The 56,481-nt window shown below is 64.7% G+C and carries 54 protein-coding genes and 1 pseudogene (1 of these 55 running past the window's edge); 20 read left to right on the top strand and 35 right to left on the bottom strand.

All coding sequences use genetic code 11. The features are described 5' to 3' along the window. Positions 1-315 precede the first annotated feature (315 nt). Positions 316-630, top strand: coding sequence for a GYD domain-containing protein (locus P9217_RS00880; protein WP_067322535.1), 315 nt, complete (start codon positions 316-318; stop codon positions 628-630). 129 nt (positions 631-759) lie between these two features. Here the strand turns inward: P9217_RS00880 and P9217_RS00885 are convergent, their stop codons facing one another. The 8 genes from P9217_RS00885 to P9217_RS00920 form a co-directional block, all read right to left on the bottom strand. After that, positions 760-915 carry a DUF1127 domain-containing protein gene (locus tag P9217_RS00885; protein WP_095824518.1) on the bottom strand — a complete coding sequence of 52 codons (156 nt, stop codon included), beginning with the start codon at positions 913-915 and terminating at the stop codon, positions 760-762. Between the two features lie 398 nt (positions 916-1,313). Beyond that, positions 1,314-2,561 carry an amidohydrolase family protein gene (locus tag P9217_RS00890; protein WP_278086844.1) on the bottom strand — a complete coding sequence of 416 codons (1,248 nt, stop codon included), beginning with the start codon at positions 2,559-2,561 and terminating at the stop codon, positions 1,314-1,316. Between the two features lie 355 nt (positions 2,562-2,916). Next, the gene (locus tag P9217_RS00895) at positions 2,917-3,372 is read right to left on the bottom strand and encodes a GFA family protein (RefSeq protein WP_278086843.1); all 456 of its coding nucleotides are present in this window, start codon (positions 3,370-3,372) and stop codon (positions 2,917-2,919) included. Between the two features lie 86 nt (positions 3,373-3,458). Continuing rightward, positions 3,459-4,010 (bottom strand): isochorismatase family protein, encoded by a 552-nt coding sequence (locus tag P9217_RS00900; protein ID WP_278086842.1) that lies wholly within the window; start codon positions 4,008-4,010, stop codon positions 3,459-3,461. 133 nt (positions 4,011-4,143) lie between these two features. Beyond that, complete coding sequence (locus tag P9217_RS00905; RefSeq protein ID WP_127325577.1) at positions 4,144-4,584, bottom strand: hypothetical protein; 441 nt, start codon at positions 4,582-4,584, stop codon at positions 4,144-4,146. A gap of 162 nt (positions 4,585-4,746) precedes the next feature. Next, the gene (locus tag P9217_RS00910) at positions 4,747-6,759 is read right to left on the bottom strand and encodes an amidase (protein WP_278086841.1); all 2,013 of its coding nucleotides are present in this window, start codon (positions 6,757-6,759) and stop codon (positions 4,747-4,749) included. A 167-nt stretch (positions 6,760-6,926) separates the two neighbouring features. Beyond that, on the bottom strand, positions 6,927-9,173 hold the full coding sequence (locus tag P9217_RS00915) for an SEL1-like repeat protein (RefSeq protein ID WP_278086840.1): 2,247 nt from the start codon (positions 9,171-9,173) through the stop codon (positions 6,927-6,929). 83 nt (positions 9,174-9,256) lie between these two features. Next, positions 9,257-10,822: a WD40 repeat domain-containing protein gene (locus P9217_RS00920; RefSeq protein ID WP_278086839.1), complete on the bottom strand. Its 1,566-nt coding sequence runs from the start codon at positions 10,820-10,822 to the stop codon at positions 9,257-9,259. 553 nt (positions 10,823-11,375) lie between these two features. On the opposite strand from P9217_RS00920, the gene P9217_RS00925 reads away from it, so the two are divergent. Both P9217_RS00925 and P9217_RS00930 read left to right on the top strand, forming a co-directional pair. Then, positions 11,376-11,483 carry a putative RiPP precursor gene (locus P9217_RS00925; RefSeq protein ID WP_141245906.1) on the top strand — a complete coding sequence of 36 codons (108 nt, stop codon included), beginning with the start codon at positions 11,376-11,378 and terminating at the stop codon, positions 11,481-11,483. A 76-nt stretch (positions 11,484-11,559) separates the two neighbouring features. After that, positions 11,560-11,649, top strand: coding sequence for a lasso RiPP family leader peptide-containing protein (locus tag P9217_RS00930; protein WP_164746769.1), 90 nt, complete (start codon positions 11,560-11,562; stop codon positions 11,647-11,649). A 151-nt stretch (positions 11,650-11,800) separates the two neighbouring features. Here P9217_RS00930 and P9217_RS00935 read toward each other — a convergent pair whose 3' ends face one another. The 7 genes from P9217_RS00935 to P9217_RS00965 form a co-directional block, all read right to left on the bottom strand. Continuing rightward, positions 11,801-12,991, bottom strand: a complete 1,191-nt coding sequence (locus P9217_RS00935; protein WP_278086838.1) for a hypothetical protein — start codon at positions 12,989-12,991, stop codon at positions 11,801-11,803. Between the two features lie 162 nt (positions 12,992-13,153). Next, positions 13,154-13,927: an exodeoxyribonuclease III gene (locus P9217_RS00940; protein WP_278086971.1), complete on the bottom strand. Its 774-nt coding sequence runs from the start codon at positions 13,925-13,927 to the stop codon at positions 13,154-13,156. 130 nt (positions 13,928-14,057) lie between these two features. Beyond that, positions 14,058-14,747: an alpha/beta family hydrolase gene (locus P9217_RS00945; protein ID WP_278086837.1), complete on the bottom strand. Its 690-nt coding sequence runs from the start codon at positions 14,745-14,747 to the stop codon at positions 14,058-14,060. 33 nt (positions 14,748-14,780) lie between these two features. Continuing rightward, positions 14,781-15,893: a tetratricopeptide repeat protein gene (locus tag P9217_RS00950; RefSeq protein WP_278086836.1), complete on the bottom strand. Its 1,113-nt coding sequence runs from the start codon at positions 15,891-15,893 to the stop codon at positions 14,781-14,783. An 11-nt stretch (positions 15,894-15,904) separates the two neighbouring features. Next, the gene (locus P9217_RS00955) at positions 15,905-16,816 is read right to left on the bottom strand and encodes a Ku protein (protein ID WP_095778244.1); all 912 of its coding nucleotides are present in this window, start codon (positions 16,814-16,816) and stop codon (positions 15,905-15,907) included. Positions 16,817-17,107: 291 nt separating this feature from the next. After that, entirely contained in the window at positions 17,108-19,594 is a 2,487-nt protein-coding gene (gene ligD, locus P9217_RS00960) for a DNA ligase D (protein ID WP_095801395.1), read from the bottom strand. A 239-nt stretch (positions 19,595-19,833) separates the two neighbouring features. Then, on the bottom strand, positions 19,834-20,058 hold the full coding sequence (locus P9217_RS00965; RefSeq protein WP_067322499.1) for a hypothetical protein: 225 nt from the start codon (positions 20,056-20,058) through the stop codon (positions 19,834-19,836). Between the two features lie 325 nt (positions 20,059-20,383). Here P9217_RS00965 and P9217_RS00970 point away from each other — a divergent pair, with 325 nt between their 5' ends. Together P9217_RS00970 and P9217_RS00975 are read left to right on the top strand one after the other, a co-directional pair. Further along, entirely contained in the window at positions 20,384-20,881 is a 498-nt protein-coding gene (locus tag P9217_RS00970) for an N-acetyltransferase (protein WP_066998508.1), read from the top strand. 71 nt (positions 20,882-20,952) lie between these two features. Further along, complete coding sequence (locus P9217_RS00975; protein ID WP_278056823.1) at positions 20,953-21,960, top strand: aldo/keto reductase; 1,008 nt, start codon at positions 20,953-20,955, stop codon at positions 21,958-21,960. Positions 21,961-22,008: 48 nt separating this feature from the next. On the opposite strand, the gene P9217_RS00980 is transcribed toward P9217_RS00975, so the two are convergent. Beyond that, positions 22,009-22,236 carry a hypothetical protein gene (locus P9217_RS00980; RefSeq protein ID WP_067322490.1) on the bottom strand — a complete coding sequence of 76 codons (228 nt, stop codon included), beginning with the start codon at positions 22,234-22,236 and terminating at the stop codon, positions 22,009-22,011. Between the two features lie 218 nt (positions 22,237-22,454). Here P9217_RS00980 and P9217_RS00985 point away from each other — a divergent pair, with 218 nt between their 5' ends. Beyond that, positions 22,455-23,411, top strand: coding sequence for an arginine deiminase family protein (locus P9217_RS00985; RefSeq protein ID WP_278086835.1), 957 nt, complete (start codon positions 22,455-22,457; stop codon positions 23,409-23,411). 131 nt (positions 23,412-23,542) lie between these two features. Here P9217_RS00985 and P9217_RS00990 read toward each other — a convergent pair whose 3' ends face one another. From P9217_RS00990 to P9217_RS01010, 5 genes are all read right to left on the bottom strand, one after another. Further along, the gene (locus P9217_RS00990; protein ID WP_278056035.1) at positions 23,543-25,099 is read right to left on the bottom strand and encodes a hypothetical protein; all 1,557 of its coding nucleotides are present in this window, start codon (positions 25,097-25,099) and stop codon (positions 23,543-23,545) included. Continuing rightward, positions 25,090-26,133 carry a hypothetical protein gene (locus tag P9217_RS00995; RefSeq protein ID WP_278056033.1) on the bottom strand — a complete coding sequence of 348 codons (1,044 nt, stop codon included), beginning with the start codon at positions 26,131-26,133 and terminating at the stop codon, positions 25,090-25,092. Before P9217_RS00995 ends, P9217_RS00990 begins: the two co-directional genes overlap by 10 nt. A 143-nt stretch (positions 26,134-26,276) precedes the next feature. Continuing rightward, positions 26,277-26,906, bottom strand: a complete 630-nt coding sequence (locus tag P9217_RS01000; protein WP_278056032.1) for a glutathione S-transferase family protein — start codon at positions 26,904-26,906, stop codon at positions 26,277-26,279. A 234-nt stretch (positions 26,907-27,140) separates the two neighbouring features. Continuing rightward, positions 27,141-28,235: an NAD(P)/FAD-dependent oxidoreductase gene (locus P9217_RS01005; protein WP_278086834.1), complete on the bottom strand. Its 1,095-nt coding sequence runs from the start codon at positions 28,233-28,235 to the stop codon at positions 27,141-27,143. A gap of 284 nt (positions 28,236-28,519) precedes the next feature. Further along, a complete protein-coding gene (locus P9217_RS01010; protein ID WP_067001193.1) occupies positions 28,520-28,753 on the bottom strand; it encodes a hypothetical protein in 234 nt (77 codons plus the stop codon). Positions 28,754-28,917: 164 nt separating this feature from the next. Between P9217_RS01010 and P9217_RS01015 the strand changes: the two genes are divergently transcribed. From P9217_RS01015 to P9217_RS01035, 5 genes are all read left to right on the top strand, one after another. Then, positions 28,918-29,517 carry a DUF922 domain-containing protein gene (locus tag P9217_RS01015; RefSeq protein WP_278086833.1) on the top strand — a complete coding sequence of 200 codons (600 nt, stop codon included), beginning with the start codon at positions 28,918-28,920 and terminating at the stop codon, positions 29,515-29,517. A gap of 469 nt (positions 29,518-29,986) precedes the next feature. After that, positions 29,987-31,066 (top strand): sn-glycerol-3-phosphate ABC transporter ATP-binding protein UgpC, encoded by a 1,080-nt coding sequence (ugpC, locus tag P9217_RS01020; RefSeq protein WP_278086832.1) that lies wholly within the window; start codon positions 29,987-29,989, stop codon positions 31,064-31,066. Positions 31,067-31,102: 36 nt separating this feature from the next. Next, entirely contained in the window at positions 31,103-32,428 is a 1,326-nt protein-coding gene (locus P9217_RS01025; RefSeq protein ID WP_127214326.1) for an ABC transporter substrate-binding protein, read from the top strand. A gap of 107 nt (positions 32,429-32,535) precedes the next feature. Further along, complete coding sequence (locus tag P9217_RS01030; protein WP_095801403.1) at positions 32,536-33,474, top strand: sugar ABC transporter permease; 939 nt, start codon at positions 32,536-32,538, stop codon at positions 33,472-33,474. A 1-nt stretch (position 33,475) separates the two neighbouring features. Next, on the top strand, positions 33,476-34,369 hold the full coding sequence (locus tag P9217_RS01035; protein WP_067001185.1) for a carbohydrate ABC transporter permease: 894 nt from the start codon (positions 33,476-33,478) through the stop codon (positions 34,367-34,369). 32 nt (positions 34,370-34,401) lie between these two features. Here the strand turns inward: P9217_RS01035 and P9217_RS01040 are convergent, their stop codons facing one another. Continuing rightward, complete coding sequence (locus P9217_RS01040) at positions 34,402-34,821, bottom strand: VOC family protein (protein WP_095824539.1); 420 nt, start codon at positions 34,819-34,821, stop codon at positions 34,402-34,404. 326 nt (positions 34,822-35,147) lie between these two features. Here P9217_RS01040 and P9217_RS01045 point away from each other — a divergent pair, with 326 nt between their 5' ends. The 3 genes and pseudogenes from P9217_RS01045 to P9217_RS30395 all read left to right on the top strand — a co-directional run bounded on the left by P9217_RS01045 (position 35,148) and on the right by P9217_RS30395 (position 37,261). Continuing rightward, positions 35,148-36,359, top strand: coding sequence for an MFS transporter (locus P9217_RS01045; protein ID WP_278086831.1), 1,212 nt, complete (start codon positions 35,148-35,150; stop codon positions 36,357-36,359). An 89-nt stretch (positions 36,360-36,448) separates the two neighbouring features. Further along, positions 36,449-36,810 (top strand): annotated as a pseudogene (locus P9217_RS30390) (ankyrin repeat domain-containing protein); the annotation flags it as partial. A gap of 61 nt (positions 36,811-36,871) precedes the next feature. Next, entirely contained in the window at positions 36,872-37,261 is a 390-nt protein-coding gene (locus P9217_RS30395; RefSeq protein WP_336618897.1) for an ankyrin repeat domain-containing protein, read from the top strand. 43 nt (positions 37,262-37,304) lie between these two features. On the opposite strand, the gene P9217_RS01055 is transcribed toward P9217_RS30395, so the two are convergent. Continuing rightward, a complete protein-coding gene (locus P9217_RS01055; protein WP_245433090.1) occupies positions 37,305-39,614 on the bottom strand; it encodes a cation:proton antiporter in 2,310 nt (769 codons plus the stop codon). Between the two features lie 390 nt (positions 39,615-40,004). Here P9217_RS01055 and P9217_RS01060 point away from each other — a divergent pair, with 390 nt between their 5' ends. Then, positions 40,005-40,193: a hypothetical protein gene (locus P9217_RS01060; RefSeq protein ID WP_067322650.1), complete on the top strand. Its 189-nt coding sequence runs from the start codon at positions 40,005-40,007 to the stop codon at positions 40,191-40,193. Between the two features lie 33 nt (positions 40,194-40,226). Here P9217_RS01060 and P9217_RS01065 read toward each other — a convergent pair whose 3' ends face one another. Next, a complete protein-coding gene (locus P9217_RS01065) occupies positions 40,227-41,120 on the bottom strand; it encodes a LysR substrate-binding domain-containing protein (RefSeq protein ID WP_164750747.1) in 894 nt (297 codons plus the stop codon). Positions 41,121-41,229: 109 nt separating this feature from the next. Between P9217_RS01065 and P9217_RS01070 the strand changes: the two genes are divergently transcribed. The 3 genes from P9217_RS01070 to P9217_RS01080 all read left to right on the top strand — a co-directional run bounded on the left by P9217_RS01070 (position 41,230) and on the right by P9217_RS01080 (position 45,179). Then, positions 41,230-42,753, top strand: coding sequence for a sulfatase-like hydrolase/transferase (locus P9217_RS01070; protein WP_278086830.1), 1,524 nt, complete (start codon positions 41,230-41,232; stop codon positions 42,751-42,753). A gap of 17 nt (positions 42,754-42,770) precedes the next feature. Next, positions 42,771-44,336 carry an ABC transporter substrate-binding protein gene (locus P9217_RS01075; RefSeq protein WP_278086829.1) on the top strand — a complete coding sequence of 522 codons (1,566 nt, stop codon included), beginning with the start codon at positions 42,771-42,773 and terminating at the stop codon, positions 44,334-44,336. Between the two features lie 111 nt (positions 44,337-44,447). Next, on the top strand, positions 44,448-45,179 hold the full coding sequence (locus P9217_RS01080) for a DUF2270 domain-containing protein (protein WP_082980653.1): 732 nt from the start codon (positions 44,448-44,450) through the stop codon (positions 45,177-45,179). 51 nt (positions 45,180-45,230) lie between these two features. Here the strand turns inward: P9217_RS01080 and P9217_RS01085 are convergent, their stop codons facing one another. The 3 genes from P9217_RS01085 to P9217_RS01095 all read right to left on the bottom strand — a co-directional run bounded on the left by P9217_RS01085 (position 45,231) and on the right by P9217_RS01095 (position 48,275). Beyond that, on the bottom strand, positions 45,231-46,610 hold the full coding sequence (locus P9217_RS01085; protein WP_278086828.1) for an amidase family protein: 1,380 nt from the start codon (positions 46,608-46,610) through the stop codon (positions 45,231-45,233). A 118-nt stretch (positions 46,611-46,728) separates the two neighbouring features. Continuing rightward, on the bottom strand, positions 46,729-47,331 hold the full coding sequence (locus P9217_RS01090; protein ID WP_278086827.1) for a sulfotransferase family protein: 603 nt from the start codon (positions 47,329-47,331) through the stop codon (positions 46,729-46,731). Positions 47,332-47,378: 47 nt separating this feature from the next. Then, the gene (locus tag P9217_RS01095; protein WP_278086826.1) at positions 47,379-48,275 is read right to left on the bottom strand and encodes a VOC family protein; all 897 of its coding nucleotides are present in this window, start codon (positions 48,273-48,275) and stop codon (positions 47,379-47,381) included. A 130-nt stretch (positions 48,276-48,405) separates the two neighbouring features. On the opposite strand from P9217_RS01095, the gene P9217_RS01100 reads away from it, so the two are divergent. Continuing rightward, positions 48,406-48,705 carry a hypothetical protein gene (locus P9217_RS01100; RefSeq protein WP_095801415.1) on the top strand — a complete coding sequence of 100 codons (300 nt, stop codon included), beginning with the start codon at positions 48,406-48,408 and terminating at the stop codon, positions 48,703-48,705. A 189-nt stretch (positions 48,706-48,894) separates the two neighbouring features. Here P9217_RS01100 and P9217_RS01105 read toward each other — a convergent pair whose 3' ends face one another. From P9217_RS01105 to ampC, 7 genes are all read right to left on the bottom strand, one after another. Continuing rightward, a complete protein-coding gene (locus tag P9217_RS01105; protein ID WP_067322435.1) occupies positions 48,895-49,209 on the bottom strand; it encodes a MocE family 2Fe-2S type ferredoxin in 315 nt (104 codons plus the stop codon). A gap of 84 nt (positions 49,210-49,293) precedes the next feature. Then, the gene (locus P9217_RS01110) at positions 49,294-50,256 is read right to left on the bottom strand and encodes a substrate-binding domain-containing protein (RefSeq protein ID WP_278086825.1); all 963 of its coding nucleotides are present in this window, start codon (positions 50,254-50,256) and stop codon (positions 49,294-49,296) included. Positions 50,257-50,370: 114 nt separating this feature from the next. Beyond that, a complete protein-coding gene (locus P9217_RS01115) occupies positions 50,371-51,378 on the bottom strand; it encodes a sterol desaturase family protein (protein ID WP_278086824.1) in 1,008 nt (335 codons plus the stop codon). Between the two features lie 8 nt (positions 51,379-51,386). Beyond that, positions 51,387-52,178 (bottom strand): 3-methyl-2-oxobutanoate hydroxymethyltransferase, encoded by a 792-nt coding sequence (locus tag P9217_RS01120; protein WP_067322425.1) that lies wholly within the window; start codon positions 52,176-52,178, stop codon positions 51,387-51,389. Between the two features lie 279 nt (positions 52,179-52,457). Beyond that, a complete protein-coding gene (locus P9217_RS01125; RefSeq protein WP_278056640.1) occupies positions 52,458-53,462 on the bottom strand; it encodes a LacI family DNA-binding transcriptional regulator in 1,005 nt (334 codons plus the stop codon). 271 nt (positions 53,463-53,733) lie between these two features. Further along, on the bottom strand, positions 53,734-53,898 hold the full coding sequence (locus tag P9217_RS01130; RefSeq protein WP_278086823.1) for a hypothetical protein: 165 nt from the start codon (positions 53,896-53,898) through the stop codon (positions 53,734-53,736). A gap of 95 nt (positions 53,899-53,993) precedes the next feature. Beyond that, on the bottom strand, positions 53,994-55,154 hold the full coding sequence (ampC, locus tag P9217_RS01135) for a class C beta-lactamase (RefSeq protein WP_278086822.1): 1,161 nt from the start codon (positions 55,152-55,154) through the stop codon (positions 53,994-53,996). A 102-nt stretch (positions 55,155-55,256) separates the two neighbouring features. On the opposite strand from ampC, the gene P9217_RS01140 reads away from it, so the two are divergent. Continuing rightward, the gene (locus P9217_RS01140; protein ID WP_127403450.1) at positions 55,257-56,150 is read left to right on the top strand and encodes a LysR family transcriptional regulator; all 894 of its coding nucleotides are present in this window, start codon (positions 55,257-55,259) and stop codon (positions 56,148-56,150) included. 7 nt (positions 56,151-56,157) lie between these two features. Here the strand turns inward: P9217_RS01140 and P9217_RS01145 are convergent, their stop codons facing one another. Then, positions 56,158-56,481: the 3' portion of a TetR/AcrR family transcriptional regulator gene (locus P9217_RS01145; protein WP_095824675.1), read on the bottom strand. The gene runs 303 nt beyond the window's last position; the window shows 324 of its 627 coding nt (coding positions 304-627); its start codon lies off the right edge, out of view; the stop codon is at positions 56,158-56,160.

The following is a 56,481-nucleotide window of genomic DNA, read 5'->3' on the forward strand; positions in this document are numbered from 1 at the left end:
TATTATCAGGCCACGCCCGTCGCGTGAATACACAAAACGGCCATGGCGCATCGCTCTGACGACATTTGGCCCACAAATCTTCATGAATGCCGATGGAGATATCTGGCACCGACGGCGGTCCGCTCATCGCGGGATTGTCGTAATATTAGAATAGGCGCATATTGTCTGAAGCCGAAGCCGTGCTCCGGCTGAACCGCCTGTTGGCCATGGTGCCCGGGCGGTCCGTGACCAAGTCAAATGTCAGTGAAACAACAATCACCTCGGCTGCTCAAACCATTGAACAGCCTGAGGCAATGATATTTGGAGGAGATAGCCATGAAGGTCACCATACTGGCAAGTTACGAACCCCATGCCGCCAAAGGGCTGATGCAGGGATCGAACCGCGAAGCTGCAATCCAGGCGCTCTTTGAAAGCGTCGGCGGCAGGATGAGCAGCGTCATGTTCACGCGCGGCATTTACGACGTCGTCGTCAATGGCGAGGTGCCGGATCAGGTCGCCGGGATGGGCATGGCCCTTGCCGTGCGCGCGAGCGGCTCGTTGAGCGAGTTGGTCGTCCTCGAAGAACTCGACATGAAGGCGGTGCTCGCGGTCGCCAACAAGGCTGCCGGGGCCTACAAGCCCGCCGGCTGACGGCCTGGCCAGGCAGCAGGGACGGCGCGTTCGTCGTCCCGTGCTGCCGGCATCACGTCACCGCAAGCCGAGGCTTTGCTTATGCATGCCCTTATCCCCAAACCGCTCCGCACTTTGGGCAACAATGCATTAGAACGGCAATCGAATCTCGTCGTCCCGGGCCGTATCGGGCCATCCGATGTCCTTGCGGATCTCCGGCGGCAGTTCGTTCAGCTCGCGCGTCGTCCTGCGGCGCCTGCTCGCCTGCGCGAACGCGGCGCGAATTCGGTTAAGGCTCTTAAACATCGCAACCTCCACAAAGCAGCGGCAGAACTGGCGGCCGCCCTCCGGGCGCCGCTTTTGAGGTGCGTCTGTAACCAGGCGATTGCGCGCAGACGGTGAAATGCTTCACGAAGCCGGAGCGGCCTGAAACATTTGTGTGCGAATTAAATTGGGTTTCGACGTCGCGGCACTAGAGGCGAGTGCCAACAGGCGGCGCTGCCGGCAATAACGGGCGCACAATTGCTGATTGCCTTGTCCGCCAAGATAGGCGTCAGGTGTTAGTCCGTACCACCGGAAGGAAGTTGCTGCGCGGTCTGCGCCGAGAGCCGGCCTTTGCGGACGAACGTCGGCTTCGAATATTCTTTCTTCATGGCGAAATGTCCCCTGCCTCGCCGGAAAAATGCGGTACGGCTATCGGACTGTCAAGCAGATCGCAGGCCGGTGGATGGCAGCCCGGTGAGGCCGGCCCGATCAACCACCTTCCCGTCCCTGACCACTTCCCTGCCTGCGCGATACACGGTTCGCTCCTTCGGCACCGCCACCACCGCTTCCGGCACATGCTCGGCCCTGAGCGCGACGAAATCGGCCTTGGCCCCGACGGCGATGCCATAGCCTTCGAGCCCCAGCGCCCTGGCGCCGGCATGGCTCACCACGTCGTAGGCGGCTTCCAGCTCGCAATCCTCGTAGAAGCCGGAGCGGTAGCCGATCATGTTGGCGCGGTTCAGCATGTCGCCATCGCCGTAAGGCCACCAGGAATCGCGGATGTTGTCGGAGCCGGCAAAGACCGTGACGCCCGCCTTGCGCAATGCCGCCACCGGCGGGAAAGGATGGTTGCCCGGCGCGTTGGTCATGATGGCGACGCCGGAGGCGGCGAGCAGCTCGCCGGCTTTGGCCAGCGCGTCGGCGGAAATGTCGCCCAGCGCATAGGCGTGGCTGACGGCGACTTTGCCTTGCATGCCCAGTGCCGTGCTCCGCGCGGCGATCTCCTCGATCTCGAACAGGCCGAGGGTGCCGCCGTCATGCAGGTGGATATCGATTCCGGCGCCGTGTTTTTCGGCAAGGCCGAAGACGACGTCGAGATGGCCCTTCACATCGCGGTCAAAGCTTGCCGGGTCGAGCCCGCCGATCAGATCACAGCCGAGCTTCAAAGCCTCGTCCAGAAGCTCGGCGGTGCCGGGCGACGACTGGATGCCGCTTTGCGGGAAGGCGACGAGCTGGATGTCGATCAGCTCGCGATATTTTTCGCGCACGGTAAGGATCGTCTCGACATGTTTCAGCCCGACCGCGGCGTCGACCATGACATGGCTGCGCATCGCAAGGCTGCCATTGCCGACGCAAAGCTCGAGCTGGTTTTTCGCGCGCTCTTCCATCGGCGCGGCCTGCTCGAGGTTCCGCATCTGGAAGGCGACCCGCTCGCGCACGTCGAAGCCGTTGGTGCAGGGAATGTGCGGGCGCCAGGCATCGCCATAGAAGGAGGTGTCGAGATGGATGTGGCCCTCGACGAAGGCCGGCAGCACGAGCTGGCCGGCGAGATCGACGGCGCCTGGCGCCGCGCCGGCGGCATTGGCGGCGGGCGTGATGGCGTTGAAGCGGCCGTCGGCAACGGTGAGGTCGGCCAGGGAGCCGTCGGCGAGTTTTGCGTTGAGAAAGCGGGGCAAGATGCAATCCATCAGCAATGATGCATCAGTCGTCGTCCCTCGGCGGGCAGAGGTCAACGCGGATCGGGATAGAAAGTGTTTCGCCGAAGTTCTCTGTCACCCGCGGTTGGCAGATCGCGCGCCCGATCGCCTGCGCCGCCGTTAACCTTAATTCCAAGCGCCGGTGGGGAAGTCCCTGTCGCCTGCCTATTCCGCTATCGCGGAAGTTTCGGCACGAGAAAAACATGCCATAGTCCAGGCTGCGGTACGAGGCCGCCTTGGTCGACGCGGACGCCCAAGCACATCCCCAACAATGTCGCCCCCAACGGCCGCGTCGACCTTGTACTGAACGGCGATCTGACCCGGGTCGCCGTTTTGTTTTGGGCGATCAGGCCTGGGACTTTGCATATTCCGCGACCAGCCCGTCATATTCCTCGAAGGCCGGCAGGGCCGCGAAGCTGCGCAGGGCGGGCGTCTCGGCCCAGGGCAGCTTCTCGCTGGTCCAGGTCTCGACGAAAGGCGTGAACCAGGCGGGGTCATCCAGCATGGTCGGGCGCAGGTTGACGAACCAGTCGAGCCCCTCCGGCCGGGTGAACATCCAGCTCATGCAGTAGCCGCAGAAATAGTGCTTCAAAGCGCCGTGCAGGCCGCCGATCACCGGCTCGCCCTTGGTGATCTCGAAGCCATCCGCGGGAATGGCGGCGCTCAGCGAATAAGCGCTCGACGACATCTTCTGGCAGCCGGTGCAATGGCAGGCCATGGTGAGCAGCGGCTTGGCGGAGATCCTGAGACGCACGCGGCCGCAGCGGCAGCCACCTTCGGCAGGCAGGGAGGGGATTGGCATGAGCGCTCCTTGGGTTGGTTTTCCCTTCTCATCCGTCGCCTTCGGCGACGCGTTCTTCCCACAAGGAAGAAGGAGGAGCCAAGCCCTCAGCCCCCAATCAGCGCCGCGGTCGTCGTCAGCCGCGCGCCCTCCTCGGCGAAGGCTTTGTTGTGCCGGACGATGATGTCGGGCGCTTTCTCCTCCTCGGAATCGAGCGTCGAATGCGCATCCGAAACGACGGTGACGCCGAGGCCCTGGGCAAGAGCGCCTTTCACCGTGGCGGCAACGCAGAAATCGCTCTGGGCGCCGATGAGCACCACGTCGCGAACGCCCTGCCCCGCGACCCACTGCCCGAGATCGGCGTTGGAGAAGGCATTGCCGACGCTCTTGCCGAAGGTCGGTTCGCCGGCCGCCTGGCCGAGCTGCGGCCATACCGGCCAGCCGGAAGCGCCCGGTGCCAGCGGATCCCCCGCCGGCCCGTCATGACGCACGAAGGCCACCTTGCGGCCGGTTTTGCGCGCCCAATCGATCAATTTTCGCGCGCGCTCGGCAATGACGTCGGCATCATGGATCGGCGGATCGAAACGGCCGTCGAACATGCCGGTCTGGAGGTCGATGACGATCAGCGGAGCGGCGGCCGAGGGAGCGGTGTCTGGCATGGGCGCGAAGATAGCGGAGGTGGGGGGTGGGTCAAGCACGGGGACGAGCGTGGTCCACGCCCTTGTGGCAGATCGACAGTTCGGCGCCGCTTGCCAGAGCTTGGGTTCAGGCCGTACGAGCTAGAGCTTTCTGCTAGCGGTTCCTCAGAACATAGACGCTGCCAGCAAGGAGGCCCACGGCTATGGCGAACAACACGAGAGCAATAGCGATCCGCCAGGCAGGATTCATTGAGTGGCGACCCGGCAGCGAACTGCCGGCTTCGCGCATTGTTCTAACGGCTACCTTAAGAATTTCCAGGGCCAGAACCACGCAGACCGCAGTAGTTGCGAAAGCCAGCAGCATCTTCGGTGCAGGTGGATGATTGTATAAACCGACGATGGACTCACCCAAGCGGTAAAGGACGATGGGCGCATATCCCATGGCCGCGAAAAGGCCGCCGCCCACCGCAAAGTACATGGCCAGGCGCCAGAGCCAGTCTGAATGTCGCCTGCCGGCCGATTTCCGGGCCCGATAGTCGAGCGCCGCAAAGCAAAGGGTCCCAGCCGACCAGCAAAGTCCGATCCACCAATTCATGGATGTATTCTATTGTTCCGCTGGTTAGTTTGAGATTAAGGACGCCCGCCTCCTACAGGCACGGCACCGCTGCCGGAGCGCTCAATCTTCTTCCAGCACCCTCATCCGTCTCGGCGCTACCCGCCGATCCTCTTTCTCCCACAAGGGGAGAAGATAAGCGCCCTACCCAATCCCGCCGGTCACAACATAAGCCCCGCCAACTCGCCGATCCGGCAGCCTCACGATCGCCGTGACGATCGAGCCGTAGGCGCGGCGCCAGACGCTGTGGAAGCCCTGATGCGTCGCAGCCGGCACGACGGCCCGGCCGGTGTGGCGGTTGCCGCTTCCCTGCATGGCGACCGGTTCGCCGTTGACGTGGACTTTCACGGCTGCATCCGGCCCGGCCTCGCCCGCGTCGATCTCCAGCGCGATCGCGATCTCGTCCGTGTCGCCGGCATGGATTGTCTCGGCGGTGAGGGCCAGCATAAGCAGCGCTTCGCTGGGGCGGCCCAATGTGCCCTCGCTCCGTTCAAACACATCATCGGCCAGCGGCGGCGTGCGTGGCGGGACGGTGCGGCGCTGGGTGGCGCGCTCGTAGCCGCCGGCCATCGTCAGCAGCGCCACGTCGTCATAGGCCTTGCCGGCGAAGGTCAAGCCGACCGGCATGCCGATGTCGGCCATGGTGCCCATCGGCACCGTCACCGTCGGGATGCCGAGATGCCGCCAGACCAGATTGCCGTTGGCGACCCAGGTGCCGTTGCGCCAGGCAAGATCGGCGGAGGCCTCGTTGACATCCGCATCGGCCGGGCCGACATCGGCGACGGCCGGCACCACCACGGCGTCGAGGCGGTTGGCGTCGAGCCAGTTCTCGAAGTCGATGCGGCGCGTCTCTTCCAGCCCCTTCAGCCCGTCCTCCATGGTGGGAATGGCCTCGAGCGGGCTCACCCCGTCCTTCGCCCGCTCGACATAGTCCGCCAGGTCGAAGCCGTCGTCGCCATAGCGGTCGGGCAGCGTGCCCGGCGGCTGCGGGAAGATTTTCGGGCCATCAACCGAGGCGAGATCGGGAATCGCGGGATCAGCATTGGCGCGCAGGAAATCGTCCCACGACCAGATTGACAGGTCCCAGATCTCGCGGTTTGCAAATTCCTCCGGCACCAGGCCGCGATCAACCATGGAGCGCGCGCCCGGACGGTCGCGCTCATAGTTCGATACGACGGGGAAATCGACCTCGACCACCTCGGCGCCGAGCGCCTGCAGGTCATGCGCGGCCTGCCGCCAGAGCTCCAGCACAGAGGCGCGCGTCTCGATCGGCCGGCCGGCGCCGAGATCCTTGCCGATATACATTTTCGGCACGCCGAGCCGCTTGCCCTCAAGCGCGCCTTGCAGGGGAAGCCCGGTATAGCTCGCCGGCCTCAGCGCTGATGCCTTCGGGACCGAAACCCAGGGCTGCACACGCCAGAAATCGCCGCGCGTGTCATGGTCGTCGGCGACGATGACGTCGAGCAGTTCCAGCATGTCCGGCACGCTGCGCGTATGCGGCACCACCACATCCATGGTCGGCACCAGCGGCCAGTTGCCGCGCACCGAGATCACGCCGCGCGACGGCGTGTAGGCGACCAGAGCGTTGTTGGAGGCCGGCGCGCGGCCGGACGACCAGGTTTCTTCGCCGAGCCCGAAGGCGGCGAAGGACGCGGTCGTCGCCGTCCCCGAGCCGTTCGACGAGCCGGAGGCGAAGGCGGCGGTGAGATAATCCTTGTTGTAGGGGCTCTCGGCGCGACCATAGACGCCGCGCTGCATGCCGCCATTGGCCATCGGCGGCATGTTGGTGAGGCCGATGAGCACCGCGCCCGCGGCGCGCAGCCGGGCAATCGTGAAGGCGTCCTCGCTGGCGATCAGATGCTCGAAGGCCGGCGAGCCGGCCGCGACCGTCAGGCCTTTCACCTTGTAGCTGTCCTTGGCGGTGTAGGGGATGCCGTCCAGCGGTCCAAGCGTTTTGCCCGCGCGGCGTCGGCGGTCGGAAGCTGCCGCCTCCTCGAACACCTTTGGATTGAGGATGGGCACGGCGTTCAGCGCTATGCCGTGGCGGTCGTAATGGGCGATGCGCCGCAGGTACGCGCCGGTGAGCTCGACGCTTGTGACTGTGCCGTCTTCCAGCGCGCGGCGCAGGTCGGCGATCGAGGCTTCGACTATATTCATGGCTTGGCGAACCTCTTGTCAGCAATCACTCGTCCGGCGAAGGCGTAGTCGCGAAGGCCGCGTTCCTCCGCACGCCCCTGCTGCCCTGCCGGGCATCTCCCCGCAAGGGAGAGATTGATGTGCCCAGACATTCACCAATCACCAGCATGCCGCAAGGCACCCACCTCTCACAGCGTCTTGCTATCGAACTGGCCGCTTTCCTTCATGAGCTCGATATAGGTCTTGGCCTGGGCGTTGCCGTGCTCGGCCGCCTTGAGGAACCACTTGGTTGCTTCCGGGTAGTTCGGCTTGCCGTCAATCCCCCGCAAGTAGAGCGTACCAAGGCTGAACTCGGCATCGACATTGCCAGCCTGGGCTGCTTCAAGCCACCAGGTCTCGGCGGCCTTGTCGTCCCTTGCGACGCCTACGCCGTTTGCATATGCATAAGCCAGGCTGAGCTTCGAATCTAGCTTTCCTTGCCGTGCGGCCTTGAGCCACCACGCAATTGCATTAGCCTTGCTCTCCGAGACACCGGTACCCGTGGAATAGGCGTTCCCGACTGCCTCCTCGGCCTCTGCGTTGCCCTGCTCAGCAGCCTTGCTCAACCAGGCGAGTGCCTGGCCGTCGTCCCGTTTGACGTCCTGTCCCAATCCATACATCGTGCCGACATTGTATTGCGCGACGGCATGCCCCTTAACCGCGGCTTTCATCCACCATTGGAAGGCCAATCCGCCATCCCGAGCAAATCCGCGGCCTTCATGGTACAGAATGCCTAGCTGATATTGGGCATCGGCATTACCCCCGTCGGCTGCCATCTGCGTCCATTCGGCGGCCAGCCGGTCATTATTCTCGACACCTTCGCCGAGCAAATAGGCCCGGCCAAGATTGTAGCCGGCTTCGGCATTTCCTGCCTCGGCGCCCTTGCGCCACCAAACCGCGGCTTGAGCGTGGTCCTGCGGAACACCCGCGCCAGCGGCATACATCCCGCCGAGCGCGGATTGCGCCAGAGGAGTGCCTTGATCCGCTGCCTTGTTCATCCAGTAGAATGCCTGGGCGTCGTCCCTGGCAATGCCATTTCCCGTGCGATACGCGTTCGCGAGACTGTACTGTGCCACCGCAACGCCGCTGGGCGCGGCCTTGATCCACCATTTGACCGCCAACCGGTCGTCCCGAGCAACGCCGAGGCCTTGGTGGTACAGAATGCCGAGTTGCCCTTGAGCGTCCGCGTTGCCTGCGTCCGCCGCTTTGAGCCACCAGGCTGCACCATCCCGGCTGCTTTGAGCAACGCCCCTGCCCTTCAAGTACGCATTCCCCAGCAACAACTGTGCTTCGGCGTTGCCTTGCTCCGAAGCTTTGCGCCACCAGGCAACGGCTTGAACATCATCCTGCCGTACGCCCATACCAAGCCAGTACATCGAACCCAGGCTTGATTGTGCTAAGGCGTCCCCCCGGTTGGCCGCCCTGCTCATCCAGAGGAGTGCCTGGGCATCATCCTTGCCAACGCCCTTTCCAGTAGCATACGCGGTGCCGACACTGTATTGCGCCTGCATGACGCCACCGGCAGCGGCCTTCATCCACCATTGAAATGCAAGGCTGTCGTTCTGTGTCAGGCCCTCACCCAGATGGTAGAGCACGCCGAGCATCCATTGGCCGTCCGCGTTTCCCTGATCTGCAGCCTTGCGCGCCCATGTGGCGGCGAGTTGGCTGTCTTTCTCTACGCCTAAGCCGAACTTGTACGCCCTGCTGAGGACATAAGCGGCTTCTGAATGCCCTTTGTCGGCCGCCCTGCGAGTCCAGATCGCTCCTGTTTTGTCGTCTATCTTGACGCCCAGACCGCTATAATAAGCCTGACCGAGGCTGTATGCCGCCTCGACGCTTCCTGCATCGACCGCTTTGCGCCACCAATAGACCGCCTGTTCAGCACTTTTGACCACCCCCTGACCTTGCAAATAAAGGACGCCGAGCTGGTATTCGCCATTTGCATTGCCCTTATCCGCCGCCTTCCTCGCCAAACTGGCCGCAAGCTGATCGTCCTTCGCGACACCACGTCCAAGAGAATAAGCTTGGCTAAGCGACGCTTCAGCCTCCGCAATTCCGCCGTCAGCTGACTTGCGCCACCAGTAGACCGCCTGCTCGTCGTTCTGTGCGGTTCCGTCACCACGCCAGTACATTGCGCCGAGATAGCCCTGAGCATCCCGGTTGCCCATGCTCGCCAGCACCGACAGCTGACGAAATTCTTCCTCATAATCCTTAGCTAGGTGCGCCGCCTGTACTTTCCTTATTGCCGACCATTGCACATAGTAATTTCTCAACGGTCCAAGCAGCACATAAGCGGCCAGCAATGCCAGGATTATGAAAAGGATTCTTCTGTGGCGCCGCACAGGCGCACTGATGACAGTTGTATTCGCGTCCAGAGACCCGTCGTTATTGCTCATAGTACCCGCCCCACTTGCAACCACCAGTAATTAGTAGCGCAAGCAGAGCCGTTCTGGAATATCCGTGGTTGCGAATATCTCGATCACTCCGGCGCGCCGGCGAACAGCACCTTGCCCTCCCCGCCTGCCGCCGGCCAATCGCGGATGGTGCGATCCATGCCGCCGGTGAGAAGCGTGCCGTCGGGGGCGAAGGCGACCGAGTAGATCGGCCCGGTGCCGGGGTCGAACTCGGCGATCTCGGCGCCCGTATCCATATTCCAGATCCGCGCCGTGCCGTCGAGCGAGGCGGAGCCGAGCCGTTTGCCGTCGGCCGATAAGGCGAGCGCATAGACGGTGCCGGAATGACCGTCGAAGCGGCGCACTTCCTTGAAGGTGTCGAGGTCCCAGAGTTTTATCGTGTAGTCGCCACTGCCGGTCACCGCATGGTGGCCGTCGGCCAGGAAGAGCGCGCCATAGGCGCCGCGATCGTGGCCGTGCCAGCTGCGCAGCTGCTTGCCCGCAAGGATGTCCCAGAGCTTCAGTTCGCCGTCGATGCTGCCGGTGAGCGCCCTGGCGCCATCTGGCGAGATGGCGACGGAACTCACCGACCAATCGTGGCCCGGCAGGACATGCAGCACCGTGCCTTTCTGCAAATCCCAGACGACGACGGAACCGGTGTCGTGGCCGCTGACGGCGAGCTTGCCGTCGGGGCTGATCTTCAGTTGCCTGACGCCGCCGTTCGCTCCGGACGAGAAGACGTGCAGCACCGCGCCATCGGAAAGCTGGCGGAGCACGATCTCGCCGTCGTCGCCGGCGGTGAGCGCGCTTCTGCCGTCGGGCATGAAGAGCGCGCTGCGCGCCATGTCCTTGTGGACGCCGAGGTCGCGGATCAGCCGCTTGCCGTTGATATCCCAGAGCTTGATCATGCGATCGGTGCTGGCGCTCATGATCTGGTGGCCGTCGGCCGACACCGCCAGCCAGACGACGGCATCGCGGTGGCCTTCCGGCGCGGTTGGCTGGGCTGGGGGCGGTGGCCGGGGCGGGACCAGCGTCTGCGGCGGCGTGGCCGGCGCCAGCGCGGTCTGCCGGGTCGGCGTTGTTGCAGGCTGCGCCGGTGCGGCGTGCTGCGGCGGAGCGGCCGCCGGCTCGGACGGCGCGGTCGTCGACGCCGGCGCGACAGGCGCCGACACTGGCTCGGCCAGCGGTGGCAGATTCGCGGTCGATTCCGGCGTGGGTGCAGGTGCCGCAGGCTTTGGCGCGGGAGCCCGTGAGATCACAGGCTCCGCCGGAGCGACGGCGACTTCCCTGGCCGGCGCGGCCGCATCGCCCCCTGTTTCCCGCCACCGGCCGAACTGGTCGGCGAGGATGACGACAAGGGCAATGAGCGGCACGGCAAGCGCGATGCGGCGCAGCCGCGGGCGCCCGGCCGGCACGGTCGCAGCGTCGCGGCCGAACAGCGGCGTTGCCGGATTATGCCTTGCCGCCGCCGGCAGCAGGCCGGCAAGGAACGAAAGCCCGGCGAGAATCGAAAGCATGCCCGCCGCGCCGAAGATCCCGGCGCTCGTCGTGGCCGGGGGCTTGCCCCCCATCGCCAGATAAAGCTTGGCGAAGCAAGCGAAGCCGACGACGAGCATCGCCAGCGCCAACAGCCTGTCGGTCGATCTTTTCATCGGCATCCCCCAGGCGCCTCCACTCCAACTGGCGGAAGGCGCATCGGCCATTCTAGCCGAGCTTTTCGCCGGGGCTAAGTGCAAGAGATCATACGAAGAAAGGTAAACGTGCTTTGGCGCGGCGTGACTTCTTCAATCCCGCCGCCGGCCGAATTTCGGCTTTACTCAGCCGGCCGGCCAATATCCCGATGCTCAGAACCGAAGCGTGATGTCTTTCGCTCCATAAACAAGCGGCCCGTGAGCAGAAAGCCACACTCCCCAAGAATAACAAGCTCGACTACCCGCGCTGGTTGACAGCAAACGCTCTTATGACATTATCCGCCCGGGATTTTCAGGAGAGCCACAGCATGAAGAAGATTTACGAGAAGCCTGTGTTGGTCCGCAAAGGCAAGCTTTCGATGGTCGTCGCGGGTTCGACACCGGTCCCGGGTTGATTCGGGGACAGCTCGATCAGCTTCATTGATGTTTGAGGCCAGCTGTCATCCTGGCTTGTTGCGTGACAAGGCGGCTGATTATCGTCTTGTCAGTTCGAATGGTTAACGGGGGTTCAATCATGAAGAAGACTTACGAGAAGCCTGTGTTGGTCCGCAAAGGCAAGCTTTCGACAATTGTCGCCGGCGGTCCTTCTACTGTTATCAATGGCGGCGGCCCGGCGAGCTGATCTGCCGGACAATCTGCTGTTGATGCCTGCCGACCCTGGCTCCTTCTTGCGATCCAGGAAATTCGCGGAACCGGCCATGAAGAAAACCTATGAGAAACCAAGGCTGGTCAAGAAGGGCAGGCTTTCGGCAGTCACCGCCAACGGCGCCACTTCGCTCACCTTCTGACCATTACAGCGCGTTGCACCGAAATTCAGGCAACGCGCTGCAATTCCTTGTTTTAATGCACTTCTTCTCCCGAAGCTGCGGCATGCTCTGGGCGACATAGTTCGTCTTTGACATATCCCATTCGTAAGCCGCCGCGCTTCGGCGACATGCATCAGAGCGCCAGCACGAGATCATCCAACACCATCTGCCAGTGATGTTTGGTCGACAGACGCACGCGCGTCACCGCCTTCAGCATCGGCGCGTATTGAACCGGCGCCAGCGCCGACAGCGTGACCTCGTCGCGCGCGATCAACTCGTCCCCCAGCCAGCTTTCGACCAGCGCGCTCTCCCCTTCCGAGCGCAGCCATGCGGCGCTCAGCATCACCGAATGGAAGCCGAAAGGCGCCGCACGGCCGAACTCTGCCGGATGGCCGCTGCTGGTATAGGCGATATAGGCGCCCGAGACGTTGCCGTTGACGTAGCCTTCGCTGTTCCTGGTGTGGTCACGCGACATGGCGTTGAGATTGTACCAGTCGAGCCCGGCGTACCCGGAAGGAATCTTGCTCAGGCCGCGCGTGGTGATGTCGTCGAAGCCGATGGTGCTGAGCGCCGCGTCGGGCTCAAGCGCCCCGGACGCAAGCAAGCCGAGGTCGGCCGGATAGGCCGACAGCGCGAGGCGCCGGTCGAACCCGCCGCCGGCGATCACGACCTGATCGGCCTCGGCGGCGAGCGGGAAGCGGAAGGTGGTGGCCGCGCCGAGCGGGTGGCTTTCGAGCAGCTGGCCGTTGCCCATCACGGATAGGGTTGCGGTGGCCGCGGCCGGCGTCCTGCCGCTCACCATGCGCGCAGGGGTAAGGCCGACGGGCCCTGGCAGGCCCTCTCCGGCCAAACCGACAAGCGAGCCGGGCGCATCCGTCACGCGCACAGACTGGTTCTCGTTGGCGCCGCTGGCGCGCCAGCCGGGCGGCACGGAGACCGAAAAGCGAAACGTTCCAGGCGAGCGGATCACGGCGCTGCGCCGCGTCGACGACATCGGGAAATTGGCAAAACCGGCAGCGTTGCTTCGCGCCGCGACGATGAAGCGGCCGGACTGGTCGAACAGCCGCACCACGATGCCGGCCATCGGGCGGTCGGCCTGACCATAGGTTCCGTCGCCGTCGACATCCATGAAGACGAAGGATGAGAAGTTCAGCTTGCCGGATGTCGGACCCCAGGCGGTGCGGGGTGCATAGTCGCCGGCCGGATTGGCACTGCCGCGCGCCCTGCGGCGCTTGCGCCGCCGGCGCAAAGCGAGCGCGATGAGGGCAATGGCGCCGGCGATGACAAGGACGGAGATGAAGAGAACGAGGGCGTTGTCAGCCACGGCGGGAGAGCGTTGGCTGGAGAAAAATACTCAAGCTGAAAAGCATAAGGTCCGCGTCCCCTCGTAGTCCTGCGAAAGCTAACGCGAGCCGTCGTTGCTGCACAGCCATTATTTGCGAGGGACAGCGCTGACGTAATCTTCTCCCTTTGTTGTGGAAGAAGGTCAGGTCGCCAACTCCACCCACACCGGCGCATGGTCGCTGGCATTTTCCTCGGCACGCACCTCCCGATCGATGCCCGCTCCTTTCAGCTTCCGCACCAGCTTCTTCGACAACAGAATGTGGTCGAGCCGTAAGCCGGCGTCGCGCGGCCAGCGGTTCCGGCGGTAGTCCCAGAACGTGTAGAGCTTCTCCTCCTTCGGAAAGACCTTGCGCAGCGCATCCGTCCAGCCCTGATCGATCAGCGCCGCAAAGGCGGCGCGGCTTTCAGGCTGCACCAGCGCGTTGTCGTCATAGGAGCGGGTGGCGTAGATGTCGCGCGGCTCGGGCACAATGTTGTAGTCGCCGGCAAGCACCACCGGCAGGCCGGTGTCGAACAATTCGCTCGCATGCGCCGCGAAGCGCCGGTGCCAGGCGAGCTTGTAGGTGAACTTAGGCCCGGGCTGCGGGTTGCCGTTCGGCGCGTAGAGGCAGGCAATCACGATGCCGTTGACCGCCGCCTCGATGTAGCGCGCCTGGCGGTCGGCATCGTCGCCGGGCAGCGCGTCGCGTGTCAGCACCGGCTCGGCGCCGCGAGCCAGGATGGCGACGCCGTTCCAGGTCGGCTCCCCCTTCCACACCGCGCCATAACCGGCCTTCGCCAGCCGGGTCAGCAACTGCGTGTCGCGGGATTTCAGTTCCTGCAGGCAGACGACGTCGGGCTTGGCTTTGACGAGCCAAGCCAAGAGGTTTTCCAGCCGGCTGTTGATGTTGTTGATGTTGAAGGTGGCGAGTTTCATTTGCCGAAGACGCCTCTTCATTCGTCATCCTCGGGCTTGACCCGAGGATCCATGCCGTGACCATCGCCGTGGAACTCTGCGGGGGCAAAATTCTGAGCCGTTGCAATGCCTTAGCGTCACGGCATGGATCCTAGGGTCTGCGCCGCGTCGCTTCGCTCCTTGCTTCGCCCTGGGATGACGAAGCGAGAGGCGCCATCCGAGCTTTTATCGTCTCCGCCACCGTCTTCAGGTGATCCGCCACGGGAAACCCCGACACCGCCTTGCGGGGCTTGAGATCGTGGTCGCCGTCCTCCAGCCAGATCATCTCTATTGCCGCGGAAAGGCCGTAGGTCGCGACCTCGTCCCTGGTGCCGAACTCGTCGCGCGTGCCCTGGAAGATCAGCGTCGGCGTCTTCAGGTCGGCGAGATGTTTTGTCCGCAGTTGCTCCGGCTTTCCCGGCGGATGGAAGGGGTAGCCCAGACAAACCAGGCCAGCGATCTCGCCCTTGGCAAACATCTCGTCGGCGACCATCGAGGCGACGCGCCCGCCCATCGACTTGCCGCCAATGATGAGCTTGCCGGTCAAGCCTTTGGCGCGCAGATCGCCGATCGCCTTGACATATTCCGGGTTCACCGTCTCGGCGCGCGGCGGCGGCTTGCGATGGCCAAAACGGCGCGCAGCCATGTAGTGGAACTCGAAGCGCGCGACGCGGAAACCGGCGGTGGCGAGAGCCTTCGCTGTCACGGCCATTGAGGCCGAGTCCATCGCCGCACCGGCGCCGTGCGCGAGCAGAATGGTGACGGGGGCGGAGTCGGGGCCGTCGAAGAGGAAGTAGGTCATCGGGCGGGCTTCCTGGCAAGGCCGCACTCCGTCTCAAGCGCGAACATCTCGCTCACCGGCCATGTGCAAATCCACGAACTGGATCGCCTTCTGCGCCAGTCTTGCCCATTCGGACTCCGCGTCGAGCTCCAGATAGCGCGCCCACAGCCGGCGGGCTTCGGCCAGATTGCCGGCGTCGAACTCAAGCCGGGCCAGGTTAAACACCGGGTCGGCATAGGCCTTGTCGAGCGCCATCGCCTTCTGCAGGTGCCGCCGCGCCGACGCGACCTTGCCTTCGTCGCCCACCAAGCCGGCGAGGTTGAACCAGGCTTCGACGAAGCCGGGATCGAGCTTTATCGCGCGGGCATAATCATGCGCGGCTTCCGCTGCGCGGCCGGCGCCGCGCAGGCAGTTGGCGCGGTTGAAGGCGGCGATGGCATCTTTTGGATCGATCGCCATGCAGCGCTGGTAGAGCGCTGCGGCCTCGTCGTGCCGCCCCTCCTCTTCCGCGGCTTCCGCCTCGGCGAACAGCTCCTCGAGCGTGTCGTCTTCCGGTGAGCCGAGGTCGAAGAGAAGCTGGCCGTCGAGTTCGCTGCGGCCCTCGTCGAGATAGATCGCGTCCGGCCGGCCATGCTGCGAACCGAGTTTGAGCGACTTGGCGGTGAGCGAGGCGACCGGGCCGGAGCGATGCACCGAGCGCGCGATCGCGCCCCATGTCGCGCCGCTGGCGATCAACCCGGCATATTTTCTGGCCAGGATCAGGTCGCGGAAGGAATAGGGTTCGCCGTCATGTTCGAAGGCGTCGAACAGCGACAGCATGTCGAGATCGCTGGCGGCAAGCCGCGACTGGTCGATCAGCGATTGCCGGGACAGCGACGACGCCTGAGGCGCCTTCAACAAGCCGAGCAAGCGCAGGAAGCCGTTTTCGCTGACCAATTCGCGCCCGGCTTCGCGCTCGGCCTGCACGCGGCGCTCGATGTCGCCATCGCCCGTTCTTGCCGTGGCCGCCTTGGCCAGCAGCGTGCGGCCGAACACGACATGGGTGGTGCGACGGGTGACGCCGCGCCTCAACTCGGCATGGCGGCGCTCGACCTCGCGCGCGGCGAGCCTGAGCGGAAACGCGGCCAGCGGGCCGACGGCGCCGAAGACGGCGCCGGGAAGGATCACCGGCCCTCCCGTCACTTCTTGCTCTTGCCGACGGCTTTCAACAGGTTCGCTTTCAGCGGGTTCTCAGGCGCGCCGCCGCCGGCGGCCGCCTTCTTGGCGGGCTTGGCCGGCGCCTCCTCGGCCTTGCTCTTCGATTTGGCCGGCGGCTTGGCCGACTGCGACAGGCTCGCTTTCAGCGCATCCATCAGGTTGATGACATTGCCGCGTTCGGGCGCCGCCGCGATGATCGGCTTGTGGCCTTTGAGCTTCTCGCGGATCATCCCCATCAGCGCCACTTCGTAGCGATCCTCGTAATTCTTCGGATCGAAATGAGTTTCCTTCTGCTTGATCAGCGCCTGGGCGAGATCGAGCATTTCCGGATCCGGCTTGCCGGCCGGGATGTTGCCGAAATATTCAGCCGTGCCGCGCACTTCGTTGGGGTTCCTCAAGGTGCAGACGAACATGCCATTCTCGCGCGGGCCGATCGTCACCACGCGCTCGCGGCTGGAAAGGACCAGGCGGGCGATCGCCAGCTTGCCGGATTTGCGCATCGCTTCGCGCAGCACCGCGAAGGTCTCCTCGGCCATGGCGCCGTCCGGGGCAAGGTAATAGGGCGAGTCCTGGTAGATGACGTCGACCTCATTCTCGTCGACGAAGGCCTCGATGTTCATCGTGTGGTTGGACTCGATCCGGACCGCGTCGAGGTCGGCATCATCGATGATGATGTACTGCTTGTCCTCATATTCGTAGCCCCTGACCAGGTCCGAGCGTTCGACCAGGCCGAGTTCGGGGTCGACCGGCTTCATGTTGATGCGGTTGTGGGTCTTCTTGTGCAGCTGGTTGAACGAGATGCGCTCGCTCGCGCTGGTGGCCGGATAAAGCCGGACCGGACAGCTGACGAGGCTGAGCTTGAGGTAACCTTTCCAACTTGCCCTGGGCGCCATGATGAACTCCTACGCGGCCATGCACTGACAGTTTTACTTTTTTGGAAGCCTGATCTTTGCCGAAAACCGGTTTCCCACTTTTCGGGATCATGCTCCGGCGCTTCGTCCGAAGGACGGTTGGCGCTCCGGAAATGCTACACCGACCCTTGATGGTACATGCAAATTGCTGACGAAGTGTTCTTGGGCCGGTTGGCGCGGAGGATAATTCAAATTGTAGGAAGCGTCGATGGAGATGGAAACCGAACGCTGGCAGGACAGAGGGGGGTGTGACGGATCGCCAACGCCTGCGGTTTACTTTCCCTCAACCACCGGCAAATCCCTGGCGGCCTCGTCGATCTCCGCCCAGGGATCGCCCGAGGTCTCCAACAGTCCCGGCAGCGAGGCGTAGTTCAGATCCTCGGGCGCGTCGATAGCCTCCAGATCGGTCCAACTCATCGGGGTCGATGCCGGCAGGTTGGTGCGGGCGCGCAGCGAATAGGGAGCGGCGGAGGTGTGGCCGCGGGCGTTGCGGTGGAAGTCGATGAAAATGCGCTTCTTGCGGTTTTCCTTGCCCATGACGGTGACGAAAGTGTCGGGCGCGCTTGCCGCGAGCAAAGTGGAAATGGTGCTCGAGGCCTGGTGCAGTTTCTTCCAGTTCTGCTTGCGCGTCACCGGCACTGTGATGTGGATGCCCTTGCCGCCGGACGTCTTTGCAAACGGCACCAGGCCGAGGCTCTCCAGCCCGCCCTTGATGTGGACGGCCGCCTCGACCACCTCGCGCCAGGAAATCCCCTCGCCCGGGTCGAGGTCGAAGACGATCTGGTCGGGCCTGTCGAGCTTGGTGCGGTGCGTGCCCCAGGTGTGGAACTCGACGACGCCGAACTGCGCCAGTGCCAGATAGCCCTTGGCGTCCTCGACCGAGAGGTAGGTCTTGGTCTCGCCTTCCGAACTGACGCTCTCGAACACCGCCACCGAAGGCGGCATGCCGGTGAAGGCGTGGCGCTGGAAGAAGCAGTCCTGCGGCCGCCCCGTCGGGCAGCGCACCAGCGACACCGGGCGGCCGATGATGTGCGGCAGCATGAAATCGCCGACCAGCGCGTAATAGACGGCAATGTCGAGCTTGGTCGGCCCGGTCTTGCCGAACAGCCGCCGCTCCGGATTGGTGACCCAGATGGTGGCGAGGTCGGACTCGGCGATCAGCCGCTTGCGCTTGACCGCAACCGGCGTGGTCAGGCCGCCGACATCGCGCAGGCCGCGGAAGACGCCGTGGCGGATCGCATTGTCGGCGGTGCGGTTCGAATAACGGACGCGTGCCGACAGCAGCGGCTTCACCCAATGCATCTCGCGCATGATCTCGCGCGGCACGCCTTCGGGCGGCGTGGCGCCGGCGGTCAGCCGCTCCAGCCGGGTCAGCAGGTCGGTCGCCATGTCGCGGTCGAAGCCGGTGCCGACCTTGCCGCGATAGTGCAATTCGCCGTCGACGAACTCGGCCATGCCCAGCGCCGCAAGCCCTTCCGCCCGGTCGGAAACGGTGTAGCCGGCGATGACGAAATCATCCGTCTTTTGCGCCTTGACCTTGGTCCAGCTCTTGGTTCGGCCGCTCATGTAGATGGCATCGGCGCGCTTCGAGACGACGCCTTCCAGCCCAAGGTCCGAGGCCTGGTCGTAAAGCCCGCGGCCATCGCCCTCGACGTGGTCGCTGTACTGGATGGCGGAGTTTGCCGCCTGGCCGGCGAGCAGTTCGGCAAGCAGCGCCTTACGCTTCTGCAGCGGCGCCCTGCGCAGGTCCCAGCCATCGAGATGCAGGAGATCGAAGGCGTAGAAATGCAGCTTCGAGCCGGCGCCCTGGGCCAGCGCGTCCTGCAGCAGCGCGAAGCGCGAGATGCCCTTGTCGTCCAGCACCATGATCTCGCCGTCGATGATCGCCCGGCTGGCCGGCAGCCGCGAAAAAGCCTGCGGCAGGTCGCCGTAGCGCTTGGTCCAGTCGAGGCCGCCGCGGGTGATCAGCCGCACATTCCCGTCCACGACATGCGCCATGGTGCGGTAGCCGTCGAATTTGATCTCGTGCAGCCAGAGCGTGCCGGTGTCCTCGCCACCGGGCGGCTCGCTTACCTGCGCGGCGAGCTGCGGCTCGATGCGGCTTGGCGGGTCTGCCTTGACCGCGCCGGGCAGCGCGCCGGGTTTCAGCGAGCCAGGTTTCGGCGGCAGGCGCTGCGGCTTCTTCGGCGGCGCCGCCAGTTCCTCGATGCGCCGGCCCGACTTGACGCTTTCCGGCCGCGCTTCGAGAATGTCGAGCTCGGAGTCGGAGGCGAGATCGCGCTCCTTGAAAAGCAGCCAGTTCTTCTTGTTCTCGTCCTCGCCGGGCTTGGGCTTCAGCCGGGTCAGCATCCAGCCGCCATTGAGCTTCTGGCCGGCGAGGCGGAACTTGAAGGCGCCGGTGCGCAGGCTCTTTTCGACATCCTCCATCGGCGCCCAGGTGCCGGTGTCCCAGACGATCATCGGCCCGCCGCCATACTCGCCCTCGGGGATGACGCCCTCGAAGTCGATATATTCGATCGGATGATCCTCGGTCTCGACCGCGAGGCGCTTGTCGGCCGGATTGAGCGAAGGCCCGCGCGGCACCGCCCAGCTCTTCAGCACGCCGCCGACTTCGAGGCGCAGATCGTAGTGATCGGCGGTGGCGTGGTGCTTGTGGATGACGAAGCGATTGCCGCTTTCGCCTGCCGTGCCGCCCGCCGGTTCTGGGGTGCGGGAGAATTCGCGCTTGGCGCGGTAGGTTTTGAGTTGGGGAGCTGGCATGGGTTAAGTGCCGAAGCGCGTAGCCGACAGTGGCAAGGGCCGCGATCCTTCGCGCCCCCGAGCCCGCGCGGTCGTCATCCTCGCGCTTGACCCGAGGATCCATGCCGTGACCTTTACCGCCGAGTGCAGCCGAGCAGAACTTGGACCGTCGTGACGCGTCCAGGTCACGGCATGGATCCCAGGGTCTCCGCGACGTCGCTTCGCTCCTGCTCCGCCCTGGGATGACGAAGGCACTCCACTCAATCGTCGGTCGCCGGCGTCAATTCCAGCTCGGCCGGCGTCAGACCCTGCCGCAGCTGGCTCAGCCGGAATTCGTCGACCCAATAGGCCTCGCCGTCGACCAGCACGCGGGCGCTGTAGGTGCCGCCGGAAAAGCTCTGCGCAGTGACGTAGACCTTGTGGCGGTCGAGCGCCTTCTTCACCGCGGCGCGGCGGGACTTTTCTCTGGCGACGGGACTGGCCATGGCTCACTCTGTAGACGCTGGCGCTGAACAGTCTCTAAGGATGAATGAGAGCGGGGGGCGAGTCAATTTGGCGGGGCGACGGAGCGCCAAGCTCCCGTCAAGCGGGCGAGACGGCCGGCAGGCCAGACCAGAGAGGCACCGGAAGGACCGAGGCGTTTGAGCCAATAAGGGCCGCCGCTTTGTTGCTATCGATCTCCCAACAAGAAACTACGATGCGTCGGCGGGACAGCGCCCCCTCTGCTCTGCCGGCATCTCCGCCACAACAAGGGGAAGATTGGCTGTCGCCAGCGCCGCGCCCTATCTTGGAGTGCAACGAGGGAAGCACATGTCTCACATCCGGGCGATGACGAAGAACGATCTGCCAGCCGTCTCGCGGCTGCTGGGAGGATCCTGGCGGCGGACCTATTCGCCGATCATGGGTGAGGAAACCGTGGCCCGGCTCTCCGACGAAAAACATGCGCCCGACAAGCTCGCCGAAGAGCTCGCCGACGACAACAAGATGTCGTTCGTGGCCGAGCGGACCGACGGATCGATCGCCGGCTATGCGATGGCAGCGATGGACGAGAGGGGCGATGTCATGCTCGACCGGCTGCATATCGAGCCGGAAGAGTTCGGCAGCGGCCTCGCCGTCGACCTCTTGCACGCGGTGCTTGCGGCCCATGCCGGCATTCCAAGCATCGCCCTGGAGGTGATCGAGGGCAATGAGCGGGCGATCGCCTTCTACCGCAAGCACGGCTTCGAGGTGGTCGAGCGCCGGCCGGCCGCACATGGCGTCGGCGGCCATGCCTCGCTGATCATGCGCCGAATGCTGCCGATGGCTTGAGGCCGCGCTGGACGCATCGCGTCCCGGCATTATAATTTCGCGGGCGCTAATTTCTTACCGGAGACAGATGAATGAGCCTCGGCAAGCAGAAACTCGGCAGCCAGGGGCTCGTCGTGTCGGCCATCGGCCTCGGCTGCATGGGCATGAGCCAATCCTACGGCCCGGCCGACGAAGCGGAGTCGATCGCGACGATCCACCGGGCGATCGAGCTTGGCTGCACCTTCCTCGACACGGCCGAGGTCTACGGGCCTTTCATCAACGAGGAGCTGCTTGGACGCGCGCTGAAGGGCCGGCGCGACGAGGTGACGATCGCGACAAAATTCGGCTTCCGCATCGTCGACGGCAAGCAGGATGGCACCGGGCGCGACAGCCGGCCGGAGCATATCCGCGAGGTGGTCGAGGCTTCGCTCACGCGGCTCGCGACCGACCGCATCGACCTGCTCTACCAGCACCGCGTCGACCCTGATGTGCCGATGGAGGATGTCGCGGGCGCAGTCGGCGAGCTGGTTGCGGAGGGCAAGGTGCGCTTCTTCGGCCTGTCGGAGGCGGGGGTTTCCAACATCCGCCGCGCCCATGCCGTGCACCCGGTCTCGGCGCTGCAGAGCGAATATTCGCTGTGGGAGCGCAACCTCGAGCCCGAGATCATCCCGGCGCTTGCAGAATTGGGCATCGGCCTGGTGCCGTTCGCGCCGCTCGGCCGCGGTTTTCTCGCCGGCGACGTCAAGCGGGCGGAAGACTATCCCGAAGGCGATTTCCGGCGCGGCGACCCGCGCTATCAGGGCGAAAATTTCGACGCCAATGTCGCCGCGGCCGCTACGGTCCGCGAGATTGCGGTCGCCAAGGGGGTCAAGCCCGGCCAGGTGGCGCTCGCCTGGCTGCTGGCCAAGGGGCCGGAATTCGGCATCGACATCGTGCCGATCCCCGGCACCAAGCGACGGACCTATCTGGAGGAGAATGTCGCCGCCGCCGACATCAAGCTCGACGCCACCGAGTTGCTGGGGCTCGACATGGCGCTGACGCCTGAGAAGGTATCGGGGCCGCGCTATAACGAGCGGACGATGTCGATGGTGGATCGGTAGGCATTCAGCTAATCTCCCTCCTCGAGGGGGAGATCAACTCGGTCGATCCTACTGCTTATTGCAATCCGCCAGCGCCGCCATCGCCTTCTTGGCCTCGGCCTCGCTGGCGTATCTCTTCTTGCCCAGATCGACGACAAGCGTTCCGTCGGGCTTCTTCGGCACGATCTCGCATTGTTTCGAAACGGCGTCCCTGGCGACCCACCATTCCTCGGCCGCGACAGCAGGCAGGCTGGCAATGCCGGTAGCGAGGATTGCGATAGCGACGGTGCGAACCATTCCTGGCCTCCATTGTCGGTTGCTGGAAAGCAGGCCGGAGTTGCCGGCGCCGTTCGTCGACGAAGCCAGCACACTGCCTTGCGCAAACGCCCTCCCCGGGCCTTCTGTTCCGGCTCAGCCGTGATCTCGGGAGTCACACGCCCGCATGCTGGCGTCCAATCTAACTTTTTGTGAGGATATCGGCCCTAACCTCCGCGCGAGGCAACCAGAGGTTTCACGTGCACGCCCTCGTCGACGATTTTTCCGAGTACTATGTCCCGCCGCGACGCATCCTGATGCACCATCCGCGGCATGGCTCATCGCTGAGGGCACTATCGCAGGAGCGGCTGGTCGAATTGAACTTCCTCGACCTGCCGCATGTCGAGGAATTCTATGCCGAGTACGATGCCTTCGCCGCGTTGGTCGCAAACCATGTCGAGACGCTCTACCTCGAGGACGTGCTCGGCGATCACGTGCCGTACCGATCCGAGTCATCCGTCAACCCCAATCTGATCTTCATGCGCGACAGTTCAGTGACCCTGCCTTGGGCGCCGACGAAATTCATACCCACACGCCCTGCTCTGCCCAGCCGGGCTGCCGAGGCCGGGATCGTCAGCCATGCGCTGAAGCGGCTCGGCATGGCCCCGCTCACGCATCTGGAGAACGACGAATATCTTGAAGGCGGCGACGTCCTTCCGGTGACCTTCGACGGGCGCCGCGTGCTGCTCGTCGGCTTCGGCGTCAGGACGACCAAGGCGGCAGCTATCAAACTTGCGCTCGATCTCATCCCCGACCATGTCGACTATATCATCGGCCTCTCGCACGATCCGGCGTTGCTGCATCTCGACACCGGCTTCACCGTGCTGCCCAACAAGGTGATCCTGGCCGCCGCGGGCATGTTCGGCGCCGGCTTCCTGATCGATGAGAATCGGCGGCTCAACCCCGTCAATCCGCTCGCCTATGCCGAAGCGCTCGGTTGCTCAATCGTGCGCTGCGACAAGGCCGACGCCATCGCCCATGAACGCTGCAACCTCCTGCCGCTGGGCAACCGCCGCTACCTCGCGTTCGACATGCCGGCAGAACTCAAGGCAACGCTGGAGCAGGCGGCAGGCGTGACCATCGAGCGAGTCAAGGGGACCGAGATCGCCAAGGCCACCGGCGGTGTGCACTGCCTGACGAGGCCGCTTTACTGCTGACGCCGGTGCGGCTCGGACCTTGAATCATCGCGCGGCTCGCAACGTCGTTTTGTCCTTTGCCGATGAAACCGCTGTGCGGCTTCGACGAACCCGGCAGCCGAGACAGCTGCCCGGCGACGACTGCCAGGCTCTCAAAGCTTGTCGTATTTGATGTTCGAGGCGACGTACTCGTTCTTGAGTCGGCGTTGGCCGCCTTCGAACGGTCCGGTGTTGAAGGCGAACACCCTGAGCTCGGGCATGTTGTCGGCAGTGGCCGTCCGCTTCCAGGCGTTGAGAAAATCGCCGTTCATGGCGGCCAGCTTCTCGAACACCGTCTCCTGCAACATCTCGGCGGGAAACGGCAGCGTCGCGCCCTCCACCAGTTCGACCGCCACCTCCATGCGCTTGTTGTGCGCGGCGTCTTCGTAGGAAATGAGGCGAAAGGTCGACAGTATCGGCGCCAGCACGTCGAGGCCGAACAGGATCTCTCGCAGGCTGTCCGGCGTGACCTTGGCTCCGTAATACTCGATCGACATATCGGAGCGGCCGTAGATGAACAAAAGCGGCAGGTCGAGGATACGGCCGCTGTTCTTCAAAATGTTGCTATGCCCGGCTTCGCGCAGGATGCGCTTCAACTCGCTGAAGCGCAGCACGTGGCCGCGATCGTGGATGTTATAGCGGATCTTGGGCGAGATGTTGTAAGGCCGAGAAATGGTTGCCACCAATTCGCCCCTGGCGTTCTCCTCCAGGTAGTAGGCCAGCGGATTGTACTGGAAGATCATCGGCGTGACGCCGTATTCCGTCCGCACGATGGCCTTGCGCAGCCGCTCGTCGCCGAGCAGCGCGCGGCGCAGGTTGATGGTGAGTTCGCTTTCGAGCGCCAGGTTGACCTCAAGATCGGAGGCGCCGTAGCTGCCGATCACACGCCGGAATTTCTTCAAGAGATAGCCACGGAGGCTCTCCGAGACGCCTTCGCCGCCGAAGGCCGCATCGATGGTATATTTCGACCAGTCCAAACGCGGGTCGTCCACCAGCGTCTTCAGGAACGGCGGATAGCCCATCACAACATAGCGGAAGCGCGGCCCGAACTCGTTTATGGTGTTGACGATCTTATCGAGGTTCGGCCCCGTCGATTTCAGGATTGTCGTGTCGGTCAGCGAGATCGCCACATTCATGCCTGTCGCCCACGCGCCGAGCGCGAACGCATTGAGGATGAACAGGGTCTCGTCCTCGCCGGTGATGCGCAGGAACGTCATCTGCATCATCTGCTTGGTGATCATTCGCTCGGTCTTGCCGCGCACCCAGCTGGTCGGCATGCCACTGCTGCCGGAGGACTCGTCGACCATCACGCCCATCGACGGCAGCTTGCCATCCAGCAGACGTTCCTCCTGCGGATATTTCTTGACGTAGGATTCCTTGTCCATCTCCGGAATCGAACTGAGGTCGGGCTTCGTCACATGATCGAGCATGATCTCGGGCTTGCCGCCGAGCCGGTCGATATAGTCTCGATAGGCCGGAACCCGCCTGTAGGCATGATAGAAATTCGCCCAGGCGCGCCACGCGCCGATGCCCCAGCGCAGCCGCTCGAAGCCAGGAATGAGCAATATCTTGTAAGCATGCCGCGAAGACGCGAATGCCCGCTCGACGACGTTGACCAGCGCGACAAGCGCAAGGAAGAAGGGCCGTACCGCCCGCTTGATCAGCCGCATAGGATGATGTCCTCGTAGGGGAGCCGGTAGCTCAGCGGCGGCGGCTGGCTCTTGCCCAGCCGGAGCAGCAGCCAGACCATGTCGGCGCCTCCTTTTTCGTCCGGCATCCTGAAATAGCCGATCATGTTGGTGCGCGCCTCGTCTGAGGTGATGACCGAGCCATAAGGCTGCCAGTAATAGCCATGGCGAGTAACGATGAGCCACAGCCGGAACATGGTCGTGCCGGCACGAAACCAGTCCTCCATGGTGACGTAAGGACCGCGCAGCCAGCCGATGGTGCCGACGCCCTTCATGCTGCGGCCGTAGATGAGACCCACGAGGCTCTTGATGCCGGGCAGGGTCCAGAAGCCAGGCCTGGTGAAGAAGCTTTTGAGCAGAAACGCCGAGAAGCCGAGGCAGCGCGCCGAAAGGCCGTCGCCGGTGATGTCTTCCTCGCGCGTGCCGAAACGCAGCCACCGCACCAGCTCCTTGCGGATGGGCACGTTCTCCATGTCGTGGAAAAGCGCCTGGCGATTGAGCTCGATCACCCAGTCGATCGCCTCGGCGTCGTTGCGCGCCTCGAAGCGATGGCCGGTTCGAAGGGCTTCGGCCTGCATCTCGCCAAGCAGCGTCTGCGGGATCGCGCGACCGTCATAGGGAAGCCGGGAGGTGTGGCGGTCGAGGATCAGCCGGGGATCGAAATCCGCAATCGGCGCGATCGCCGGGCGCAGCGTCAGCCTCGATATGACCTGGGGCGTCTGGGTGTCGCCACCCTTGTATATCGGAGAGAAGTCGGTTGCGCAGTCGAGCTCGAATCCCAGGCCATGCGCTGCGATTGAACATATCTCGGCAAAGATGCCAGCGGTGAGCCAAGTGAAGCGGCCCTCCGGGTCGGCCACATAAAGTCCACGCCGCGGCAGGAACACGATCTCCGCCTCGCGATCGTTTAGGATACGGAGCCGGAAAGGCTGCGTGTTGTGCGGGCTGGGGCAGCTCACCGCATAGCGGGCAATCTTCCGCCATTGTTCCGATGACTTCGCGTCGTGTTCCTGCACGCTATTGCGCTCCGCCAATTTCGACCAGGCAATAGCAAACAAACAATACGAGACGGTAAGTTCAAATGGCTAATGAATACTTTTGAAACACCCTACATCATTCCGGGGCAGCGCCTGACAAGCGGCACCCCGTTTCGTGCCCATCAACCGCCCGAATGCGGGTCGATGCTGTAGGGATGCACGGGATAGCCTGAGCCGATCGTCCCGCTCACCCGATCGATCCAGGCGCTGACCGCCGGATAGTCGGCAAGCGAAAAGCCGCAATCCTCGGCGCGATGGCCGTAGGCATAGACGGCGATGTCGGCGATGGTGAGCGAGCCGCCGACGAGGAACGGCGTGTCCTGCAGGCCGCGCTCGAGAGCGCCAAGCGCGCGGGCGCCCGCCTCACGCTTGCCGGCCACCATCGCCTGATTGCGCTCCAGCCGCCCGGTCAGAGACCAGAAGCGCAGCGAGCCGATGACCGGCTCGACATAGTACTGCTCGAAGAACAGCCACTGCATGGCCTTGGCGCGCGCGAGCCGGTCCGCCGGCAGGTAGGGCGTCCCCTCCGCGACGCAAGCGAGGATGGCGTTGGATTCGGCGATCGCCGCCCCATTCTCCACGGCGAGCACGGGAACGGCGCCGGCCGGATTGAGCTTCAGGAAGGCCTCCGTACGGCTCTCGCCCTCGAAGATCGAGACGATCCGGGTTTCATAAGCGATGCCGAGCAGGCCAAGCAGGACACGAACCTTCCAGGCATTTTGCGAGGGCAGATAATCGTAGAGCGTGAGCATGGGTGCGTCCCTCCTTGGCCAGGCTGGCTTCGCATGGGGCGCGCGCGGGCGCCACCCGATTTATGCGCCTTGATTTCCTCCCTTGAGGGGGAGATGTCGCCGAAGGCGACAGAGGGGGTCGTCTCCTAAATCGTCAGCGTCGTGTTCGTGGCGGACCGCGTAAGGCGCTGCGACCCCCTCTGGTCTTCCGACCATCTCCCCCTCAAGGGGGGAGATCGGCAGTTCCGCCACGCCTCACCCCGCGATATCCCTCGCCACCGCCTGCGCCTCGATGCCGATCTCGCGCAGCAGGCCGGTGACCGGATTGTATAAGCCGACGAGGTAGACACCCAGCGCCGTCGCGCGTGGATTCACTCCACTCTTCCCCGGCCGCAGCTCCGCCGGCAGGATGCCGTCATAGCCAGGACGGTAGCCCGTGGCGAAGATTACGGCGTCGAAGTTTTGCTCCTGCCCGCCGGCGAATGTTGCGCCGTCCTCGGTGAAGCTGACGATATCGGGGAGAATGCCGATCCTGCCCGCCTTGATCGCTGCTACAGTTCCGACATCGATGACCGGAATGCGGCCGGCGTCGATCTGCTTGAGGATTCCTTCCTTCGGCCTGACGATGCCGTATCGCTCCAGCCTGCCCAGCGCAAGGTCGAGGATTTTCGGGAACATCCAGTCGTTCAGCGCCCGCGGCATCGGCCGGCTGGCGATGCCGACCATCTGGATCGGCACGCCGAAAAGCTGGCGCGGCACGATGTGGACGCCCCTGCGCACCGAGATCGTCGGATGCGCGCCGCTCTCGGCAAGGTCGAGCGCGATCTCGGCGCCGGTGTTGCCCATGCCGACGACCAGCACGTTCCTGGCCGTATAGGGCGTGGCCTCGGTGTAGGCGGCGCTGTGCAGCACCTCTCCCTTGAAGGTTTCGATGCCGGCAAAGGCCGGCGTTATCGGCTCTGCGTTATTGCCGGTGGCGATGACGATCTTGCGGGCGTTGAAAGGACCGGCATCGGTCTCGACGATGACTTTTTCGCCCGCCCGGTGGATCGATTTCACCGTGACGCCGAAGCGCGGCTCTAGGCTGAAACGCGCGGCATAGGCGTCGAGATAGGCGACCACCTTTTCACGCGGAACGTAGCGTGGGTGGCTTTTCGGGAACGGCAGGAAAGGCAGTGACGAGAAGGACTTCACCGTGTGTAGGTGCAGCCGCCGGTAATGCCGCCGCCAGGCCGGCGCCAGCTCGCTCGCCTTTTCGAGGATGATGAAATCGACTCCGGCCCGCTTCAGGCAGGCCCCGACAGCCAGCCCCGCCGGTCCCGCGCCGACAATGACGACATTGGTATCCAAGGCAGCCTCCTCCCCCAAGGCGGGAAGAAGCTATGCCCGAGGTGTCGGAGGAGCAAGTAGGGGGATCACCTGGACTTGCGGGACAGGGTGCACCGAGCGAAATCGGATGAATGGCCGAGCGAGGCGCCGGAGTCTTATCTCGCTCCTTATCGGGAAATGTCGCCGACGGCGATGGAGCGATCGCTGCGCGTGAAGTGCCGGCGCGTTGCGCGGAGGAATACAACGTCGGCGATCTGCGTGAGACGACCCCTCAGGCCTCAAGGGGGGAGATCAGGATTCGCGCTCTACTCCGTCCCGCTCGGCGCTTCGGCCTCGTCCTCGGGCGGTTCGAGAATCTCGATCAGCCGCGCTACCCTGGCGCCCGGCATCGCGCGACCCTCGTTCATCAGCGCCTCGTCGGCGCCGATCCAGGCGAAGGCCTCGCGCAATTCCTCGAGGCTGGCGCCGGTGAGCGCGACGTCGGCGATGACGGCCTCGTCGACAGGGCCAAGAACGGAAATGATCTCGTTGCGGGTCATCCTTGTCTCCCTGGGGCGGAACGATGACAAGGAAACGGCGGACGGGTGGAGCGGGTTCCGACGGCGTTGTCTCCGCCTTGTGGGAGAAAGCGCCGCGCGGTCTTTGCTCTTGCCCCGACAACCGCTATGCACGGAGGCTCGTCCCGGAATTCTGCCGAGTCCTCATGAAATCCGTCTTGCTGCTTTCCGCCCTGCTCCTCTCCTCACCCGCCCTCGCCCAATGGAAGCCGAGCGAGAAGGTCGAGACCTATGCGATCTCAGGACAAAGCGTGGAGGCGCTCTATGTCTCGATCGGCGAGAAAGGTCCTGTGATCGGCAGGGACTCGGCCGGCAACGGGCGGCGGGCAATCGCGCAGACCAACTTCAAGCTGACCTGGCAGCGCGATTATCAGACTGAAGGCGACGCCTGCGTGCTGAAGACCGCTCGCCCGAAGCTGATCATCACCTACACGTTGCCGAAGCCCGCCGCAAAACTTGCCCCCGCCGTGCAGGCGCGGTGGGACGCGTTTGCCGCCGGCCTCGCCGCACACGAGAAGGTCCACGGCGCCGGCATCGTCGACATGGTGGACAAGATCGTCGCCTTCAGCACCGGCCTCACCGTTGCCGACGACCCCGGCTGCACCAAGATCAGGGCGGAGCTGACGAATTATCTCAACCAGCTTTCCAAGGCGCAGCGCCGGGCCAGCGGCGACTTCGACAAGGTCGAGTTCGGTCCGGGCGGGAACTTGCAGAAGCTGATTGCGGCGTTTCTGATCGGCGGGTGAACACGGCCAAGGAGCGGCCGCGCCCTTCCCGCGGTGGCAGCAGGGCCACACCGGAAGCACCGCTATCAGCATTACCGCATCTCGAATGGGACAGCTGCCAATCCCGTCTGCGCGGAAACGGGCACTGTCGGCTCTTTCTCGGCTAGGTTGAAATCTACACCTTAGTACTTGCTAATGCGCATTCAGCGCTCTTCACCGACTGATCGGCGGCCACGCGGCACGGCCCTGGATTGACTTAGCTCACGGCAGGCTTGGCTCATTTGTCCTTTGAGACGAAAGTCTAAGGGCATGCGCCGCAGCTTTACAGGCGGGTTTGGTAGCGCTACCGTTTCACAGTCGCGTGACCCGGGGGGAGCTGGGGCAAACGTCGCCGACGCCAGTGGTGGATGCTTGCCGGCATCCGTTTCAGCCACACCTTGATTGGAAACGGCTCCCCGCGAAACCCGCAGGGACCATCGGGAGGAGTTCGATGGCGTCTGTCGCGATTGGCGATGTCTACAAGTCGTTCGGAGCCACCCAGATCCTGCACGGCGTCAGCGTCGACATAGAGGACGGCGAGTTCGTCACGCTGGTCGGGCCGTCGGGATGCGGAAAATCGACGCTTCTGCGGATGATTGCCGGGCTGGAAAAAATCTCCCGCGGCCATATTTCGATCGGCAGCCGTGTCGTCAACGATGTTGCGCCGAAGGAGCGCGACGTGGCCATGGTCTTCCAGAACTACGCGCTCTATCCGCACATGACCGTTGCCGAGAACATGGCGTTCTCGCTCATGCTGAAGGGAGTGGCCAAGGCGGAGAGCGATGCCGGGGTGAAGCGGGCGGCCGAGATCCTCGGGCTGGTGCCGCTTCTGGCGCGTTATCCGCGCCAGCTTTCGGGCGGCCAGCGGCAGCGCGTCGCCATGGGCCGGGCGATCGTGCGCAATCCGCAGGTGTTTTTGTTCGACGAGCCGCTCAGCAATCTTGACGCCAAGCTGAGGGTCCAGATGCGCGCCGAGATCAAGGAACTGCACCAGCGGCTGAAGACGACGACGATCTATGTCACGCACGATCAGATCGAGGCCATGACCATGGCCGACAAGATCGTCGTCATGCATGACGGCCTCGTCGAGCAAATCGGGCCGCCGCTCGAGCTCTACGACCGGCCGAACAACCTCTTCGTCGCGAGCTTCATCGGCTCGCCGGCCATGAACCTGCTCAAGGGCACATTCGCCAATGACGGCGCGCCGTCGTCGTTCCGGGGCGCGGGTGGCGTCTCCGTGCCTCTGTCGAAACCACCCGCGATCGGCAACGGCGAAGCCGTCGTGCTCGGCGTTCGGCCCGAGCATCTGCGGCTGGCCGAGGACGGCATTCCGGTCACCGTGGTGGTGATCGAGCCGACCGGCTCGGAAGTGCAGATCATCGGACGGACGGCCGGCGGAGAGGATATCGTCGCCAATTTCCGCGAACGCCATTCCTTCGCGCCGGGAGAAACCATCCGGCTGTCGGTGGAACCCGGCCCCATTCATCTGTTTCACGGCGAAACGGGCCAGCGGATCGAAGCGGCGCCATAGACCACGCAACGAGGAAACCCACAGGAGGAGACGAGCATGAAGTTCACCAGACGCGACGTGATCCGCACGACCGCCGGCGCGGCCGCCGGGGCCTTGGGCAGCCGCTTCGTCGGCTCGAGCGCCTTCGCCCAGGAGGGCCTGACCTACAAGCCGGAGGAAGGCGCCAAGCTCCGGCTGCTGCGCTGGTCGCCTTTCGTGCAGGGCGACGAGGACCAATGGCTGAAGAATACGAAGCGGTTCACCGAGGCGACCGGCGTGGAGGTGCGCGTCGACAAGGAGAGCTGGGAAGACATCCGGCCCAAGGCGGCCGTCGCCGCCAATGTCGGCTCCGGTCCCGACCTGATGTTCGTCTGGTTCGATGACCCGCACCAATATCCCGACAAGCTGCTCGACGTGACCGAACTCGGCGACCATCTCGGCAAGAAGTATGGCGGCTGGCACGACGGCCCGAAGCAGTATGCGACGCGCGAGGGCAAGTTCCTCGGCCTGCCGCTCGCCACCATCGGCAACGCCATCGTCTATCGCGAAAGCTGGGTGAAGGAGGCCGGCTTCTCGGAATTCCCGAAGGACACGGCGGGTTTCCTCGACCTGTGCAAGGCGCTGAAGGCAAAGGGCCATCCCGCCGGGTTCACCCATGGCCACGGCGTCGGCGACGGCAACAACTATGCGCATTGGCTGCTATGGAGCCATGGCGGCCAGATGGTCGACGAAGCCGGCAAGGTGACGATCAACAGCCCCGAGACGCTGAAGGCGATCCAGTATGCGCAGGAGCTCTACAAGACCTTCATCCCCGGCACGGAAAGCTGGCTCGACGTCAACAACAACCGCGCCTTCCTGGCCGGCGAAATAAGCGTGATCGCCAACGGCATCTCGGCCTACAACACCGCCAAGGTCAACAAGGACAACGACCCGAAGTTGGCCGAGATAGCCAAGGACATCCGCACCACCAATCTGCCGATCGGTCCGGTCGGGAAATCGGTCGAGCTGTTCCAGGTGACCACGGCCGTCATCTTCAACTACACGCCCTACCCCAATGCGGCCAAAGCCTATCTGCAGTTCATGTTCGAGGACCCGCAGATGTCGGACTGGATCACGTCGTCGGCCGGCTATTGCTGCCAGACGCTGAAGGCCTTCGACAACAATCCGGTGTGGAAGGCCGACCCGAACAATGCCGCTTACGCGAAAGCCTCGGCGACGCTGCGACCCAACGGCTATGCCGGGCCGCTCGGCTATGCCTCGGCCGCGACCATGGCCGATTATGTGCTGGTCGACATGTTCGCCAAGGCGGTGACGGGACAGGCGACACCGCAAGAGGCGATGGAAGAGGCCGAAAAGCGCGCCAACCGCTATTATCGCGTCTGATCCTGCCGGGCACCTGAAGCAAGGGTGGCCGCGTCGGGATCTTCCGGGGCACGGAAGGACCACGCGGCCACCACCACTCCACCGCATGTTGCGAGGAATCCGCGCCCATGGCCGTGTCATCCGTTGCCGTTCAGCGGCGTCCGTCGATGCTTTCGCGACTTGCCGAGAGCCGGAACACTCTTGGTCTCGGCTTCATGCTGCCGGCGGCGGCGCTGCTCCTGGTCTTTCTCACCTATCCGCTGGGACTCGGCGTCTGGCTTGGCTTCACCGACACACGCATCGGCCGGCCCGGCATCTATATCGGTGTCGAGAACTATGAATATCTCTGGAGCGACAGCGTGTTCTGGCTGTCGGTCTTCAACACCGTGCTCTACACGGTCAGCGCTTCGATCCTGAAATTCGTGCTCGGCCTCTGGCTGGCTCTCATCCTCAACGAGAAGCTGCCCTTCAAGTCGTTCTTCCGCGCGGTGGTGCTGCTGCCCTGGGTGGTGCCGACGGTGCTGTCGGCCATCGCCTTCTGGTGGATCTACGATTCGCAGTTCTCGATCCTGTCCTGGGCGCTGCAGCAGATGGGGCTGATCGACCACCGCATCAACTTCCTTGGCGATCCGACCAACGCGCGCGCTTCCGTCATCGCGGCCAACGTCTGGCGCGGCATCCCGTTCGTCGCCATCACGCTGCTTGCCGGCCTGCAGACCATCCCGCAGTCGCTCTACGAAGCCGCCACGCTCGACGGCGCCAGCCGCTGGCAGTTGTTTCGCCATGTGACGCTGCCGCTTTTGACGCCGATCATCGCCATCACCATGACTTTCTCGGTGCTCTTCACCTTCACCGATTTCCAGCTGATCTATGTGCTGACCCGCGGCGGGCCGGTGAACGCCACCCACCTGATGGCGACATTGTCCTTCCAGCGCGGCATTGCCGGCGGCCAGCTCGGCGAAGGCGCGGCAATCGCGGTCGCCATGATCCCCTTCCTGCTGGCGGCGATCCTGTTCAGCTATTTCGGCCTGCAACGCCGCAGGTGGCAGCAAGGCGGCGGAGACTGATATGGCCGCGATCAGAGAAGTCGAGCGCCTGGACACCGACGAAGGCGGCATGGGCTACCTGCAGAGCCTGCCGCGCCGGGTGGTCACGGTTTATCTGCCGCTGCTGGTGTTTCTCATCGTGCTGCTGTTTCCATTCTATTGGATGACGATCACGGCGGTTAAGCCCAATGTCGAGATGACCGATTATGTGAACTACAATCCGTTCTGGGTCGTGCATCCGACGCTGGAGCACATACGCTATTTGCTCCTGGAGACCTCCTATCCCGGCTGGCTGCTCAACACGGTGATCATATCGACGGCGGCCACCTTCCTGTCGCTGGCGGCTGCGGTGCTCGCCGCCTACGCGATCGAGCGGCTGCGGTTTTCCGGCGCCCGGCAGGTCGGCCTTGCCGTCTTCCTCGCCTATCTGGTGCCGCCCTCGATCCTGTTCATCCCGCTGTCGGTGATGGTGTTCAACCTCGGTCTCTACGACACGCCCTTCGCGCTGATCCTCACCTACCCGACCTTCCTGATCCCGTTCTGCACCTGGCTGTTGATGGGCTACTTCCGTTCGATCCCCTTCGAATTGGAGGAATGCGCGCTTATCGACGGCGCCACCCGCTGGCAGATCCTGACCAAGATCGTGCTGCCGCTGTCGGTGCCGGGCCTGATCTCTGCCGGCATCTTCGCCTTCACGCTCTCCTGGAACGAATTCATCTACGCGCTGACCTTCATCCAGTCGTCGGAGAAGAAGACGGTTCCGGTCGGCGTGCTCACCGAGCTCGTCCGCTCGGACGTTTATGAATGGGGAGCGCTGATGGCGGGCGCGCTGATCGGCTCGCTTCCGGTGGTGGTGCTTTATTCGTTCTTCGTCGAGCACTACGTCTCATCGATGACGGGCGCGGTAAAGGAATAGCGTCCGCATGCATAACGGCGCCCGCCGCCGCGCTAAAAACTGATCTCCACGGCCGCCCCGCTGCGCTTCGCCTCGCCATGAAACACCGCCTCGATGTTGCTGCCGTCGGGGTCGAGCAGGAAGGCGGCATAGTAGCCGGGGTGGTAGGGGCGCTCGCCCGGCGCGCCGTTGTCCTTGCCGCCGGCGGCAAGGCCCGCCTGGTAGAAGGCGTCGACCATGGCGCGGTCCTTGGCCTGGAAGGCGAGATGGTGACGGCCGGTCAGCACGCCCTGGGCCGCACGGCTATCGGCGCTGGAAACGAACAGTTCGTCCGCCCAGAAATAATCCTCGGCCTCGCCGCCGATCGGGACGCCCAGCACCTCGAGCACCGCGCCGTAGAAACGCCGGCTCGCCTTGACGTCGCGCACCACCAGATGAAGGTGGTCGATGAGCCGGCCGCGATAGAGTTGCATGGCGTGTTGCCTCCTCCCGACTGCTGCGGCTCAATCTAGAACGGCCTGGTACATGGTCAATGTGGGTGCGGAAGACTGCTGACAGTTAAAGAGGGTCGGCGCGAGGCACCCCCCTCTGTCCTGTCGGACAGTCCCGCGGACAGAGGGGGTGTGAAGGAACGCCAGCATAAGGCGATCGGCCAACATCCCCCAAAAATCCGGATAAAAAATGCAACCAGATTGTAGGATCGGTGTCCGCAGCGGCGTCCTTCGGACGCAAGCGGCGCGATGGACCTGGAAAAACCGTGCCGCATCAAACAGGATGCCTTAGGGCACGGGAGAAAATCATGAATCCTTCCTATCGTTGGGTCATCGTCGCGGCCGGCGCGCTGATGACCTGTGTGGCGCTCGGCGCGATGTTCTCGCTGGCGATCTTTCTCGAGCCGATGTCGATCGACACCGGCTGGTCGCGCGCCGGAATCTCCAGCGCCATGACGCTGAATTTTCTGGTGATGGGCGTCGGCGGCTTCGCCTGGGGCGCGATCTATGACCGCGTCGGTGCCCGCCCCGTCGTGCTTGCCGGCGCGGTGCTGCTCGGGCTGGCGCTGGTGGTGGCGAGCCGAGCCAACTCGCTGCTGATCTTCCAGCTCAGCTACGGCGTGATCGTCGGGCTGGCGGCCAGCGCGTTCTTCGCGCCTATGATCGCGCTCACCACCGCCTGGTTCGACACCAACCGCAGCCTTGCCGTGTCGCTGGTTTCGGCCGGCATGGGAGTGGCGCCGATGACCATCTCGCCCTTCGCCCGCTGGCTGATCTCGGCCTATGACTGGCGAACCGCCATGTTCGACATCGGCGTCATGGCCTGGGTGCTCCTGCTGCCCGCCGTCTTCCTGGTACGCCAGACGCAGGTGGCTGGCGCGGCGGCCGACAGCGGCATGCCGGCGCGTGCCGCCGACGACCCCGGCATGAGCGTCGGCCAGGCGCTGCGCTCGCCGCAGTTCCTGGTGCTGGGCATGACCTTCTTCGCCTGCTGCGCGGCGCATTCGGGGCCGATCTTCCACATGGTCAGCTATGCGATGGCCTGCGGCGTTGCGCCGATGGCTGCCGTCTCGATCTATAGCGTCGAGGGCCTTGCCGGCCTTGGCGGACGCCTGCTCTACGGCGTGCTCGGCGACCGGCTGGGGGTCAAGCCGGTGCTGATCACCGGCCTTGCCATCCAGGCCGCCGTGATCGCCGCCTATCTCGCGGTCGGCCGGCTCGAGCAGTTCTACGTGCTGGCCGTCATCTTCGGCGCCACCTACGGCGGCGTCATGCCGCTCTATGCGGTGCTGGCACGCGAATATTTCGGGCCGCGCATCATCGGCACGGTGTTCGGCGCCGCCACCATGCTCTCCAGCCTCGGCATGTCGTTCGGCCCGCTCGCCGGCGGCATGATCTACGACGCCTATGCCAGCTATTCCTGGCTGTTCATCGGCTCGGCGCTGGTCGGCCTGGGCGCCGCCGGCATCGCGATCGCCTTCCCGCCGCAGCCGAGCCGGCAGCGGCTGCAGATGGCATAGCGAGATCAATCTCCCTCCTCGAGGGGGAGATGCCGCCGAAGGCGACAGAGGGTCGCGGCGCATCAAGCGCCGACGCCCCTCTCCGTCGCATGGGGCGCCGGCGATCCACGCTCGGACCTGCCCTGCCGGCATCTCCCCTCGAGTTGCCCGCACCGCCGACGCGAAATCCATTGCCCGACGACGGCGAGTGTGAAACTCTCCGCGAGAGAAAGACGCTGCATCTGAATGCCGGCCGGGCCGGCGCCATCCGCGGTCGGGGATATTGCAGTGGACACAGGCCTGGAAGCCGCAGAAGCAAGGAATTGGTCCCGCCTGCTGGTCGCGGCCGAGAGCGGCGATGCCGAAGCCTCGCGCGCGAGCTCGCGGCGGGCGCGGATATCAACCAGACCGATGAAGACGGCTGGTCAAGCCTGCATCTTGCGTCGCATAACGGCCGCACCGCCGTGCTCGAAACTTTGATCGGCCACCCGGCGGTCGACGTGAACTGCAGAAACAAATGGAAGAGCACACCATTGAGCCTGGCTGCGGCTAGGGGTCACCTCGCCTGTATCCGGGCGCTGCTGAAGCATCCGCAGATCGATATCGACGCCCGCGCCGACTATTACGGCAGGACGCCGCTCATCGAAGCCGCAAGGAACGGGCATCTCGATATCGTCAAGCTGCTGGTCGAGCATGGCGCCGACGTCAATCTCGCCGACAAGACGGGACGCAACAGCGCGCTCATCGAGGCGATCAAGGGACGCCACTTCGAAGTCGCGCAATATCTGCTGGAATCCCGCAAGGTGAACTTCCTCAACAAGGACATGCGGCTCAATGCGCTGATCTGGGCCGGCAGCACGCGCAACGCCGAGCTCATCGGCAAGCTGGACGCCGCGATCCATCGCTTTTTCGAAGGCAAGTGAAGCGCGGCCGTCAGCCATTGGAACCGTCAGGCCGAAGCTGCCCTCAGCCCGTGCCCGTACCTGACCTCAGCGCCTCCCTGCCCTCGTCGTCGCGGCGCAGCCGCGCGTCGGAGATCAGCATCACCGGGCATGGGCAGCGCTGCAGCACGCCGCTCGTCGTCTCGCCGAAGATGAGCTCCTCGCCGGGCCGCCGCGCCACGCCCATGACGATCAGCGCCACGTTCCTGCCCGCCTGACGGGCAATGGCATCGGCGGCGGCGGCCCTCGAGCGGATGGCCGTCTCGATCTCGACGCCATAACGGTCGGCAAGCGCGACAATGTCCTTCAGCACAGCCTCCCTGCGGCGATGCGAGACGGTGTCGCGCGGTTCGTCGCGACCCGGACGCGCGACATAGAGGACCTTGACCGGCGCGCCGGTGACGGAGGCGACGGCAAGCGCGAGTTCCGCGCCGCGGCGCGCATTCGCCGTGCCGTTGACCGGCACCAGGATCCTGCCGGATCCCGGCCCAAGGCGCGGCATCTGCCGGCCGACGCCGGCCGGCTTCAGCACCAGGCAGAGCGGGCCCTCGAAGGCGCCCGCGACCTCGTTGAGCCGGCGCGAGAAGCCGCCCTTCGCGGTCACCGCTCGGCCGAGGCCGATGAGCAGCATGCCGTAGCCCTTGCGCGCCTCCTTGGCGACCGCCTCGGCGGAGAGCGGAGCGTCATGCGGGCGGCGCGTGAGGGGGGCTTCATGCGCGGGCTCCTCGTCGGCTTCCTTCGCCGCCTCGCGGCCCTGCTCAGCGCCTTTCTCGATCTCGTCCAGATGCGCCGCCTCGACGGGGTCGGCTTCGCTTTCGCCGCTTGTACGGAGCACGGTCGTCGGCTTGCCGGCTCCGATGACACCGGCGAGGTAGGCGGCGAAGCGGCCGACGACGCCCTCGTCGACCACCACCAGCAGCCGCTCCAGATTGGTGATGAAGCCGCGCTGGTCGACCTCCTCGCGCTCCAGCCTTTTCTTCTCCGCCTCGCCCATCGGCAGCCGTCCCAGCGCCCAGCGCAATGTCGGCGGCATGGCCAAGGTGGTGATGACGGCCATGGTGACGATCATGGTGAAAAGCGTATGCGAGATCACGCCGATCGACAGACCGATCGAGGCGACGATGACCTCGGTCGAGCCCCGCGCATTCATGCCGCAGCCGACGGCGATGCCCTCGCTGCGGCTCATGCCCGCGGCCTCCGCGCCGATGAAGGCGCCGCCGAACTTGCCGAGGCTGGCGATCGCCACCAGCGCCACGGTGAGCAGTGCAAGCTCGGGATCGACGAGCACTGTCAGGTCGGCCGAGAGACCGGCGACGCCGAAGAAGACCGGCATGAAGAGTGCCGTGATCACGCCGCGCAATTGCCCCTCGATGTGACGCGACAGGATCGGCGACTCGCCGACCAATATGCCGGCGACGAAGGCGCCAAGCACCGTATGCACGCCGATCAAGTCGGTGACCAGCGCCATACCGCCCATGATGGCGAGGATGACGGTGACCACCGCGTATTCCGAGCGGAAGGTGTCGTTGGTCCAGCGGATGGCGTCGAAGACGATGCGGCGGCCGAGCGTGAAGGAAAAGGCCATGAAGGCGGCGACGCCTGCGAGCGTGAAGGCGAGGCTGGCGAGCTCGATTCGACCATGCGTGGCGATGCCGATGGTGATGGCGATGATCACCCAGCCGATCGTGTCTTCGATGATGGCCGAGGAGACGATGATTTGGCCGAGGTCGCGGCGCATGAAGTTCATCTCGCGCACCACCATGGCGACGATCTTGACCGAAGAGATCGAAAGCGCGGTGCCCAGAAACAGGCCGGAGACGATGCGCTCGCTGCCGGTGGCAAGCAGCGAGGCCGGCATGAACTGCGCGGCCACGAAGCCGAGCGCGAAAGGCACGGCGACGCCGGTGGCGGAGATGGAAAAGCAGGCGCGGCCGACGCGGCGCACCAGCCTCAGGTCCGTCTCCATGCCGGTCAGCAGCAGAAGCATCAGCACGCCGAACTGGGCGATGGCGTTGATCATCGACTTCTGTGCGGCATCGCCGGCAAAGACCAGCCGCTCGGCCGCGGGCCATAGCCAGCCGAGCAGCGAGGGCCCGAGCAGGATGCCGCCGATCAGCTGTCCCATCACCGCCGGCTGGCCGAGGCGTTCCAGCAATTCGCCGATGCCTCGGCCGACGACGAGCAGCAAAATGACTTCGAGAACGAAGATGCCTTCGCTCGACATGCCGGTTTTTTCGGCGGCGAAGGCGGCGGCCGGCATCGATGCAAGCGCCGCCGCCGCAAGCGCGAGAGAAACCGGCCGGCGCCGGTTGGGCATGAAGGACAATTGCCGCACCCCTCGATTATCCTCGCCATAACGGTTTCGCACATACATCGGTTGCACGGCGGTGGAACTGCCACTCTCTCCCGTTGTGGGGGCGATGTCCGGCAGGACGGGGGGGCGCCGTGGAGGACCAACGTCGATTCAACCTATCTCCAAAGCAGGCCACTTTTAACCGTGATGGAGGTGCCTGCAAGGGCTCGGATGCCGGCGGGACAGCGCCTCCTCTACCCTGCCGGACATCTCCTTCACAACGCGAGAGAGTGGCAACTCCGGCGCCGGCCGCCTCTCTCAAGCAGCTTCGACGTCGCGTACAATTCGATTCAAATGCTGCCGCCCATCTTTGCTTGTCGGTAAAGCGACTCACGCATGGTCGCGGCACGGCGGGGCAATAAGGAGAAGCTAATGAAAAGCGACTTTGCCGCCGCCCACCTGCACCTCGACAGGGCCTGCCATTATCTGCGCGGCGACGACGAGACCAGCCGCACGGCGCTTGCGGCGCTCGACCTTGTGATCGAGGCGGTCGCGACCGCCCTCTATGCCCGGCCCGAGGCCGAAGTGGTGCCGTTTCCGATCTCAGCCGCTCAGCGATAGGAAGCATCCATGACCGGCGGCCGGCAATGATGATTAACGGCCGATCAGATCGGTCATCGCCTCGATGACCTTGCCGGCCGCCGCCCCCGTCGCCGACCGATCATTGACGATGATCGAGATGCGAAACGGAATGTCGAACTCGATTGGCCTGAGTGCCAGTCCGAACTCGGAATAGAAGCCCGCAGTGAACGGATCGACCACAGCCAGCGAGCGGCCGCCCCTGACCAGCGCGCAAGCCAAGAATGACTGGAAGATGTCGGCGACGGTGTTGGCCGCGGTCACTTCGAGCAGCCTCGCGCCGTCGCGGCTGCGGCGGAAATAGAGCTCGCCCAGCGACACGAACGGATAGCGGGAAAAATCCTCCAACCGGACGCGCTCGCTCTCGGCAAGCGGATGCCTCTGGTCCATGACACAAACGCTATTGCGCTCGAAAGTGGCGACGCATTTGGCATCCAGGAAGGAAACGCCCGCGTCCACCAGGCCGACGTCGGTCAGGCGCGAGGCGACGGAGGAGACGATCTCCGTCGAGCTCCGCACCGCGATGGTGGTCCTGGCCTCTGGAAAGCGCGTCCGAAGCTGCTGGATCGCTTCCGGCACGATGTTGAAGGACATCGCCGCCAGCGTGCCGATGCGCACGACGCCGCGCTTCAGTTCCCTGATCTCCTGCGCCGCCATGATCAGATTGCGTGCGCCATGAAACGTCTTGCCGACCTCGCCGTAGAACAGCAGGCCCTGCTCGGTCGGAACCAGCCGACCGTGCGATCGATCGAACAGGCTGAGGCCGGTGTCGATCTCCAGCTCCTGCAACAACCGGCTGACGCTCGGCTGCGAGACGTTGAGCGCGATCGCAGCGCCCGACACGGAGCCGGCCACCATCGTTGCCTCGAAGGCCTCCAGTTGACGAACGCTGAGCCCGGAAAAACGCATCTCTTCCTCCCGGTATAGGATTAGCACATACCGGACCAAAATCTTGATCTTTGATTTCGCTGCGTTTCGGGCCCTAGCTGCAAGCTTGGCAGAAACGGACGGAGCCGTCGTGAAGCGAGCCAATGTCATCTTCATCTGTGCCGACCAGATGCGCTACGACGCGCTCTCGGTCACCGGCAACCGCGTCGCCCATACCGCAAACATCGACCGCATCGCCGCGCGCGGCGCAACCTTCCATCGGCACTTCACGCCCAACCAGATTTGCTCGCCAAGCCGAGCGACCATGGCAACAGGGCTCTATCCACGCCATCACGGATTGTGGCGCAACGGCGTGGCGCTCGACGATCGGCTCCCTAACCTGTGGCAGGCGCTCTCGCTTGCCGGATACGCCACAAAAGGCGTCGGAAAGCTGCACTTTCAGCCACTGCTCGCGCCCGTCGAACGCGACATGCCGGAATCGCTTGCCTATTGGGAAAGGCCGGGCTGCGAGGACTGGCACGGTCCTTATTTCGGCTTCGATGCCGTCGACCTCGTCATGGGCGAAGCCAACGAAGCCACTCGCGCCGGCCACTACGCCGCCTGGCTCAAGCGCAACCACCCCGATGTGGTGGACCTCTACGAGCCCGACGCCAGTCCCGACAGCCGGGCACAGGATCTGAACGAAGTCTGGAAAAGCGCGGTGCCGCCCGAGTTGCACTACACCAGTTGGATCGCGGATCGGGCGATCGACTTCATCGAGCGCCAGGGCAAGCAGGCAGAGCCGTTCGGCTTGTTCGTCTCGTTTCCGGACCCGCACCACCCCTTCGCCCCGCCCCGGCCCTATTGCGACCTGTTCCGACCGGAGCTGATGCCCACGCCGACCATCCGGGCGGGCGAGCTGGAGCGGATGCCGGCCTATCTCGGCGAAGGCGACGATCCGACCAAAGTGCCCTACATCGCCTCCGGCGAGCAGCCGCGCGAGCAGGGCTTCCTCCTGCGCACCGACGATATCTCCGACGAAACGCTGGCCATCGCAATCGCCCACACGCATGGCATGATCCAGATGATCGACGATGCCGTCGGGCGGCTGCTCGTCGCACTGGACGACGTTGGCGTGCTCGACGACAGCTTCGTGCTGTTTACCGCCGATCATGGCGAGTTGCTCGGCGACCACGGGCTGCTGCGCAAGGGGCCACCGCCCTACCGACAACTGCTGCAGGTCCCGCTGGTTCTTAGCGGTCCAGGCATCCGCGCCGGAACAAGCCTCGATGCGCTGACCAGCCACCTCGACCTGTTCGCGACCATCGCATCGCTGCTCGGCCTGCCGGCGCCCGCGACCGACGGCACCGATCTCAAGCCGCTGATCGACGGCCGGGTCGCCGACGTCCGCGACTTCCTGTTCGGTGAATATCATCCGCGACGTGACGCCTGCCTCTACAATCAGTCGATCATCTCCAAGGAGTGGCGGTTCACCCGCTATCCCAACCAGCCGGCCTGGGGGGAGTTGTTCGATCTTCGCGAAGACCCCTGGGAGCACTGGAACCTGTTCCCCGAGCGAGCACTCGGCGCGCAGGCGCGCGCGCTGAGCGCGGTTCTCGACCGGCGGCTGCCGGCACAGCCGCTGATGGTCAACGAAGTCCTTGGCGCCTATTGAACCAATGGGAGAATGACATGAACGACAGAAGCGTCTTCTCGAGTCTGGACAGCATGAACCGCCGCAGCTTCATCAAGACGGCCGCTGCGGCTGCCTTCGCCACGGCGGTGCTTCCGCCTGCCGGCCTTGCCGAGGCGCCGCGCAAAGGCGGCGCGCTGCGCCTTGGCCTCAACGGCGGCAGCTCCGCCGACACGCTGGACCCGACGCAGCTGATCGGCACTTTTTCCATCAACGTCTCGCGCCAGGTCTACAACACGCTGGTGGAGATCGGCGATGACGGCAAGCCAGCGCCGGAGCTCGCGGCAAGCTGGGAAGCCAGCGACGGCAACAAGCGCTGGATCCTCAATCTCAGGCCGGGCGTGCAGTTTCACAACGGCAAGACGTTCGACGCCGACGACGTCAAATACTCGCTGGGCCTGCATATCGGCGACAAGACCAAGTCGAAGGCCAAAGGGCTGGTCGCCGACGTCGCGGAAGTGCGGGCCATCTCGCCGACGCAAGTCGAGATCCTGCTCAAATCGCCAAATCCCGACATGGATTATGTGCTGTCGGATCTGCATTTCGCCATGGTGCCCGCAGGCTTCGCCGACTGGTCGAAAGCGATCGGCACCGGTCCGTTCAAGCTCACCGCCTTCCAGCCCGGCGTGCACGCCACCGCCGCCCGCAACGAGACCTACTGGCGCAGCGATCGCGGCCATGTCGACACGGTCGAGACGGTCGTTATCAACGACGCCGCGGCGCGCGTCTCGGCTCTTCAAGGCGGCTCGGTGCACATCGTCAACGGCATCGACTACAAGATCGCACCGCTGCTCAAGAAGGACCCCCGCGCCTATCTGCTGGTCACCGAAGGCAAGCAGCATTTCTCGCTGCCGATGGACGCCACGAAGGAGCCGTTCAACAGCCCCGATGTCGTGCTGGCGCTGAAGCACGCGCTCGACCGTGAGCAGATGGTGAAGCTGCTGATGGCCGGCTTCGGACGGGTGGGCAACGACCATCCGATCGCTGCCAGCGATCCGAGCTTCAATCCTAACATCGCGCAGCGCGCCTACGATCCGGACAAGGCCCGTTTTCACCTCAAGAAAGCCGGCAAGAGCGATCTTACCCTCGAGCTGCACGCCGCCCCCGTGGCGTTCGAGCAGGCGGTCAACACGGCCGAGCTTTTCGCGCAATCGGCCAAGCCCGCCGGCATCACCATCAATGTCAAGCGCGAGCCCGATGACGGCTACTGGAGCGACGTGTGGCTGAAGAAGCCATGGGTGGCTTCCTTCTGGGCCGGGCGGCCATCGGCGAGCATGATGTTTTCCTCCGTCTACGCCTCGGGCGCGCCGTGGAACGAGACGCATTGGAAGAACGACAGCTTCGACAGACGACTGACGGAGTCGCGCTCACTGGCCGATCCGGCAAAACGCCGCGAGGTCTATTTCGAGCTGCAGCAGATGATCCATGACGAGTGCCCGACCATCATCCCGGCCTTCGCCAGCTGGATCGACGCGGCGCGCAAGGAGGTAAGGGGTTTCGTTCCCAACCCCAACTTCCTGCTCAGCGATCATCGCGTGGCCGAACGGGTCTGGCTGAGCGCATAAAAGCTTCCGTCGGAGAGCGTCAGCAGGAACATTTCTGCCGGCCCCACATTGTGCTATAGGGGGTGTGGCCGGCTCAACGGCCGGCCACGGCGGGAGGCACGTGGCAAGGGGATGTCGCAGGTCCAGACCGTAAAGCCAGCCGAAGCAGCGGCGCCGCCAAGGGGCTCCGATGCATTCGCGCTGAAGCTCACTTCCTCCGAATTCGCAACCACCATGTCGCATTTCCACCGCGCGGAGATCGGGCGCATGGCGGGTTGGCGCGACCGGCTCGACCGCACCAGCAATTGGGCGATCACCGTGGTGGCGGCGATGCTGTCCGTATCGCTGTCGACGCCCTCGGCGCATCACGGCGTGCTGCTCTTCGCCATGCTGCTCATCACGCTGCTTCTATGGATCGAAGCGCGGCGCTACCGGTTCTTCGACGTCTATCGGGCGCGGGTGCGTCAGTTCGAGCGCTACTACTTTGCGCAGATCTTTTCGCCGCAGCCGGATTTCGCCTCCAACTGGCTCGCCATCCTCGGCGAAGGCCTGCGCTCGCCGCGCTTCCTCATCTCGCAGCGCGCGGCACTGGTCCGGAGGCTGCGCCGAAACTACGTCTTCATGTATACGATCCTGATGCTTGCCTGGGTCTTGAAGATCACCACGCCCAGCCTGCAGCGCGAAGGCTCGCCGATCGGCTTCAGCGCCTCGCTGCTCGACACCTTTCGCGTGGCGACGCTCGGTCCCATCCCCGGCGTCGTGGTGGTCTGCGGCGTCGTCGTATTCTATCTCGCGATGCTTGCCGCCGCCTTCCTGATGCGCGCCGACGACGGCGAACTGTCGTTCGGCGACGTGCATGTTTGAGCCTGGGGCGGCGGCCCTTGGTCTTTCAGGCAGCCCGCCGTTTCCACGCGCTCACAATCCCGGTGGCCTGACGAAACCGTCGGTGAGACGCGCCAGCGCTTTCGCCACGGCCAGCAGCTTCATGTCCGAATGGCGGCGGCCGACCAGCTGGGCGCCGATCGGCAGGCCCTCCCGGTCGACACCGATTGGAATGACGGCGGCCGGATGCCCGGTCAGGTTGAAGCGGCAGGCGTGGCTGAGCCCGCTCCAGTAGGGCGTCTCGATGCCGTCGACGGGGATCGGCGCACCCATTTCGCGGTGGCGGAAGGCCGTGCACATCATCGCCGGACAGACTAGCACGTCCCACCCGTCGAAGAACCGCTCCCAGGCAGCGATGAATTCGTCGCGCTGGTTGAGCGCCTCGAGATAGGCGGCCAGCGAGGGCGAGGTTTCGCGCGGCTGCCGGAAGACCTGCGAATACCAGGTGATGAGATCGGAAAACAGCGCCCGCTCGGCCGCGAAATCGTGCTGCGGCAATGCCTGCCCTACCCGCGCGCCGCCGACCTCGATGGCGCCCGCGAAGCCAGCGATCGCGTCGGCGATGTCGAGCGCGGTCGGCACTCCGGGAAATTCGGGCGCGAAGGCAACCCTGAGCGTCCCCAGCGGCGGCTCCGGCGCCCCGTCCGTCGCCACCGGCGGCACTTCGGTGTCGAGACCGTCGGCCCCGGCGATGATGCGGTGGGCCAGGATGAGATCGTCGACGTCGCGGGCCAAAGGCCCGATGTCGAACAGCAGGCGGAAGCTGCGCGGCAGGTCGGGCGGATCGGCGTAGCTGCCGGTGATCGGCACCGTCGCCTGCGTCGGCTTGAAGCCAAAAACGCCGCACAGATGCGCTGGCATCCGGATCGAGCCGCCGGCATCGCTGCCGATCTCGAGCGGCACCAGCCCGGCGGCGACCGCGGCCGCCGCCCCACCGCTGGAGCCGCCGGGCGTGCGGGTAACGTCCCACGGATTGACGGTGCGGCCAAAGATCGGATTGTCGGTCTGCAGGTCGCGCAGCCTGGGCGGCACGTTGGTCTTGCCGATGATGACGGCGCCGGCCTTGCGCAGCCGCGCGGCAATCGTGCTGTCCGTCGCCGGGACATGACCGGAAAAGGCTTCCAAACCGATGGTGGTGCGCATGCCGGCTGTGGCATGGCCGTCCTTCAGCGTGACCGGCACACCGTTGAGCGGACCGACGGCCTCGCCTCGCACGACCGCCATATCCGCGGCCTGCGCTCCGGCGCGGGCCGCCTCCTCGTCGAGGGTGACGATGGCGTTGAGCAGCGGATTGACGACAGCGATGCGGGCAAGCTGCGCCTCCATCGCCTCGACAGCGCCGACCTTCTTCTCGCGGATCGCCGCCGCCAGTTGCGACGCGGTCAGGAAGGTGGTGTCCAAATGGCTCATCATGGTGGTGTTCCTTCCTGCGGAACGGAAATAGGGGAGTAGGGGAGTAGGGAAGATCAGACTTCGTGAACTCCGCACATCGGATGCCAATACCTTTTTCCCCTATTCCCCTCCCTTCCCTTCAATTCAACGAAAGCGCCGTCCGGAACTCCTTCGTGGTGTTGCGGTTGGGATAGGGCTCGTCCGGCACCGGAACGCCGAGATGGGCGCAGAGCGGCGCCCAGCCGTCGCCCAGCTTGTGAACCAGCAGGCGCTCGGCCGGCACCGTCTTCAGCACCGCTTCGATATTGGCCTCATAGACGGCAATCGCATGCGCGCGGTCCTGCGGACGGCCGCCGAAAACCTGCTTCGTGACAAGGGCGACGCCCAACGACTCCTGATCCTGGCTGTCAATGATGGCCGGCAGGATGGTTTTTGCGAAACTCTCCCACCAGCTTTCCGGCGAGCGCCAGGTGAGGATGACGCGCGCTTGCGGAAAGACTTCGATCAGCTCGCGCCAGTAATGCACCGAGGGCCAGTCGACGCAGGATTTGTAACCGGCAAACAGCCGATCCCAATCCGGCGCGGCGCCTTGGGCGAGCGCTCGCCAGAGCCGCTTCTGCTCCGCATGCGCCATGACCTCCGACATGTGATGGCACGGGCCGAAGCCGAGCATGGTCAGCGCCTCGCGCATCGAATCCGTGCCGGTGCGGCCGAAGCCGGTTCCTATCACCCTGATGGTCATTCTCCCCTCCTCCCACTTGTCTTCCCCAATCGTCCGCTGCGGCGCGATCAACCTTCCCGAAGCACGAACCGCAAGCGATTGCCTTCCGGGTCCGCGGTCTCCACGGCACCGCCGATCTTTTTCGGCGGCAGGTTGGCGGCATCGAGCCTGCGTTCCAGCGCAGCCAGCTCCTCGACCGATGCAAGCTCAACCGTGAAATGGTCGAGGCCGGCGGCACCCGGCGGCGGCTCGCGCAGCTCGTCACGCGCCCAGATGTTGAAGGCGACCATATGCGGCCGGCTCCCGGTGCCGCAGTCGAACATGCCGAAACTTCTCGACTGGATGTGCGGGCGGAAGCCGAGCACACCGACATAGAATTCCATCAGTTCTTCCGGCGCGCGGGCGCGCATATGGATGTGGCCGATGAAGGCGTTCTTCGCCATCCTCTGCTCGACATGGCCGGAATTGCCGAGGTCGCGCAAAAGGCCCGGGAGATGGAGCGGCTCGAGCCCGGAATGCGCGCTGCCGTCGGTGCCGATCAGCGCCACGCGGCCATCGGCCGACACCTCGCGGCGCAGACAGCGTTCCGGCGTGTCGAAGCAGATCTCGATGCCGTTGCCGGACGGGTCGGAAACGTAGAGCGATTCCGAAACCAGGTGGTCCTGGGCGCTGTAGCGCAAGCCGGACGCCTTAAGCCGGGCGGCGGTGTGGGCGAGGTCGCGGCGGCTCGTCACATGGATGGCGACATGGAAGAGATCGCGCGATTTCTGCGGCAGGGCGATCTGCGCTCCGGCGTGGAGCACGATAAGCTTCCGCCCGCCGGCGCCGAGCTCCGCCGTGGCGGCATCCTCGCCGAGGACCGCCAATCCGAGCGTGTCGCGCCAGACGATCAAGGCAGCCGGGATGTCGGTCACCCTGAGATGGACCGGCCCGAGACGGGTGGCTTGAGGCAACCCTTCGTCCATGGTCGTCCGTCCGATTGCGGTCGGCGAACATATTAGCTGTGAACGATATTTCTGTCTCGCGCCAAGTTCGGGTTGACCCCTCCCCGGCGGGCGGCGACTATTGCCACGAAGCTTCTTGGGAGGAGACCACATGGACGAGACCGACCACTGGCGCAACATGGCGAGCGCGCCGCGGGACGGCAGTCGCATCCTGGTGACGGTGCGCTCGTCCGAACAGGGACCGGCCGAGGTCGACATGGCCTACTGGTCGCGCGCCGACCAGTTCGGCGAGGAAGGCTGGCGGGCGTCGGATTCATCGCCCGGACGCGTCGTCGAGTATGCCGAGCCGGAGCTCAGATGCTGGATGCCGCTGCCCACGGCGGGGCGAGGTTCGTTGCCGAGCCCCTGGGAAGGCGACGACGTGCCGCTGGTGGATGGCGAGGGGATTTAGCGCCTCTTTCCTTCTCCCCTTGTGGGAGAAGGTGTCGCCGAAGGCGACGGATGAGGGGTGCTGGACGGAGTGAGGCGCTGGGGAATGTCGCTGCGCTGTCGTCGTGGCCGCCAAGCTGGAACACCCCTCATCCGTCTCGGCGCTGCGCGCCGATCCACCTTCTCCCACAAGGGGAGAAGGGGGAGCTTTTCAGCCCACCGCCACCATCACCGCTCCCGCCTCGACCTTCGCCGGATAGGTCCTGAGGTTGATGCATGGCGGCAGGCGCTTGGCGGCTCCGGTGCGGTAGTCGAAGGCGCCGGCGTGCTTTGGGCATTCGACCTCGTAGTCCATGACCAGGCCGTCGGCGATGTGCACCGCCTCATGCGTGCAAAGCCCGTCGGTGCAGAAGACCTCGTCGTCGGGCGAGCGAAAGACGGCATAGGTCTTGCCGCCATGGTCGAAGCGGCGGGCGCCTTCCTGTTCGATGTCGTCGAGCCCGCAGGCCCTGATCCAACCGGTCATTTTTCTTCCCTTCAGATCTGTCTTGCCTTCAGATCGAGGCGAACCCATCGGGGCGGCGAAGCCGGCCGCCCCGATGATCCGGGTCTAGTTCTTGTTCAGGTATTCCGCCGCGTTGGCGGGCGTCACCAGTTCGAACGGCACATAGACGACGCGGTCGACCTTCTCGCCTTTGGCAAGCGCGAGCGCCGCATCGACACCGCCGCCGCCCTGGCCCTTGGCGTTCTGGAACACCGTGACCGAGAGCTCGCCGGCCTTCATCGCCTGGAGCCCGTCCTGCGTGGCATCGATGCCGCCGACCACGACGTTCTTCAGGTCGACGCCGTTGGCCTTGAGCGCCAGGATGGCGCCGATGGCGGATTCGTCGTTGTTGGCTATGACGGCGTCGGGCGCCGGGCCGGCGGTCAGCCAGTTGGTCATCAGGTTCTGCGCATTGTCGCGCGACCATTCGGACGACTGCTTGTCGGTGACCTTGATGAAATTGCACATGTCGGTCGAAAAGATCTGCTCGACATCCTTGGTGCGCTGGAGCGCCGCCTGATGCACCAAGCTGCCCATGATGATGTAGGCGGTAGCGCCGGCCGACTTGCCCTTGGCGCGCAGCATCTTGCAGACCTCGAAGGCTTCCAGCGTGCCGGACTCGACCTCGTTCGAGCCGACATAGACCTGTTTCTCCGGCAGGTTCTTCATGTCCGATGGCTCGAGGTTGACGAAGACCAGCGGAATGCCGGCCTTGGCGGCTTCCTCGCTGATGGTCTTCGAGGCATTGGTGTCGACCAGCGTGACGATGATGGCGTCGACGCCGCTGGCGATGAAATTCTTGACCTGGTCCAGCTGTTTGGCGACGTCGTTCTGGGCGTCCTCGACCTGGATCTCGGCGCCCTTCTCTTTGGCGCGCGCCTGCATGCCATGCATCAGCAGCGTCTGGAAATTGTTGTCGAAGTTGACGATCGAGACGCCGAGCTTGGCGGCGAAGGCGCCGGTCGAGACAGTCGCGAACGCGGTCGCCATCAAAGCGGCGAGCGCCGTCGAGATGAGAAGCTTCTGCACGGGTTTCCTCCCTCTGGATTTGGAGTGCCGGCTCACTCCTGTCTTGTTCGCCGGCCCTTTCGGGATCGTTGAAGCGGGCGGCTCAGGCCGGCCACGTGGCTTTCTCTGCAGCTGTCATTTCGCGGCGGCGTTGGCGCGCGCCTTCTTCTTCTCGTAGCGGGCCTGCATGCGCGCCTCGCCGTCCTTGCTGCCGTCATGGAAAGTGCCGAACCAGCGGTCGAACGGGATCAGGCCGTCGCCGTAGTTCACCTCGAAATATTTGTGGTGCAGGTAGTGGATATAGGCGTGGCTATCGACCGATCTGTCCTCGGTCAGTTCCACCTTGTCGAAGCCGACATGGCCCGGGATCGCTCCGAAGCCGGCATAGTGGAGCTGGTAGAGCGCCAGCAGCGGGTTTGACGGAATGATCAGGTGCCAGAAGGCGACGCCGAGATAGCCGAGCTGCTCCACCGGATGCATCGACAGCGACGACCAGGGCGACGGGTTGACCGAATTGTGGTGCACCGAATGCACCCATTTGTAGAGCGGCCCCCAATGGATCGTCCGGTGCAGCAGGAAGAAATGCGTCTCGTGGATGATCGGCACCACCAGCGCCAGGCAGAACAGGTAGACGGGGTTCTCCGCGAAGGTCAGCCACGGCACGTAGCCGTTGGCGTAGGCGTAGAGGATCGCCACCTCGATCGCCGTCCAGATCGGCATGCCGGTGCCGAAGGTGCGCAGCATGTTGTCGATGTTCTGGTTCTCGAAGAAGAAGGCTTTGCTCTTCTGCTCCGAGGGCCATTTGCCGTTGTATTTGAAGCGGTTGCCCTGGGCTCTCAAAATGTAGAGTCGAAGCTCGAAAGCGCCGAAGAAGACAAGCAGCGCCGCGCAGTTGACGATGAAAAGGCGCAGGATCCAGCCGATGGCGAGCGTCTTCATCGTCTCGACGTCCGGCAGCACGTAGCGCCACCACACCACTGCCGAGAGGGCGAAGAGCAGGTTGTAAGGCAGGAAATAATGCGGCAGCCACTTCAGCAACGCCAGCGGTCGCGGCGGAAACGCAAAGAGCGGCGCGGTGCCGGCCGGTTCGTTCGGGGCCCAATCGCCCCTCTTGTTGCGCTTGCCGTATTGCAGGTCGTCCATGGCTGGTCTCACAGCGATTGAGAGAGCGTGAGGAAGCGGTCGTAGGCGGCATCGTCCATGTCCACCTGGTGCTTCGCTTCCGGGTAGCTGCCTTCGGCGACGTCGCGGCCGAAGGCGCGGAAGGCACTGATGCGCTTTTCCTGCAGCTCGGCCTCCAGCGTGACGAAGTCGGCATAGCGCTTGGCATGGCGCGGATAGTGGCCGGTGTGGGTGCCCAGCACGTCGCAGGAGAACAGATACTGCGTGTCGCAGGCAGTGCCGCAGCCCATGCCCATGGTGATCAGCGGCGTCGAGCGGGTGATGTGGTCGGCGAGCCTGACCGGCACCACCTCGACCTCGATGCAGGCCGCACCCGCATTCTCCAGGTCCTTGGCCGCGCGCAGCACCTTGAAGGCCTCTTCCGCCGTGCGGCCGACGGCTCGGAAATTCGTCCAGGTGGCGCGGTTCGGCACCAGGCCGACATGGCCGGTGACGGGAATGCCTTCCGCGGCCATCGCCTCGATGAAGCGCGGCGAGTGCGATGAATAGACCGCGTCGGCGCCGCGCTTCATCATGGCGAAGCCCAGCCGCACCGCTTCCTCGGGCGACGCGACCGCGCCATGCGGCATGCCGACGGAGAGGAACGCGTGAGGCGCCGCTTGGCGGATCGATTCCAGATTGTGGTCGGGCTCGCAGGAGAGGATGACGATGTCGCAGGCGACCGCGGCCGCCGCCTCGGCCGGCGTGTCGACATGCAGCTGCAGCCATTTCCTGCTGCCCTTGGCGCTTTGCAGGTCGTAGGCCGTCAAGCGTCTTGCCACCGATGATCCTCCCGTTCGCGGGCGGACGATCAGGCTTGTGAAAGGTCCCCCTCACCCGGATTGGCAGCCGACTTGCGAAGCGCAATTCGGGGCCATCCGACCTCTCCCCAGGGAGAGAGGAGCCAGGCTGCGTCGGTGCCGGCCCTCTTCTCCGCTCGGGAGAAGGTGGCCGCGCAGCGGCCGGATGAGGGGGAGAATTCGCACATGCTCGTCTCCCGTTCGCGGTCGAGTTAGCACCGCGATGCCGGCCAAGGCTCGCGCAACCTTGATCAAATCAGATCAAAGGTTCTCGGCAGTGAAGGTGATGAAGCGGATCGGCGGGTTGTCGACCGGCAGGTCGTGCAGGTTGAGCGCCGCCAGCACCAGGTCGATGGCGCGGCGCGCCTGCGCCTCCGGCGCCTGGTCGAGCACGACGTCCATCGTGCCGTCATGCAGGCCGCGCGTGCTGCGCTCGGTTAGTTCATGGCCGACGAAGAAGACGTCGCGACCGCGTGGGTGCCGGCGCAGCACTTCGTTCAGCGCCGTGTTGGCGCCGCCGGCATTGTACAGGCCGGCAAGGTCGGACCAGCGCACAAACGCCTCATGCAACTGCTCGGCATTGCGGTCGCCGTTGTCGAAACCGAACAGGGTGGCGATGGGTTCGAAATCCCGCCCCTCGTCGATCAGATAGTCGAAGAAGCCCCGTACGCGGTCGCGGTGGACGCGATAGATCTGGCTGTGACAGATCGCGACCACCTTGCCCGGCCGCCGCTGCATCTTCGCCATCAGCAGCCCCGCCATGCGGCCGGCGGCGTAATTGTCGATGCCGACGTAGGTGCTCTTGGTGCCGGAGATCTGGGTGACGATCTGCACCGTCGGGATGTTTTCCGCCTCCAGCTTCGCCACCGCCGCGCTCACCAGCGGATGGTCGGGGACGGCGAGGATGAGGGCGGCGCGCCGCATCTCCGGTTCGAGGATGCGCTTGGCGATCGCCGCCGGATTGGCCTCGTCGAGAAAGGTGCGGTGGACGGCGATCGAGCGGTCGAGCGTCGCCGCGATGCGTTCGAAGGCGCGGGAGAGGCGCGCGAAGAAGGTGGCGTCGGGCCTGACCAGGATCACCTCGATGCGGATGACGCCGCGATGCGCTTCGGGCAGTCGGCGCGGATAGTCGAGCGAGCGCGCCGCCGCCACCACCTTCTCCACCGTCTCGGGGCGCACCCCGCCCCTGCCGTTCAAAACGCGCTCCACCGTCGCCGTGCCGACCCCGGCGCGGCGGGCAATTTCGAGGAAGGTGGGCTTTGGAATGGGCGGGCTCCTGGGGGTGCTTTGGCGCGAAGCCTAGCCGTTCTCCGGCAACAGGAGAAGGCGAGACGCCGAAGCCGCTAATCTCCCCCCTTGCGGGGGAGATGGCCGGCAGGCCAGAGGGGGGTGCGAAGGAACGCTACCGTTGGCCGGATCGGTTCACCGACAGGATGAATGTGGGACTGCCAAGAATTGACAGGCTGGCGGGACAGCACCCCCCTCTGCCCTGCCGGGCATCTCCCCCGCAAGGGGGGAGATTGGCAGTTTCAACGCCTCAAAACATAAACGCCGCCGTCGCCGGGTTTGACCCCGTTCGGCCGTCGGCGCCGCCCAGGCCGCACTGTCCTGCGAACGTCTCGACGATGATGCGGGCCATACGCACGATCGGCAAGGATGCGAATGCGCCGGCAAGCGCTGAACGCCGGGTGGTCGAGGTCATCTGTTTCTCCATTTTGGGCAGGTTTTTTGGGGCGCAGGCGGAGCGCCGGTGAAAAGTGGATTGGCCAAGGAGCACCGAAGCGATCGGACGCGCGGCTAGTCGGTGAGCCGCGACAGCACCTGGTAGGCCGCCCTGACTCGCGCCTCATTCGGGTAAGCCTTGTTCGCCAGCATGACGATGCCGATCTTCCTCGACGGGACATAGGCGACATAGGCGCCGAAGCCGTTCGTCGAGCCGGTCTTGTTGAGCACCACGTCGGCGCGTGGCGCCATCGGCGGCTCGATCGCAGTTGCAGGGATCGGCTGCAGCATACTGGGCGCATTCCCGGCGACGATCTTCGCCAGGTCGACCGGATAGGGATACTGCTCCCAGATCAGATCCTGGATGAGTTCGCCCGCACGGAAATAGCCGGTGTGGGTGGCTTCGAGCGCGCGTGCGACATCGTCCGGCACCTTGCCGACGCCCATGTTGGCCTCGATGAAGCGGATCATGTCGACTGCGTTCGACTTGATCCCGTAGGCCTCTTCGGCGAGCAATGCCGGGGTGACGCGGACGGGCTTGTCGTTGCGGTTGTAGCCCCAGGCGTAGGATTTCGTCTGTGCGGCCGGGACGTTAACGTAAGTTCGCCGCAAGCCGAGTTCCGGCAACAGCCATTTTTCCATCAGCGCCGGGAAGCTCGCGCCCATCGCCTTGGCGGTGGCCATCCCGAGCAGGCCGATGCTCGGGTTGGCGTAGGTGCGGGTGGTGGCGGCCGCGAATTGCGGCTTCCATTGGCGATAATAGGCGATGAGCTGTTTTTGCGTCTTCACCGTATCGGGCAGCTGCAGCGGGAAACCGCCGGCCGTGTGCGTGGCGAGGTCGAGCAGCCTGACATCGCCCAGCGCGCTGCCTTGAAGCTCGGGCATGTGCTTGCCGACCTTGTCGCCAAGCGCGAGCTTGCCCTCGACCTCGGCATAGGCCGCGAGCGTCGCGGTGAAGGTTTTGCTGATCGAGCCGAGCTCGAACAATGTATCGCGCGTGACGGCGGCCTGGGTGTCCTTCTCGGCCACGCCATAGTCGATGAAGAAGCGCTCGCCGTTCACGGACACGGCGACGGCCATCCCCGGAATGTCGTACTGGGCGATCACCGGCTTCACCGCCTCATCGACGAGCTGCCTTATCTTGGCGTCCTGATCGGCGGCACGAGCGCCCGAGAGGCTGCCCGGGGCGCAGGCGAGGACGACGGCAGCGATGGTGAAGCGAAGCCGGCTGCACATGATCTGCTCCCTCTGGATCGGACGATTGCGGGTTTATGACCCCTTCGAACCGGCTACAAACGATGATAAATCGCAACAGCTATAAGATAATCTTGGGCATCGATGGTTCGACCTTACCTGCCGCTCAATGCATTGCGGGCCTTCGAGGCGTCGGCCAGGCATCTCAGCTTCACACGTGCCGGCATCGAACTGGCGGTGACGCAGGCCGCCGTTAGCCAGCAGGTTCGATCGCTCGAACAGCGGCTCGGCGTGCAGCTGTTTCGCAGGTTGCCTCGCGGCCTCAAGATCACGGCGGAAGGCGAGGCTCTGCTGCCGATCGTCGGCGACGCCTTCGACCGCCTGGCGCGATCGCTGGAGCGGGTCGGATCTGGAAAACTGCGCGAACCGCTCGTCGTCGGCGCCGTCGGAACCTTCGCCGTCGGCTGGCTGCTTCCGAGACTGGAAGACTTCCGGCGCACCCATCCGTTCGTCGAGCTGCGCCTGTCCACCAACAACAACCGCGTCGACCTGGCGGCCGAGGGATTGGATTTTTCGATCCGCTTCGGCAACGGCGCCTGGAATGGACTTGATGCGACGGAACTTTTCGAAGCACCTCTGACGCCGCTTTGCACGCCGGAACTGGCGGCGACGCTTCACGCGCCGCAGGACCTCGGCGCGCTTACCTTGCTGCGCAGCTACCGTCAGGACGAATGGAGCCGCTGGTTCGAGGCCGCCGGCATGGAAGCGCCTGCGAACTTCGCGAGCGCGATCGTCTTCGATTCTTCACTGGCGATGATGGAAGCCGCCGAACAAGGGGCAGGCGTTGCGCTGGCTCCGGCGCTGATGTTTTCGCGACAACTGAGCAAGGGGTCGATAAGGCGCCCTTTCCAGGCCTCCATATCGCTCGGCAGCTATTGGCTGACCAAGTTGAAGTCCAGGGAACCGACCGCCGCGATGTCGGCCTTTGCGGACTGGATCACCAGCTTGGAACCGGACAGACGAAGCGCGCCCAGCTAGCGGTGCTTCAGCCGGCTTTCGCCGCCTCCGATGCCCCGAACCTCAGCCCATCCATCAAGAGCTTCACCAGCCGCCCCGAGCGGTCCCGCCAGTCGGGCGTGTTGGGGGCGGAGTAGATGCCGCCCAGCGCATGCAGCACGTCCGACGCATCGACGTCGGCGCGGATCTTCCCCGCAGCTGCGGCCTGTTCGACCAGCCCCTTCAGCGCGCCGGATACGCGGCCTGAGGTATCGGAGAACAGCGTCGAGTTGGTGGTGAGCAACAGCCGCAGGCTTGTCGCCAGACCGCGCTTGGTGGCGATATAGTCGACGAAGCGCTGCATCCAGAGTTC

The organism is Mesorhizobium sp. WSM4989 (assembly GCF_029625795.1).
Classification (GTDB): Bacteria; Pseudomonadota; Alphaproteobacteria; order Rhizobiales; family Rhizobiaceae; genus Mesorhizobium.

Excerpts from the sequence above, each read along its gene's own strand:
- P9217_RS01115 (WP_278086824.1), bottom strand. The coding sequence starts at position 51,378 with ATGGACGACCTGCAATACGGCAAGCGCAACAAGAGGGGCGATTGGGCC.
- P9217_RS00945 (WP_278086837.1), bottom strand. The coding sequence starts at position 14,747 with ATGACCTACTTCCTCTTCGACGGCCCCGACTCCGCCCCCGTCACCATT.
- P9217_RS00885 (WP_095824518.1), bottom strand. The coding sequence starts at position 915 with ATGTTTAAGAGCCTTAACCGAATTCGCGCCGCGTTCGCGCAGGCGAGC.
- P9217_RS01085 (WP_278086828.1), bottom strand. The coding sequence starts at position 46,610 with ATGATGAGCCATTTGGACACCACCTTCCTGACCGCGTCGCAACTGGCG.
- P9217_RS01065 (WP_164750747.1), bottom strand. The coding sequence starts at position 41,120 with ATGCGTTTTTCCGGGCTCAGCGTTCGTCAACTGGAGGCCTTCGAGGCA.
- P9217_RS00965 (WP_067322499.1), bottom strand. The coding sequence starts at position 20,058 with ATGGCCAGTCCCGTCGCCAGAGAAAAGTCCCGCCGCGCCGCGGTGAAG.
- P9217_RS00980 (WP_067322490.1), bottom strand. The coding sequence starts at position 22,236 with ATGGTTCGCACCGTCGCTATCGCAATCCTCGCTACCGGCATTGCCAGC.
- P9217_RS01045 (WP_278086831.1), top strand. The coding sequence starts at position 35,148 with ATGAATCCTTCCTATCGTTGGGTCATCGTCGCGGCCGGCGCGCTGATG.
- P9217_RS01025 (WP_127214326.1), top strand. The coding sequence starts at position 31,103 with ATGAAGTTCACCAGACGCGACGTGATCCGCACGACCGCCGGCGCGGCC.
- P9217_RS00880 (WP_067322535.1), top strand. The coding sequence starts at position 316 with ATGAAGGTCACCATACTGGCAAGTTACGAACCCCATGCCGCCAAAGGG.
- P9217_RS01105 (WP_067322435.1), bottom strand. The coding sequence starts at position 49,209 with ATGACCGGTTGGATCAGGGCCTGCGGGCTCGACGACATCGAACAGGAA.
- P9217_RS00915 (WP_278086840.1), bottom strand. The coding sequence starts at position 9,173 with ATGAGCAATAACGACGGGTCTCTGGACGCGAATACAACTGTCATCAGT.
- P9217_RS00970 (WP_066998508.1), top strand. The coding sequence starts at position 20,384 with ATGTCTCACATCCGGGCGATGACGAAGAACGATCTGCCAGCCGTCTCG.
- P9217_RS00910 (WP_278086841.1), bottom strand. The coding sequence starts at position 6,759 with ATGAATATAGTCGAAGCCTCGATCGCCGACCTGCGCCGCGCGCTGGAA.
- P9217_RS01100 (WP_095801415.1), top strand. The coding sequence starts at position 48,406 with ATGGACGAGACCGACCACTGGCGCAACATGGCGAGCGCGCCGCGGGAC.
- P9217_RS00900 (WP_278086842.1), bottom strand. The coding sequence starts at position 4,010 with ATGCCAGACACCGCTCCCTCGGCCGCCGCTCCGCTGATCGTCATCGAC.
- P9217_RS00990 (WP_278056035.1), bottom strand. The coding sequence starts at position 25,099 with ATGCGGCTGATCAAGCGGGCGGTACGGCCCTTCTTCCTTGCGCTTGTC.
- P9217_RS01075 (WP_278086829.1), top strand. The coding sequence starts at position 42,771 with ATGAACGACAGAAGCGTCTTCTCGAGTCTGGACAGCATGAACCGCCGC.
- P9217_RS00930 (WP_164746769.1), top strand. The coding sequence starts at position 11,560 with ATGAAGAAAACCTATGAGAAACCAAGGCTGGTCAAGAAGGGCAGGCTT.
- P9217_RS01035 (WP_067001185.1), top strand. The coding sequence starts at position 33,476 with ATGGCCGCGATCAGAGAAGTCGAGCGCCTGGACACCGACGAAGGCGGC.
- P9217_RS01015 (WP_278086833.1), top strand. The coding sequence starts at position 28,918 with ATGAAATCCGTCTTGCTGCTTTCCGCCCTGCTCCTCTCCTCACCCGCC.
- P9217_RS01140 (WP_127403450.1), top strand. The coding sequence starts at position 55,257 with ATGGTTCGACCTTACCTGCCGCTCAATGCATTGCGGGCCTTCGAGGCG.
- ugpC (WP_278086832.1), top strand. The coding sequence starts at position 29,987 with ATGGCGTCTGTCGCGATTGGCGATGTCTACAAGTCGTTCGGAGCCACC.
- P9217_RS01030 (WP_095801403.1), top strand. The coding sequence starts at position 32,536 with ATGGCCGTGTCATCCGTTGCCGTTCAGCGGCGTCCGTCGATGCTTTCG.
- P9217_RS01080 (WP_082980653.1), top strand. The coding sequence starts at position 44,448 with ATGTCGCAGGTCCAGACCGTAAAGCCAGCCGAAGCAGCGGCGCCGCCA.
- P9217_RS00925 (WP_141245906.1), top strand. The coding sequence starts at position 11,376 with ATGAAGAAGACTTACGAGAAGCCTGTGTTGGTCCGCAAAGGCAAGCTT.
- P9217_RS00895 (WP_278086843.1), bottom strand. The coding sequence starts at position 3,372 with ATGCCAATCCCCTCCCTGCCTGCCGAAGGTGGCTGCCGCTGCGGCCGC.
- P9217_RS01000 (WP_278056032.1), bottom strand. The coding sequence starts at position 26,906 with ATGCTCACGCTCTACGATTATCTGCCCTCGCAAAATGCCTGGAAGGTT.
- P9217_RS00890 (WP_278086844.1), bottom strand. The coding sequence starts at position 2,561 with ATGGATTGCATCTTGCCCCGCTTTCTCAACGCAAAACTCGCCGACGGC.
- P9217_RS01130 (WP_278086823.1), bottom strand. The coding sequence starts at position 53,898 with ATGACCTCGACCACCCGGCGTTCAGCGCTTGCCGGCGCATTCGCATCC.
- P9217_RS00955 (WP_095778244.1), bottom strand. The coding sequence starts at position 16,816 with ATGGCGCCCAGGGCAAGTTGGAAAGGTTACCTCAAGCTCAGCCTCGTC.
- P9217_RS01010 (WP_067001193.1), bottom strand. The coding sequence starts at position 28,753 with ATGACCCGCAACGAGATCATTTCCGTTCTTGGCCCTGTCGACGAGGCC.
- P9217_RS00905 (WP_127325577.1), bottom strand. The coding sequence starts at position 4,584 with ATGAATTGGTGGATCGGACTTTGCTGGTCGGCTGGGACCCTTTGCTTT.
- ligD (WP_095801395.1), bottom strand. The coding sequence starts at position 19,594 with ATGCCAGCTCCCCAACTCAAAACCTACCGCGCCAAGCGCGAATTCTCC.
- P9217_RS01060 (WP_067322650.1), top strand. The coding sequence starts at position 40,005 with ATGAAAAGCGACTTTGCCGCCGCCCACCTGCACCTCGACAGGGCCTGC.
- P9217_RS01095 (WP_278086826.1), bottom strand. The coding sequence starts at position 48,275 with ATGGACGAAGGGTTGCCTCAAGCCACCCGTCTCGGGCCGGTCCATCTC.
- P9217_RS00975 (WP_278056823.1), top strand. The coding sequence starts at position 20,953 with ATGAGCCTCGGCAAGCAGAAACTCGGCAGCCAGGGGCTCGTCGTGTCG.
- ampC (WP_278086822.1), bottom strand. The coding sequence starts at position 55,154 with ATGTGCAGCCGGCTTCGCTTCACCATCGCTGCCGTCGTCCTCGCCTGC.
- P9217_RS00920 (WP_278086839.1), bottom strand. The coding sequence starts at position 10,822 with ATGAAAAGATCGACCGACAGGCTGTTGGCGCTGGCGATGCTCGTCGTC.
- P9217_RS00940 (WP_278086971.1), bottom strand. The coding sequence starts at position 13,927 with ATGAAACTCGCCACCTTCAACATCAACAACATCAACAGCCGGCTGGAA.
- P9217_RS01090 (WP_278086827.1), bottom strand. The coding sequence starts at position 47,331 with ATGACCATCAGGGTGATAGGAACCGGCTTCGGCCGCACCGGCACGGAT.
- P9217_RS01040 (WP_095824539.1), bottom strand. The coding sequence starts at position 34,821 with ATGCAACTCTATCGCGGCCGGCTCATCGACCACCTTCATCTGGTGGTG.